Here is a 56,144-nt window from a genome sequence, read left to right on the forward strand (position 1 = left end):
ACCACAACTCCCCCTCACCCCCGACCAGATCAAGACAATCCCCACCACCCCCGGCCCCCCACGCCTCCGCCGCCTGGCCGAGCTGATCGCCGGCGAAACCGCCCCCGGCGACACCCGCGACGCCCTGATCCACGGCCTCCTCGCCGCGGAACTGCCCGCCGCCACCGCCGCGTTGTGGCGCGAACCCCGCCGCCCCGCCCAGGCCGCCCTGCTCGCCGAGCTCGGCGTGATCATCGCGCCGTACGGCACCGACGGCCTCGCCGCCCTCGACCGGCTGCGCTGCCACCTCCTCGCGCACCGGCACCTCGACGAACTGCTCACCCTCGTACGGTGCGAGCTCGACGGGCGGACCGAGCCCGAGGTCCTCGTCGAGGACGGGCGCGCCTACGCGCAGTACCCCTACTTCCGGGACTCCACCCTCCGCGTCCCCGACGCCTGTTACGACGTCACCGACGAACTCGCCGTGCACCACCGCCTCACCTCCCTCCGGCTCGACGGCATCGGTCTCGCCCTGGCCGGGGAGGCCCGGGTGCACCGAATACCCGACGGCGGCGGCACCGCGGAGCTGGTCCTGCGCGGGCATGCGACCGGGACCGAACTCCGTTTTCCGGCGCAGGGGGAGGGCGACGGCCGCTTCACCGGCCACGTGCCCCTCGCCGACGTCCCCGAGGGTGTGTGGGACGTCCACCTGGCCGTCACGGCCCGGGGCATCGGGAAGGAGACCCGGCTCGGCGCCCCGGACGCCACCGTCTCCGTCGTCGCGTCCGACGGGACCGTCGCCACGCTCGCCGCCCCGGCCGACGGCCTCACCCTGGACGTCGGCGAGCTCCGCCACCCCGTCCAGGACCGGCTGCGCGTGGACGGCGCCGCCTGGGATCCGCAGGCGGGCCCCGCCACCCTCGCCGTCACCGGCCGCTGCGCGCTCGCGGACCGTCCCGCCGGCTCCCTGGCGCTGCGGGCCGCCTCGGCGGACGGGCAGGTCGTGGACGTCCCCGTCGAGACGGGCCCCGACGGCTCGTTCCGTACGCCGTTCCCCTGCACCGCCGCGGGCGAGTGGCGCCTCGGCCTGCGGCTGGCGGCCGGGGGACGGGAATGGGCCGTCCCGGTGCCGGAGCAGCCGGGGCTGGAGGTCGCGCGGTGGCAGCGGCTGGGGCTGCCGTGGTACGCGAAACCCCTGCCGGACCGGGGTGCGCTGAGCGTCCGGACCGGCAGGGTCGAGGTGATCAAGGGCGTACGGGGGCGGCTGCGCCGCCACACGCCCTGACGCCGCAGGGACTAGGCGGGCTTGGCGTCGATCCGGAACCGCAGCCGGCAGATGACCGCGTCCGTGTCCCGCCGCACCGCGTGCGCGACCACCGCCCCGCGCTGGTTCTGCAGCAGCCGCTGCCAGACGTGGGCGGGCTCGACCTCGGGGATCAGGACGGTGACCCGGTTGTCGGGGTGCCGGTCGGCCAGCTCGCGGACGTACTCGACGATGGGCCGGCCCAGCGCCCGTGTGGGCGCGGGGAGTTCGACCAGGTCGACGCCCGGCTTCCACAGTTCCCAGTCGCGCCGCAGCGACTCCGCGACGCGGCGTCCCTCGGCGTCCGGCTGGGCGACGGTCACCGCGACGACCTCGTCGCCGAGCGAGACGGCCGCGGTCAGGGCCTTGCTGGTGAGGCGGGAGAGGGAGGAGACGGGGACGACGACCACGGAGTGGCAGCGGCGCGGCGCCTCGGGCACCCGGCCCAGCTCCAGGCGCTCGCCGATCCGCCCGTACGCGCGGTGGACGGCCTCGAAGACCAGCACCATCAGGGGGAGCGCGACCACGATCAGCCAGGCGCCCTCCTCGAACTTGGTGGCCGTGACGACGACGGCCGAGACCCCGGTGAGCAGCGCGCCGAAGCCGTTGAGCAGGGCCTTGCCCCGCCAGCCGGCGGACCGCTCCTGCCGCCAGTGCCGGACCATGCCGACCTGGCAGATGGTGAAGCCGACGAAGACGCCGATGGCGAAGAGCGGCACCAGCGTGTTGACGTCGCCGCCGGAGAAGAGGAGCAGCAGCGCGGAGACGGCGGCCAGCGCGAGCACGCCGTGCCGGTGGACCTGGCGGTCGGCCTTGAGCCCGAAGACGTGCGGCAGGTAGTTGTCGCGGGCGAGCAGGCCCATCAGGACGGGCAGGCCGCCGAAGGAGGTGTTCGCGGCGAGCGCGAGCAGGACCACGGTCGCGAACTGCACGACGTAGAACGCCCAGTTGTGGCCCAGCGAGGCGTCCGCGAGCTGGGCGAGGACGGTGACGCCCTCGACCGGCTGGAGGTGGAAGCGGCCGATCAGGACGGACAGGCCGATCAGCATCACGCCGAGGAGCGCGCCGAGCGCGACCTCCGTGCGCTGGGCGCGGCGGGCGCGCGGGGCGCGGAAGGAGGGGACGGCGTTGGCCACGGCCTCGACGCCGGTGAGGGCGGAGCATCCGGCGGCGAACGCCTTGAGCAGCAACAGGGCGCCGACGGTGGTCGCGCCCTCGCCCAGCGCGGACGCGTGCCCGGCGGCGGCCGCGGTGCTGGCGGGCGTGTCCCGGAAGAGACCGACGGCGATGACGGCCAGGATCGAGCCGACGAAGACCGCCGTCGGCACCATGAACGCCTTGGCCGATTCGGCGATGCCGCGCAGGTTGACCCCGGTGACCAGGACCAGGACGGCCAGGCAGATCCACAGCCGGTCGGCGTAGAGGGAGGGGAAGGCGGAGGTCAGGGCGGCGACGCCGGCGGTGACCGAGACCGCCACGTTCAGCACGTAGTCCAGGACGAGGGACGCGGCGGTGACCAGGCTGGTGCGCCGGCCGAGGTGGCGCTTGGCGACGGCGTACGAGCCGCCGCCGTCCGGGAAGGCCGAGATGACCTGCCGGTAGGAGAGGACGAGCACCGCGAGCAGGGCGGCGATGGCGAGCGTCACCGGGAGGGTGAAGCCCAGGCCGTGCGCCCCGGCCGCGGCCAGGACCAGGACGACCGCCTCGGGGCCGTAGGCCACGGACGCCATCGCGTCGAGCGACAGGGCGGCCAGGCCCTGGGTGGCGGTGAGCCGGTGCCGGTCCTCTCCGGCGGGCTTCCCGGCCGCGGTATCGGGCGGTTCCTCGCCCGTCCCGCCGGGGCGTTCGTCCGTATGGGCCAGCATGGACATTTTCGGTCGTACCTCCGTGACTCCGCGCCTTCGTGACGTGGGACGCTCAGCGTGCTTCCGCGGTGACCGGGCCGCGCCCTTCGTTGGCGCTCTCTTGGCGCTTTCTGATGCTTTCTTCGCGCTTTCTTAGCGCCGGGCCGCCGCGTCAAGAGGGCGTCAGCGGGGCGTAAGGGTCGTACCACTTTGCGTCAGCGTGCCGTCAAGACCCGGCGGGGCGTTGAACGGGCGGTTCTAGCGTCACGGACATGGGACGGCGATTGATGGTGCGGGCGCGTGCGCGCACGCGCGTGACGGCCGCGAACCGGCCGCAGCGCGGGGTGCTCGCCTGGGACCGCGGCTGGCGCCGCGAGGCCCGGGCGGCGTGGTGCTGGGGCGTCGCGCTCGGCGGTGTGCTGGCCGTCGCCGATCTGGCGCGCGGCAGCCTCGACTGGCCGCGCGCCGGCTGCTGGACGGCGCTGGCCGCCGTGCTCGTGGCGGTGCTGCGGCCCGCCCGGGTCACGGCGGGCGACGGCTGGCTCGCGGCCCGCGGCCTGCTGCGCGAACGGCGCGTCCGCACGGACCTGTTGACGCTGGTGCGGCGGGCGGACGGGGTGGCGCCCCGGCTCGTCCTGCGCGACGTCGGCGGCGGCCGCGTCGAACTGGACCCGCGGGTGCTGCGGTCGAACCCGCTGCTGTGGCACGAACTCGACGCGGGGGCACGGCGGGCACGGGAGCGCGGCCTGCTCCGGGAGGGGGCGGCGGTGCTGGAGGCGGTGGGGGAGGGGGTGGACGGGCAGACGGTACGGGCGATCCTGCGGGCGTCGGGTCTGGGGTGAGGGTGCCATTTCGGCCCGTCCGGGGGTTGCCCCCTCCGGGGAGTTCGAGGACGAACGCGGCGCAGCCGCGTTGCCGCGGGCCGAGGGGCGCAGCCCCGGAAGAAACGGTGAAAGTGGGGGTACCCCCTCTGGGGGCCGGGGGCGAGCTCATACCCCCCGCGGCCACCCGTACACGACCCCCGTCAGCCGCTCCGACATCGCCCACAATCCCGCACTCGCCCGGTCGTCCCGCGTCCACCGCGCCCGTACCGACCGGACCGGCGCCCCGCGCCACAGCATCACCCGCGGTCCGAAGAAGTCGTCCTGCCGGACGTCCGGCGCCGTCGCCGCCCGCAGGGTCGGCAGCGCCCCGTCGTCCGCGCTCTGCGCGACCAGCCGGTTCGCGGCGCGGACCAGTCGTTCCGCCCATGGACGGTCCTCCATCCGCACCCCCGCGGTCTGCAGGTTCGTCGCCGCGTACCCGGGATGCGCGGCCGCCGCGACCAGCGGCGAGCCGTCCGCCGCCAGCCGCCGCGCCAGCTCGTGGACGAAGAGCAGGTTGGCGCTCTTGGAGCGGCCGTAGGCGATCCAGCGCCGGTAGCCGCCGTCCATCTGCACGTCGCGCGGATCGACCGTGCCCAGGAAGTGCATCCCGCTGGAGACGGTGACGACCCGCGCCCCGTACCCGGCCGCCCGCAGCCGCGGCAGCAGGAGCCCGGTCAGCGCGAAGTGCCCGAGGTGGTTGGTGCCGAACTGCATCTCGAAGCCGTCGACCGTGCGCCGCCGCGGCAGCGCCATCACACCGGCGTTGTTGACGAGGAGGTCCAGCCGCTCCTCCGGCAGCTCCTCCGCGAAGGCCCGTACGGACGCCAGGTCGGCCAGGTCCAGCCGGGCGAGGCGGACGTCGGCGCCGGGCACGTCCTGTCTCAGCAGCTCCTCGGCGGCCCGGCCGCGCGTCTCGTCCCGGCAGGCCAGCACCACGCGGGCGCCGCGCCGGGCGAGTTCCCGGGCCGTGACGAAGCCGATGCCGCTGTTCGCGCCGGTCACCACCGCCGTACGGCCGTGCTGGCCGGGCATGTCGTCGAGGGTCCAGCCGTTCACCTGTGCGCTCCGTCCGTGATGCGGTCGCGGTCCTGCGGTCACGTGTGATCAGCCCCGTGATCCCAGCGTAGGCGACTCCCCGAACAGGTCCACGAGCGGGCTCCATCCGTGTGGATCCGTGTGGTCGAGGCGGCTGACCTGCGACGTCTCCGGGCGTCAAAGGTGGTGAACGGTTGACGATCATTCGTACGCTGGTCATATGCCGGATCGTCTGTCTTCGGACGGTACGGAAAACGGTCCGGCCGGGCGCCGGGTCCGGGCCGTGCGGTTAGCCTGTCAACGACCTTCCTGAGTGGTGGGGGTGCCTGTGCGTTTCTCCCGGTGGAGCCGGGCCCGATGGGGCCGGGCGGCGCTGGCCGGGCTGTACGTCGTCGTGCTGGCGGCCGCCGTTCCCCGGGCCGGGGGCCACGGGAAGGACCGCAGCTGGACCAGCGAACAGGCCCAGCGCTTCTGGGGCCCCGCGCGCACCGCGGACGAGGCCCGCGACGACGACGCGGACGCCGACTCCCGCAGCGCGGCGCAGCGCATCACCGGCAGCGCGCGGCACTTCGGCGGGGTGCCCTCCGTGGGCGTCCTCTTCTACACCGGCGAGGACATGAAGAGCCACCACTGCACGGCGAGCGTGGTGCACAGTCCCAAGGGCAACCTCCTGGTCACCGCCGGGCACTGCTCGGTCGGCGAGGACGCGGCGTTCGTGCCGGACTATCAGCAGGGCGCGAAGGAACAGCCGTACGGGGTCTGGACGGTGGACCGCGTCTTCACCGACCCCAGACGCACCGACACCGGCGAGGGCTCGGACCTCGACTTCGCGTTCGCGACCGTCAGACCCGACGCCAAGGGGCGCCAGATCGAGCAGGTCACCGGCGCCAACCGGCTGGTCCGCACCCCGGGCTACGTCAACCGCGTGACCGTCATCGGCTACCCGAGCGCCGATGACGACCCGGCCGACGAGGCGATCCGCTGCACGGCGATGACCGGCCGTCTGGAGAACCACAACCAGCTGAAGATGCGCTGCGACGGCTTCTTCTCGGGCACCTCCGGCAGCCCGTGGCTGACCCACTTCGACGAGCGGACCCGCACCGGTGACCTGGTCGGCGTCCTGGGCGGACTCAACGGCGGCGGCCCGGACGGGGACAGATCGGCGCAGCTGTCGTACAGCCCCGTCAACGACGACGAGATCTTCAAGCTCTATCTGGACGCCATAAACAATCGCGAACCCAAGCGCTGATCAGTAATCCGCCCTTTCACCGTTTCTGCGGCAGCGCGCTGCGCGCGCATTTCAGCCTGTCTGGGGGTTGCCCCCTCCGGGGAGTTCGAGGACGAGCGGCGGAGCCGCGATACGGGGTCCGGGGCGGAGCCCCGAAGCGGGTCCAGGGGGCGGAGCCCCCGGTGGGGGCGCAGGGGGCGGAGCCCCCGCACCACCGCGCGGAGCGCGGTGCCGGGCCGAGGGGCGGAGCCCCGGGAGAAACGGTGAAAAGGCGGGACCGGGGCAAACCCCCCACGAACGGGCCGTACGGCCCATGCCCGTGTCCGACCCGGCAGCTACCGTCGAGGCATGAACGAGAAGCCCGTCACCGCCGGTTACGCCGAGCCGGACCTGGAGCGCTGGGCGCCCGAGCCCGACAAGCGCCCCGGCCGCACCGCATTCCAGCGCGACCGGGCCCGCGTCCTGCACTCCGCCGCCCTGCGCCGCCTCGCGGGCAAGACGCAGGTCGTCGCCCCGGGCGGCGGCAACGGCAACGGCGGCGGCGCCTGGGACGCCACCCCCCGCACCCGGCTGACGCACTCGCTGGAGTGCGCCCAGGTCGGCCGCGAGCTCGGCGCCGCGCTCGGCTGCGACCCCGACCTGGTGGAGACGGCCTGCCTCGCGCACGACCTGGGCCACCCGCCCTTCGGGCACAACGGTGAGCAGGCGCTCGACGAAGTGGCGGGCCCCTGCGGCGGGTTCGAGGGCAACGCCCAGTCCCTGCGGCTGCTCACCCGCCTGGAGCCCAAGCGCTTCGTCCCGCACCCGGAGACCGGCGAGCCGGCCAGCGTCGGCCTCAACCTCACCCGCGCCGCGCTCGACGCCGCCACCAAGTACCCCTGGCCGCGCGGCGGCCGCCCCGCCGACCCCGCGTCCCGCAAGTTCGGCGTCTACCCGGACGACCTGCCCGTCTTCGCCTGGCTCCGGCAGGGCGCCCCGGAGCACCGCAGGAGCTTCGAGGCCCAGGTGATGGACTGGTCCGACGACGTGGCCTACTCGGTGCACGACGTCGAGGACGGCCTGCACGCCGGCCACCTCGACCCCGGCCTGCTGCACGCCGGGCCCGAGCGCCGCGAGATCTTCGCCGTCGCCGCCGGCCGGCACGCCCCGGGCGCGGCGGAGGCGGAGCTCGCCGAGGCGCTCGACCGGCTGCTCGGCCAGGAGTGGTGGCCGCACGCCTTCGACGGATCGGCCGTCGCCCAGGCCCGGCTCAAGGACGCCACCAGCCAGCTCATCGGCCGCTTCTGCCTGGCGGCGGAGAACGCGACCCGCGACGCGTACGGCCCCGGGCCCCTCGGCCGGTACGGCGCCGAGCTCGTCGTCCCCCGGGAGACCCGGCTGGAGTGCGCCGTGCTCAAGGCCGTCGCCGACCGCTACGTCATCCAGCGCGAGGACCAGGAGAAGCTCCGCGCCGAGCAGCGCGTGGTCATCGCCGAGCTCGCGGACCGCCTCGTGGCCCGCGCCCCCGACGGCCTCGACCCCCAGTTCCGTGCCCTGTTCACCGAGGCCGCCGACGACGCGGGCCGGCTGCGGGCCGTGATCGACCAGATCGCCGCCCTCACCGACGCCTCCGCGCGCTCCCTGCACGCCCGGCTCACCGCCTCTCCGCCGGGGCGCGCGGACCGCGGGGCACCCTGAGGGGGCATCCGCGCGGGCAGTCCCTCTTCCGGCGGCCCGCCGGGTGCGGCACGCTCGCACTGGCCGTTGTCCGGCGCCCGGCCGGGGACGGTGACCACACCGAGGACGCACGACCGACACCGGGGACGCACACGTAGGCGCGGGCGCCCGTCAGGGCCCGCCGCGCGACAGCGAGGAGGCAGCAAGTGGTGGATGCGAACCAGACGTTCGTCATCGTCGGAGGCGGGCTCGCCGGCGCGAAGGCCGCCGAGACGCTCCGCGCGGAGGGGTTCACCGGCCGGGTGATCCTCGTCTGCGACGAACGCGACCACCCCTACGAGCGTCCACCGCTCTCCAAGGGGTACCTGATCGGCAAGGACGAGCGCGACAGCGTCTTCGTGCACGAGCCCGCCTGGTACGCCCGGTCCGACATCGAGCTGCACCTCGGCCAGCCCGCCGTCCACCTCGACCGCGAAGCGCGCACCGTGCGCCTGGGCGACGGCACCCTCGTCCACTACGACCGGCTGCTGCTGGCCACCGGCGCCGAGCCGCGCCGCCTGGACATCCCCGGCACCGGCCTGGCCGGCGTCCACCACCTGCGCCGCCTCGCGCACGCCGAGCGGCTGCGCGGCGTCCTGGCCTCCCTCGGCCGCGACAACGGCCACCTCGTCATCGCCGGCGCCGGCTGGATCGGCCTCGAAGTGGCCGCCGCCGCCCGCGGCTACGGCGCCGAGGTGACCGTCGTCGAGTCCGAGCCCACGCCGCTGCACGCCGCCCTCGGCCCCGAGCTCGGCCAGCTCTTCACCGACCTGCACAGCGAGCACGGCGTCCGCTTCCACTTCGGCGCCCGGCTCACCGAGATCACCGGCCAGGACGGCATGGTGCTGGCCGTGCGTACCGACGACGGCGAGGAGCACCCCGCCCACGCCGTCCTCGCCGCCATCGGCGCCGCCCCGCGCACCGCGCTCGCCGAGGCCGCCGGCCTGGCCCTGGTCGACCGCGAGGACGGCGGGGGCATCGCCGTCGACGCCTCGCTGCGCACTTCCGACCCCGACATCTACGCGGCCGGTGACGTCGCGGCCGCCGAGCACCCCTGGATGGGCGTCCGCCTGCGGGTCGAGCACTGGGCCAACGCCCTCCACGAGGGCCCGGCCGCCGCCCGCGCCATGCTGGGCCGGGAGGTCGCCTACGACCGCGTCCCCTACTTCTACTCCGACCAGTACGACCTGGGCATGGAGTACTCGGGCTACGCCCCGCCCGGCTCGTACGACCAGGTGGTGTGCCGGGGCGACGTCGGCAAGCGCGAGTTCGTCGCCTTCTGGCTCAAAGAGGGCAGGGTGCTGGCCGGGATGAACGTGAACGTGTGGGACGTCACCAAGACCGTCCAGAAGCTCATCCGTTCCGGTGCCACGCCCGGTGCCGAGGCGCTGGCCGACCCGGGGGTCCCGCTGGAGTCGCTGCTCCCGTGAGCCCGCGGGGCCGGCGTGTCCGCGGCCGCCAGTAGACTTCACGCGTGGCAGGCAGGATCAACGATGACGATGTGAAGGCGGTCCGGGACGCCGTCCCGATCGACGCCGTCGTGTCCGAGTACCTCCAGCTCCGCAACGCCGGCGGCGGCAATCTCAAGGGCCTGTGCCCCTTCCACGACGAGAAGTCCCCGTCCTTCCACGTCAGCCCAGCCAAGGGGCTGTACCACTGCTTCGGCTGCCAGGAAGGCGGGGACACGGTCGACTTCGTGATGAAGATCGACCACCTCTCCTTCGCCGAGACCATCGAGCGGCTCGCCGCCCAGGCCGGCATCACCCTGCGCTACGAGGAGGGCGGCTACACCCCGGGCCGCCAGCAGGGCGAGCGCACCCGCCTGGTCGAGGCGCACAAGGTCGCCGCCCAGTTCTACGCCGAGCAACTGGGCGGCGCCGAGGCCGAGATCGCGCGGAAGTTCCTCGCCGGCCGCGGCTTCGACCAGTCCGCCGCCGCGCACTTCGGCGTCGGCTACAGCCCCGCCGGCTGGGACCACCTCACCCGCTTCCTGCGCGGCCGCGGCTTCAGCGACAAGGAGCTGATCCTCTCCGGCCTCTCCCAGGACGGCCGCCGCGGCCCCATCGACCGCTTCCGCGGCCGCCTGATGTGGCCCATCCGCGACATCACCGGCGACGTCGTCGGCTTCGGCGCCCGCAAGCTCCGCGACGACGACAACGGCCCGAAGTACCTCAACACCCCCGAGACCCCCATCTACCGCAAGTCGCACGTCCTGTACGGCATCGACCTGGCGAAGAAGGACATCGCCAAGGGCAACCGGGCGGTCGTCGTCGAGGGCTACACCGACGTGATGGCCTGCCACCTGGCCGGCGTCACCACCGCCATCGCCACCTGCGGCACCGCCTTCGCCGGCGAGCACGTCAAGATCCTGCGCCGGCTCCTGATGGACAACTCCCGCGCCAAGGTGATCTTCACCTTCGACGGCGACGCGGCCGGCCAGCGCGCCGCCCTGCGCGCCTTCGAGGACGACCAGAAGTTCGCCGCCCACACCAACATCGCCGTCAGCCCCGGCGGCATGGACCCCTGCGAGCTGCGCCTGGACCGCGGCGACGAAGGGGTGCGCGCGCTGATCGAGGAGAGCACCCCGCTCTTCGAGTTCGCGATCCGCTCCGTCGTCGCCCGGCACGAGGTGGACACCCCCGAGGGCCAGGCGGCCGCCCTCGAGGAGGCCGCCCCCATCGTCGCCGGCATCAAGGACAGCTCCATCCGCCACCAGTACGCGGTGCGCCTCGCCGGCCTGCTGGGCATCCTCGACACCCAGTTCGTCGTCATGCGGGTCGGCCAGCTCGCCCGCTGGGCCCGCGAGCGGGCCGAGCGCGGCGACAGCCGGCAGCGGCCCGCGGCCGCCCGCCCCGCCGCCGACGGGCCCGCCCGCCCGCCCGCCCCCCGCGGCCCCGCGCTCAACCTGCGCAGCCCCGCCCACCGCACCGAGCGCGAGCTGCTCAAGCTCGCCCTCCAGCACCCCGAGCTGGTCGCCCCCGCCTTCGACGCCTACGGGGAGGACGAGTTCACCGCCGCGCCCTACGCCGTCGTCCGCCGCGCCATCGAGCAGGCCGGCGGCGTCGCGGCGGCCGACGGGGAGTACCTGACCCGGGTGCGCGACGCCGCCCCCGACGACACGGTCCGCTCGATGGTCACCGAGCTGGCCGTGGAGCCCGTCCACGCCCGCACGGTCGACGAGGTCTACGCCGGGACGCAGCTGGTCCAGGTCCGGCTGCGGGCCGTCGAGCGGCGCGTCAAGGAGGTCCAGGGCAGCCTGGTCCGCCTGGGCGCCACCTCCTCGCCGGACCATCTGGCCGCCGTGCAGAACGAGTTGTGGGTGCTCCAGCAGTACGGCAAGTCGCTCCAGGACCGCGGCGCCGCGGCCCTCTGACGCAACCGCCGACGGGACGCGCCCTTCCCTCACTGGCTCACCGGTGGGGGCGGCACCCCCATCACCGGCCGCCCGTCACCCGGGGCTCACCCGCCGACCACAGAAAGTGGCCGCACGCCCCTCGTGGCGGGACCTCGTCGTGCCCCACACTGGTGGGCGGTGCCTGAGTCCTCCGGAGCAGTGGCACGGACCGGGAACCCCCGCGAACCGCTCGGCCGCCGCCGCGCCGAGTCCTCTGCCCACGCAGCGATCACCCTGGAGGTCGCCCCCGTGCAGACCCGGACCCCCACCATCGCCGAGGCCCCCGCCCGCCCGGCACCGGCCGTGCCGAGGCAGCCCGGCCCGCCCCCGACCGAGATCCTCGACAGTCGGCCGCCGGAGCGCGAGCGGCGCCCGGACACCGGCGGCCCGTCCTCCGACCTGTTCCGCCAGTACCTGCGCGAGATCGGCCGCATCCCGCTGCTCACGGCGGTCGAGGAGGTCGAGCTGGCCCGCCGGGTGGAGGCCGGGCTGTTCGCCGAGGAGAAGCTCTCCACCCACCCCGACCTCGACACCGCCCTCGCCCTGGACCTCGACCGGCTGGTGGTGCTCGGCCGGATGGCCAAGCGCCGCCTCATCGAGGCCAACCTGCGCCTGGTGGTGTCCGTCGCCAAGCGCTACATCGGCCGCGGGCTGACCATGCTCGACCTCGTCCAGGAGGGCAACCTGGGCCTGATCAGGGCGGTCGAGAAGTTCGACTACGCCCGCGGCTACAAGTTCTCCACGTACGCGACCTGGTGGATCCGCCAGGCCATGTCCCGCGCGCTGGCCGACCAGGCCCGCACCATCCGGGTGCCGGTGCACGTCGTCGAGCTGATCAACCGCGTCGTCCGCGTCCAGCGCCGCATGCTCCAGGAGCGCGGCAGCGAGCCCACCGCCGAGGAGGTCGCCGCCTACCTCGACCTCTCCGAGGAGCGGGTCAGCGAGGTGCTGCGCCTCGCCCAGGAGCCGGTGTCCCTGCACGCGCCCGTCGGCGAGGAGGACGACGTCGCCCTCGGCGACCTCATCGAGGACGGCGACGCCGCCTCGCCCGTCGAGTCCGCGGCCTTCCTGCTGCTGCGCGAACACCTGGAGGCGGTCCTCTCCACCCTCGGCGAGCGCGAGCGCAAGGTCGTGCAGCTGCGCTACGGGCTGGTGGACGGGCGTCCGCGCACCCTGGAGGAGATCGGCCGGATATTCGGCGTCACCCGGGAGCGGATCCGCCAGATCGAGTCCAAGACCCTCAACAAGCTCCGCGACCACGCCTTCGCCGACCAGCTGCGGGGCTATCTGGACTAGATCTGGACCAGATCCGGACTACTGGCCGTTCCCGAACGCCCCGGGATGCGTCTGCTCGCGCACGGTCCCGTACTGCTGCCGCACGGCCTGGCCGGCCGGCAGCTCCTCGCCCGGCTCGTGCACCTGCCCGGCGCCGTACGGCCAGTGCGGCGGCTCCTGCGGGGAGCGGACGCCGTGCTGCACCCCCAGCGACCAGGCGGCCTGCCGGGCCGCGCCCAGCGCCGCCCAGTCCGCCGGCTGCGGGACGACGACCTGGGTGCCGAACAGCGCCGGCGCCAGCGCCCGCACCGCGGGCAGCTCCGCCGCGGCGCCCAGCAGGAAGACCCGCCGCACCACGACGCCGCGCCCGCGCAGCACGTCCAGCGCGTCGGTGAGCCCGCACAGCATGCCCTCGAACGCGGCCCGCGCCAGGTGCTCCGGCTTCATGCTCTCGCGCCGCAGCCCGGTCAGCGTCCCGGCCGTGTGCGGCAGGTGCGGGGTCCGCTCGCCCTCCAGATAGGGCAGCAGCACCATTCCGTACGCGCCCCAGGAGGAGCGCAGCGCCAGCTCGGACAGTCCCGCCAGGTCCGTCCCCAGCAGCTCGGCCGTGCCGCGCAGCACCCGGACCGCGTTCTGCGTGTGGACGACGGGCAGGTGCATGCCGGTCGCGTCGGCGAACGAGGTGATCGTGCCCTGCGCGTCCGCCAGCGCCTGGTGGTGCACGGCGAAGACCGAACCGGAGGCCCCCAGCGAGACCACCGCGTCCCCGGGGCCCACGCCCAGGCCGAAGGCCGCCGCCATCGTCTCGCCCGTCCCGGCGGAGATGAGCAGCCCCTCGGGGGTGTGCCCGGCCGGCTCCGCGGGCGCGAGCACGTCCGGCAGCGCGGCCTGGTGCCCCAGGGCCAGCTCCACGAGGTCCGGCCGCCAGCCGCCGGTGGCCGCCGACCAGTAGCCGGTGGCGGACGCGGCGCCGCGGTCCGTGGTGCGCCGCGCCGGGCGCCCCAGCAACTGCCACACCAGCCACTCGTGCGGCTGGAGCAGCATCGCCGTGCGCGTCGCCGACTCGGGCTCGTTCCGCGCCAGCCAGCGCAGCTTCGCCACCGCCAGCTGGGCCTGCGGCACCGTGCCCACGGCCTGCGCCCACGCGGCCCGGCCGCCCAGCGCGTCCGTGAGGTCGGCGGCCGCGGCCTGCGCCCGTTTGTCGTTGCCCAGCAGCGCGGGACGGACGAGCACGCCGCCCGCGTCCAGCGCCAGCAGCCCGTGCTGCTGCGCCGAGACGCCGATGGCCTGCACACCCTCCAGCAGCCCGCCCGCGGCGGCCTCGCCCAGGGAGATCAGCCAGCCCTGGGGGTCGCCCTCGGCGGCGGACGGCGGGTGCGGCGCGTACCCCTGGCGGAGCACGGTGCCCGTGTCCGCGTCGCAGACGACGATTCGTGTGCTCTCGCTGGAACTGTCCAGCCCGGCGACTATCCCCATGCGGAGGATGATGCCAAACCTTCCCGTCCGTCCCGCATCCGGTGCTTCGGCTCAGGTGTTGCTGGTGCCCCACTCGTCCTCGTCGTCGCCCCGCTGCTCGCGCAGCGAGCGCACCCGGTCGGCCACCGAGGCGGGGATCCGGTCGGCGGCCTTGTCGAAGGCGCGGGTGGCCAGCGACCGGCCGTTCACCGCGGCCGCCTCCGCGGTGTTGCGCACCACGGGGTTCTGCGCGATCCGCTGCGCCCCCTTGCGCAGCGCCTCGTACCGCTCGCGGCCGGCCCGCGCGCCGAACACGTACCCGACGGCAGCCCCAGCGATGAACGTCAGCCGGTAGCGCATCCCGCACCGTCCTTCCCTCGGATCCCCTGAATCCCGCCTGAATCCCGCGCGACCGCGGGCCCGGCCCACCGCCTGCCCGGTGTCCCCGGAGATCACTCCCGGGATACCGATTGGCGGAGCACCCCCCTGCTTGCGCTAATGTATGTCTCGCAGCGAGCGCACGCCGCCCGGGAGACCGGACGAAGATGCATTCGAGGCAACGCGACAATCCCCTGTAGCTCAATTGGCAGAGCAGCCGGCTGTTAACCGGCAGGTTACTGGTTCGAGTCCAGTCGGGGGAGCGCGATCCTCTGTAGCTCAATTGGCAGAGCAGCCGGCTGTTAACCGGCAGGTTACTGGTTCGAGTCCAGTCGGAGGAGCCACCCGGAGAAGGACCCCCCGCCGGGGGTCCTTTTTTCGTGCCCGGATTCGCGCCGGGCGGGAACCGATCCCGCCACGGCCGAAGTCCTCAAGGTCAGGCTGGTCACACGATGTGCCCCCACCGGGGCAGCAGATCGTATGAGCGGCTATGCTGCGGCAGACGGCGCGCACAGATGTGCGCGACGCGCCGTGAACGGGGCGGTAGCTCAGCCGGTTAGAGCAGCGGACTCATAATCCGTCGGTCGTGGGTTCGAGTCCCACCCGCCCCACTTCGCGGCTCAGGTGCAGAAACGATCCGAGCTGCACCTCTCTCATGGACCGGCATGGACCGGCTACTCGTTGGCCCCCGCCGGCGACACATTGGTGTGGTCCACCGCCGCCCGCAGCGCCCGGGCCAGCCGCACGCCGTCGTCGATGCCCCAGAAGTGCAGGAAGAACAGCCGCGGTTCCTCGAACAGCATGTGGCTGTGGATCGAGACGATGTCGACCCCGCCCTGCCGCAGGGCCCGGACGACGTGCTGCATCTCCTGACCCGTCATCACGAAGTCCCCGCTGATGATCGCCCGGCCCCGGCCGACCGGCTGGAAGGAGATCGCCGTCGTCGCACCCGTCATCCGCGGCAGGACGCGGTCGTGGTCGATAATCGTCTCCCGCCGGGCGAAGGTGATCTTGTAGATCTCGCCCTCGGTGCCGCCCTTGGTGCCCAGCGCCTCGTCGATGCCGGAGGTGTCCAGGTCGACGTCGGCCGGCTCCGGGATGCCGGCCGAGGGCGGGGTGCCGGTGACCGCCAGCGCCTCCCGCAGGGCCCGGGCGAGCATCAACTCGTCGCGGTGGAGCCCGTGGATGTGCATCCACCACACGTGCGGCTCGTGGGAGAGCAGGTGCTTGTGGATCGCCGTCTGTCCGATCCCGTGCCCGTCCAGGACGTCGATCACCCGCTGCATCTCGCCCTCGGTGACCGCCATGTCGCCCATCAGCATCGTCCGCCCGTCCTCGTACCGGACGAAGGAGACGAACGACCCGATGCCCAGGCTCGGGGCGAGGGAGTGCCCGTACGACTTCACCCGCAGGTCGTGCCGGAGGAACCCCATCCGGTAGACCTGGTCGCCGCCCATCCGGCCCTTGTGCGACAGCACGTCGGTGACGCCCTGCCAGTGGGACTCGGCGGTGTTCACCGGATGGATCAGTCTCCGGTCGTGGCACGGATCCGTGGTGCGGCGGCCGTCGTCGTGGGCCCGCGCCGTGCCGGTGCCGGCCAGCATCGGGGCGAGGGCGGCGGTGGCGAGCACGAGACGCCGCGAGGTCGCCGCGCGTGCCGGCCGGTCGGGAGATCCGTCACCGTTCTGCGGTCTGTCGCCGGTCATACAAGAACACCTCCGCCGATGATGTAACCACGGTCACACCGCTTGTCCGCGGAGGCGGCTGTAGGCCGAACGGTGGCCGCGGAATACGGTGCGGCGTCGCCCGGTTACCGATCCTGAGCCGTACGAACCGGGCCACACACGACCATCGGAAGCGGGTAGGCACGTATGAGCAGCACCGTGGAGCTCACCAAGGACAACTTCGACGACGTCGTCTCGGGCGCCGACTTCGTCCTCATCAACTTCTGGGCCACCTGGTGCGGTCCGTGCAAGCGATTCGCGCCCGTCTACGACCGCGTGGCCGCCAAGCACGAGGACCTGGTCTTCACCAAGGTCGAGACCGACTCCCAGGCCGAGCTCTCGGCCGCCTTCGAGATCAGCTCCGTGCCGACGCTGATGATCGTCCGGGACAACATCGCGGTGTACGCCCAGCCGGGCGCGCTGCCGGAGGCCGCTCTGGAGGACGTCATCCGGCAGGCCCGCGCCCTGGACATGGACGAGGTCCGGGCGTCGGTGGCCGAGGCGCAGGCGAAGGCCGGGGAGGGCTCCGGCCCCGCCAATGGCTGAGCTGCTGCTCGTCCGGCACGGCGAGACCGAGTGGAGCCGCGACGGCCTCCACACCAGCTGGACCGACAAGCCGCTGACCGCGCGCGGCGAGCGCCAGGCGGCCGCCCTGCGGCCGTTGCTCGCGGCGCGCCGGGTCGGCCACGTCCTGGTGAGCCCGCTGGCGCGGGCGCGGCGCACCGCCGAGCTGGCGGGGCTGCGGGACGCCGTGGTCGAACCGGGCCTGCGGGAGTGGGACTACGGCGGCTACGAGGGCGTCACCACCGCCGAGATCCACCGCACCCGGCCGGACTGGTTCCTCTTCGACGACGGGGTCGTCCCCGGGCCCGCCGGGCACCCGGGGGAGTCGCCCGCCGAGGCCGGGGCGCGCGCCGACCGGGTGCTGGCCCGGATCGGCCCGTGGCTGGACGAGGACGGGGGCGACGTGGTGCTCGTCGGTCACGCGCACTTCCTGCGGGTGCTGACGGCCCGTAGGCTCGGCCTGCCGCCCGCGGCCGGGGCGCTGTTCCGGCTGGACACCGGGACGGTGAGCCGGATCGGCACCGAGCACGGGCGTCCGGCGCTGGTGGCGTGGAACGCGGCCGGGGCCGCGCCGGCGCGGGACGCGGCCGTCCCGGGCCAGGACGGACGCGCCGGGACCGCCGCCGTCTCCGTATGATCGTTTGGGCCCGGGCCCCCGGGCCCACCCACCCCTCTGGAGGACCTCCGTGGCCACGACCCGTACCGCGCACACCGTCTGGGAGGGCGAGCTGCTCTCCGGCAGCGGCACCGTCACCTTCGACTCGTCCGGCATCGGCTCCCAGCCGGTCTCCTGGCCGTCCCGCGCCGAGCAGGCCAACGGCAAGACGAGCCCGGAGGAGCTGATCGCCGCCGCTCACTCCAGCTGCTTCAGCATGGCGCTCTCGCACGGTCTGACGGGCGCGGGCACCCCGCCCACCCGCCTGGAGACCAAGGCCGACGTCACCTTCCAGCCGGGCGAGGGCATCACCGGCATCCACCTCTGGGTCCGGGGCGAGGTGCCCGGCCTGGACGAGGACGGCTTCATCGCCGCCGCCGAGGGCGCCAAGAAGAACTGCCCGGTCAGCCAGGCGCTCACCGGGACGACGATCACCCTCACCGCCGAGCTCGCCTGACGCCTGTCAGCAGGGTCCCCGAGGCGAGCAGCGCCACGCCGCCCGCCGTGAGGGCCAGTGGCCACACCGGGCCGTGGCGGTTCACCAGCCACGCCCCGGCGGCCGCCCCGAGCGCCATGGCCAGCACCGACCCCACCCGTCGTCCGAGGTAGGGGTCGGTGCCCCCGGCCGGGCGGGAGTCCGCGGCGAGTCCGGTCAGGGTGCGGGTCAGGATGACCGTCATCATGTCCGGCACGGCCAGCCGCCGGACGGTGGCGACCCGCAGCCCCATCGCCAGCGCCAGCACGGAGATCACGGCGTAGCGCCGGCCCTCCCCTCCCGGGCCGGTCGCCAGTGCCGCCGCCGCGCCGACGAGCAGTGCCTCGGCGGCCAGTGCCCCGCCGATCCACAGCCGCCTCGGCCGTCCCTCCATCACCACCCCGAACCGTCCGCCGAGCAGCGCCCCCACCAGGAAGCCGCCCACGGCCAGCCCCGAGGCGGGCACCGAGAAACCGGCCGCACCGGCGGCCGAGAAGCCCAGGAAGACGACGTTGCCGGTCATGTTCGCGGTGAAGACGTGACCCAGCCCGAGGAAGCTCACCGCGTCGACGGCACCGGCGGCGACGGTGAGCGCCAGCAGCGTGGCGAGCAGGGGCCGCGGCGTCCGGTGCGTCACGCCCTCATGGTCGCAGCGTGGCGTGGACGACGAGGTTCCGCGCGGGCCGTTCGCCGGGGTCCGGGGCGCCCGCGCACGTGACCAGGAGCAGCTTCCGCTCCTGCGATGCCGGCTGCTCCTTCCGGGCGACGGGCACGCTCTTCTCGACGGTCTCGGTCCGGGTGACGACGAAGTGCAGCACCCGGCCGTCGCCCCGCTCGACGTCGATCACCGTGCCCTCGTCCACGGCGTCCAGCTTCCGGAAGACCGCCGTCCGGCCGTCCCGGTCGTCCCGGTGCCCGATGATCACGGCGACGCCGCGCTCGCCGGGGATGGCGCCGCCGCTGTACCAGCCGGCCGTCATCCCCTGCTCGGGCGGCGGGCCCTGGACGCTGCGGTCCTTGCCGAGGGTGTTGACGCGGATCAGCGGGCTGTCCACGCCGAGGGACGGGATGCGCACCCGCTGCGGCTCGTCGGCCGACGCCGGGGTGCCGATGGCCTTGTCGTCGACGCCGCCGACGCGCCCGAAGCAGCCGCCGCCCAGCAGGGCCAGGGGCAGCGCCAGACAGGCCAGCCCGGCGAGGCCGAGGGCGATCTGGCGTGCACGGGACATGGATCCGCTCCGGTTCGGGGGCAAAGGACGGGCCCCACGCTACGGAGGCCCGCCGTGCGGCCGCCTCGGGTAAACGGCCAGAGTTGCCGGCCCCGCATCAGCCGAAAGGATGAGGCCCGCGGTTCGGAACAGACGCGGTCGATTCAGCGCACGAGTCGCTGGAAGAGGCCCCACGTGAACTCCGCCACGTGCTCCGCGCGGCGGCCGGACGCGTCCGGGGCCGTGAAGGCGAGCTGCCAGCGGGTGGGGGCGGTGCCCTCCATGGGGCGGGCGGGGGCGAAGGCGCGGGCGGTCTCGTCCACCGTGCAGGACCAGGGGGTCAGGTCCTCGACGGTGCGCGGGGCGGGGGAAGGGGCGCCGGGGGCGCGGACGAGCCATTCGTTCCAGACGGCGCCGCCCGGGGCGGTGAGGACCTCGAAGCGGAGGTCCGGCCAGAGGGGGACGGGCCAGGTCGCGGCCCGCGCGGTGAGGTCGCCGACGCGGCGCTCGGCGACGTGCTCCGGCGGGCCGAGGACGGAGCGGTAGCGGGGGCCCGCGCCGCGGCGGCGGGGGGAGTGGAGCATGGCCTGCCAGCGGCGGTTGGCCTCGCGCATCTCGGCCCGGGTGACGTGGAGTCGGCGGAGGGCGTCCTCGACGAGGTCCGGCTGATGGTCGGCCATGCGACGGAGGAGGACGAGCTGGAAGTCGAGGGGGGTGAAGGGGGCGGGGTCCATGGGGTCATGGTGGTGCACGGGGCGGGTGGGCGGAGGGGGTTTCACTCCGCCTCCCCCGACTCTCCTGCGTCCCTTGCTTCCCCCGCCTCTCCCGCTTCCCCTAGCGCCTCTCCCACCTCTCCCGCTTCCCCCAGCATTCGCCGCAGCAGGTCCCGCAGCGTCGTCCGCTCCTCCGGCGACAGGCGGCTCAGGGGTTCGCGCGCGAAGTCCAGGCCCTCGCGCAGGCGCTCCGCCGTCCCGCGGCCGTCGGGGGTGACCGCGGCCACCTTGACGCGGCGGTCGGCCGGGTCCGGGCGGCGCTCGACCAGGCCGCGGGCGGCGAGGCGGTCGACGATGCCCGTCACGTTCGACGGCTCGCACTTGAGCCGCTCCGCGATCCGCCGCATCGGCAGCGGCTCGCGGGCCAGGAGGGCGAGGACGCGGGCCTGGGCGCCGGTGAGGGAGTGGCGGGCGGCCGCCTCGTCGTACTCCTCGTGGTAGCGCACCACGACCGTCCCGATGAGGTCCACGACTTCGACGGTCAGAGGGTCGGGGCTCTTCCGGGGTGCCGGTGTCGACGACAGTGCCATGGGACCAGCCTACCCGGTTGCTTGACAACATAAAATATCTAGGTCAACTATTGTTTCATCTGCTGAAGCAAATAGGAGGCCCTCACCGTGTCCATTCCCGCCACCGCCCGCGCCTGGCACCTCGTCTCCCGCCCGGTCGGCGAGCCGAGGCCCGGGGACTTCGCGCTCCGCGAGGAGCCCGTCGCCGAGCCCGCCGACGGGCAGATCGTCGTCCGCAACCTCCACCTGTCCGTCGATCCGTACATGCGCGGGCGGATGAGCGACCGCAAGTCGTACGTGCCGCCGTACGTGCTCGACCGGCCGATGACCGGCGGCGCCGTGGGCGAGGTCGTCGCCTCGCGGGCCGAGGGGTTCGCCGTGGGCGACCACGTCCTGCACGACCTGGGCTGGCGCGAGTACGCCGTGCTCGACGCCGCGAACGCGTTCCGGGTGGACGCGGGCGCCGCGCCGCTCTCCGCCTACCTCGGCGCCCTCGGCATGCCCGGGATGACCGCCTATGCGGGTCTGCTGGACGTCGCCTCCTTCCGGGAGGGGGACGCCGTCTTCGTCTCCGGCGCAGCCGGGGCGGTGGGCAGCATGGTCGGGCAGATCGCCCGGCTCAAGGGGGCCTCGCTGGTCGTCGGCAGCGCGGGCTCGGACGAGAAGGTGCGCCGGCTCGTAGAGGAGTACGGCTTCGACGCGGCGTTCAACTACAAGAAGGACGGCCCGGTCGCGGAGCAGCTCGCGGAGGTGGCGCCCGACGGGATCGACGTCTACTTCGACAACGTCGGCGGGGAGCACCTGGAGGCGGCGATCGGGGCGCTGCGGCCGCACGGGCGGGCGACGCTGTGCGGGGCGATCGCGCAGTACAACGCGACGGAGCCGGTGCCGGGGCCGAACAATCTGGCGCTGGCGATCGGGAAGCGGCTGCGGCTGCAGGGCATGATCGTCATGGACCACGGGGCGCTGCGGCCGCGGTTCGTGGAGGAGGTGGGGGGCTGGGTCCGCTCGGGGGAGCTGAAGCGGGACGAGACCGTCGTCCATGGTGTGGAGCGGGCCGTGGACGCGTTCCTCGGGCTGCTGCGCGGGGACAACACGGGCAAGATGATCGTCAGCCTGGGTGGCTGACGGGGTTTTCTCCCCGCCCCGCCCTTTCACCGTTTCCCGGGGCGGGGCCCCGGCCCCGAGCCGCCCTCCGGGCGGCAGCCCCCGGATTCGTGCGCGGCGCGGGCGGGCGGGGCTCCGCCCCTGCGCCCCGCCGGGGGCTGCGCCCCCTGGACCCCGGGTCCATGCTCCGTGCGGGTGGGTGGGGCTGTGCCTCCTGTGCCCCGGGCCCGCGTTCCGCGCGGGGCTTTGGCCCGTCATCCCGCCGGGGCTGCGCCCCCCGGACTCGGGCCCGTGCTTCGCGTGGGTGGGTGAGGCTCCGCCCCTGCGCTCCACCGGGGCTCCGCCCTCGGGGCCGCGCGCTGCGCGGGCGGGGCTCCGTCCCATGTGCCACCGCGCTCAGCGGGTGGGCGGGGGCTTCGCCCCCTGCCCGTCCCTCGTGCATCGCCCTCCGGGCGATGGCGGTTCAGCGGGCCGGCAGGCCGGCTTCCACGCCGGTCTCGACATCGGCCTTCGCCAGCACCAGCCCCGCATCCGCACGTTCCGCCAGGACGCGGCCGTCGGGGCCCCAGACGGCGCTCAGGCCGCAGGCCGTGAAGGCGCCCGACGGGCCCACGTGGTTGGCCAGGGCCACGTACAGGGCGTTGTCCCGGGCCATGGCCGGGTAGAGGGTGGCCAGTTTGCGGGGGCCGTCCTCCGTGTCGTGGAGGGAACTCGCCAGCAGGAGGCGGCAGTTGTCGGCGGCCGCGCGGGCGGCCACGTCGGGGAACGACGTGTCGTAGCAGATCGCCAGGGCGGCGCGGACGCCGTCGACGGTGAAGCGGCCGTCCGCCGTGCCGGGGACGAAGCCCGCCGCCTGCTCCGTCTCCGTCACGTGGACCTTGTCGTAGCGGGTGAGGAGTGAGCCGTCGGGGCCGTAGACGTACGAGGTGATGGTGGGGCCGTGATCGGACCGGGCGGGGCAGTTGACCACCGCGGTGACGGCGGACGCGCGGCACGCCTCGCGCAGGGGGGACAGTTCCGGGGCGTCGGGGGCGAAGGACAGCAGGTCCGGGTCGGCGTTGACGGCGGCCGGCTCGTAGCCGGTGACGGCCAGTTCCGGGAAGACGACCAGGGTCGCGCCGGCCCCGGCCGCCTCCGCTATGAGGCCGGCCATGGCCTCGACGTTGGCCGCGACCTCGCACGGCCGGGGCGTGAACTGCGCACTCGCGATGATCATGCCCTCATCATGGCCGGTGCACGGTGCCCGCGGCCACCCCGATCAGCGATCGGACCTGGGCGACGATCGCCCGGCGGTTCCGCTCGAAGTCGGGGTCCGTGACGCGGCCCCCGGCCGGCCCGTTGCCGTCGGCGAACCGCAGGACGGGCGTGTGGAGATGGCCGCCGGGGACGCGCAATCGCATCACGTCGCGCAGCAGGGTCGCCCGGTAGGCGATCTCGTTGGAGAGGTAGTCGCCCCCGCCGCCCGCGCGCGCCGCCGAGCCGGGCGTCGGGCCGTCCGGGCGCTCGACGGGCGTCGTCGAACCGGCCGGGACCTCGGTGACGGACGTGTTGTCGTGGACGGGGTACGGACCGGTCGTCGTCGAGGTGAGGACGGCGTACGGGAGGGTTGTGCGGGTCCACTGGGGCTGAGGGTGCTGCCGTACGGGGACGGGCGCCGGCCCGCGCCGCAGGCCCTCGTTGTCCGTCCCGGAGCCGCGCCACGCCCCGTTGGTGCGCTCGACGTCGAAGCGGCCCGGGCGGCCCTGGCTGATGGTGGTGAAGAGGTCGGCCCGGCGGGGGCCCGGGCGGAAGTGCGGCAGGAGCGTCCGCTCGACCGTGCCCCGGGCGAAGTCGTCCCAGCGGACGGGGAAGACGGTGGCCTCGATCCGGGCCGGGCCCGAGGGGGTGTTGACGGTGGTGCCGTCCAGGGCGAGCGCCGACGCGCCGGACGGGTTGGAGCGCCGTATGTCGTCGTCGAGCTGGAACGGGTCGAAGCCGGTCACCAGCACCCGCTTGACGCCGCGGCCCGCCGGGAAGCCGATCGAGTCCTGGCCGCGGGAGGTGCGTTCCAGGGAGGCGAGCAGGTCCGCGCGCCGCCGCTCGGAGAGGGGGAACGGGGGCTGCCAGCGGTGCAGCGTCCTCGTCAGGTCCAGCCGCGCCCAGTACAGCGGGCGGTCGTCGTCGCGCGGCAGGTCGCCGGCGCGGACGGTCCCCCGCCCCTGGGCCCGGTCCACCGCGTGCCGCCACAACCGCCGCCCGGTGTCGGCCGTCAGCCGCTCGGCCTGCCGCGGGGTGCGCGCACGCGCCAGCGCGGCGGCGAACCCGGCGCCCTCCCCGTCGAATCCGCCGCGCCGCAGGATCTCCTGCGGGACGGCGGATTCCAGGCGGCTCTCCTCACGGGTGAGTGGGGCTTCGGCCGCCGCCCGAGCGGGATCGGCGAGGGCGGGGACGGTCAGGAGCGCGGCGAGAAGAGCGGCGCTCCGGGCGGACGATGTGCGCGTGGTGATTCCCATGAGGCCGTATGAAACCAATGGGAGGGGGAAGGCGGTAGGTGTATGTCAACCACCGGTCCATAGCGGCGATTTCGCGCCACAATGGCCGGATGGATATAGCCGAGTTCACGGGAGTTCACCAGGCTGTCATCAGTGGTTCGCCATGGGCGGCCCCACCGTTGTTCGGCACGGCCGCCGGCCAGGGCGTCCGGCAGTTCGCCGAACTGGGCCTGGCCCTGCTGCTGTCGCTGCTCATCGGGCTGGAGCGGGAGCTCCAGCAGAAGAGCGCGGGGTTGCGCACCCACACGCTGGTCGGGGTGGGGAGCGCGCTGTTCATGGAGGTGTCGATCCACGGGTTCGGCTCCCTCGCGGACGTCACCGGCGAGGCCCGGGTGGACGTCTCGCGGGTCGCGGCGCAGATCGTCTCGGGCATCGGATTCATCGGCGGCGGCCTCATCTTCGTCCGCCGCGACGCGGTCCGCGGACTGACCACCGCGGCGACGATCTGGCTGACCTGCGCGGTCGGCATGGCGTGCGGCGGCGGCCTGCCGCTGCTCGGCGCGGGGGCGACGCTGGTGCACTTCCTCGTGGTGCGCGGCCTCCCGCTGGCGACCCGGCGGCTGGCGAACGGCCGCGCCGTCGCCCAGGTGGAGCTGCGGCTCTCCTACCGGACGCGCAGAGGGCTGCTGGGCCGGGTGCTGGAGCTGTGCACCAGCCGCGGCTTCCGCGTGACCGACGTGCACATCCACTCCGAGACCAGCGAGTCGGGCAAGGTGAAGGAGGCCGACGTGGTGCTGGGGCTGGAGGGACGGGCGTCCCCCCATCCGCTCGTCGAGGAGCTGACGGAGTGGGAGGGCATCCTGGGCGTGGGCCTGCACGCGCCCGGGGACAGCACCGAATGACGGCCTGAACTGGCTTGGCGCGGGGGCGAGTTCATCGGCTACCGTGCCCGGGGCAGGGGCGGGCCCACCTGACGGGCGCCGCCCCTGCCCGCGCTCAGGCGGCCGGCTGCGCGGCGGCGGTGATCCGCCGGTACGCCAGCTCGGCCAGCTCCTGCTGGCCCTTGCGGTTGGGGTGGAACCAGTCCCAGCGGCTGAGGTGCTCGCCGGTGAAGGCGTAGGCGTGCACCGAGCCACCGTCGTAGCGGCACAGCCGGTCGCGTCGGCAGACGTCCTCCAGCGCGGCGTTGTACTCCTTCACCCGCCGGCTCACCCGGTCCCGCCGCTCCTGCGAGGCGGCGTCCAGCAGGTCCGCGTCCTTCAGCATCGACGGGCAGATCCCCAGCTTCCACACCTGCTTGCCCAGGGCGCTCCTGCTCCCCTCGGACCACAGGCGTTTGAGGTCCGGCACGCTCGCCACGTACACCTGCGTCCGGGGCAGCGCCCGGCGCAGCTCCGCCAGGGACTTCTCGAAGTCGGCGCGGTAGCCGGCCACGGGCGTCATCAGTCCGGCATCGGTGCGGCAGGCGTCGTTCGCCCCCATCAGCACCGTCACCAGCTGCGGGCGCTGCCCGACCGCCGAGCGCATCTGGCCGGGCAGGTCGGCCATCCGGGCGCCGGTCCTCGCGTAGTTCCGGCTCTGCGTGGCCGGGGACGGCAGGAGGCGGGCGGCCAGGCTGTCCACCTGGGTACCGGTCGCCCAGGACACCTCGGGGCAGTCCTCCAGGAGGGAACAGGCGTCGAAGCCGCGGGTGATGGAGTCGCCCAGCGAGGCCATCGAGGTGGGGCGGGTGTTCCAGACGGGGCCCGCGGGTTTCTTCGCCTCGGGGGCGACGGCTGCCCCCTGGGGCGTGCCCTCGCAGCCGGTGGCGAGGAGGGCGGCGGCGAGGGCCACCGCCGCCGCCAGGGCGGTCCGTGTCGGGCGGCGGCCCGTGCTGCTGCGCATCGTCCATCCCCCTCCGGCCGGGTGATATCGGTCCTGGACCGACGGTACGTCACCGCGGTGACCTCAGCGCACGATAGCTTTTTCCCGGAGTGACCGAGCTGTTCCCGGTCATGTCCGCTCCTCGGCCCCGCCGGATCACCCGACGTCACATCCTGTCCCTTTTCAGGAGAATTGCCCCCAATGGTGTTTACTGTTGGTTACCTCGCGAGCTGGTGCGGGAGTGGCCATTGGGGCAGGACCGTTACGTGTGCGTTCGCGAGGCCGCTGGGGCCGCTCGGGAAGGCGACCCTCGAACCGCACTGGAGGTCCCGGTGACGACACGTGGCGTTCTCTACGTGCACTCCGCGCCGCGCGCGCTGTGCCCGCACGTCGAATGGGCCGTCGCGGACGTACTCGGCGGGCGCGTCACGCTCGACTGGATCAGGCAGCCGGTGGCACCGGGCACCTGGCGGTCGGAGTTCTCCTGGCAGGGCCGGCCCGGCACCGCCTCCCGTCTCGCGTCGGCGCTGCGCGGCTGGCATCTGCTGCGCTTCGAGGTGACGGCGGAGCCGTGCGCCGGGGCGGAGGGGGAGCGCTACAGCTCCACGCCGGATCTGGGGATCTTCCACGCGGTGACCGGGATCCACGGGGACATTTTGATCCCCGAGGACCGGCTGCGGGCGGCGCTGGGGCGAGCGCAGCGGGGGGAGGCGGAGCTGGCGGGGGAGGTCGCGCGGTTGCTGGGGAAGCCGTGGGATGACGAGTTGGAGCCGTTTCGGCATGCGGGGGAGGGGGCGCCGGTGCGGTGGCTGCACCAGGTGGTGTGAGTTTTCTCCCCGCCCCGCCCTTTCACCGTTTCCGCGGGGGCTCCGCCCCTGCGCCACCCTGCGCCACCCTGCGGCGCGCGGTGCGCGCCGGGGCGCGGGACTCCGCCCCTGCACCCCGCTCCGGGGCTCCGCCCCGGACCCCGCAATGCGGCTTCGCCGCATTTGTCCTCAAGCGCCGGACGGGCTGGATCGGGCTCCGCCCCGGATCCCCGCAACGCGGGGCAGGGTGAAATCGCATCGTGGCTCGGGGCGGAGCTCCGGAGGGGGCGCGAGGCGGACGTCGGTCGGGGCTCGGGGCGGAGTCCCGGAGGGGGCGCGAGGCGGACGTCGGTCGGGGCTCGGGGCGGAGTCCCGGAGGGGGCGCGAGGCGAGACGCCGGTCGGGGTCCGGGGCGGAGTCCCGGAGGGGGCAGGGGCGCAGCACCGGTGGGGGACACGGGGGTGCAGCACCGGTGCGAGTGCAGGGGGTGCAGCACTGGTGGGGGTGCGGGGGCGGAGCCCCCGGTGGGGTGCAGGGGCGTAGCCCCGCCTGTCCGGGTGTGGCGCTGGTTCGGGGTGCAGGGGGCGGAGCCCCCGCTTGCCGCCCGGGGGGGGCGGCTCGGGGGCCGGGGGCCCGTTCCGGGAAACGGTGAAAGGGCGGGGTGGGGGAGAGCCGTCCTTGCCCTCGAGCGCACTCCAAGCCCTACCGTTCCCCCATGACCACCAACTCCCCCACCGTCGCCGTCCTCGGCACCGGCATCATGGGCACCCCCATGGCGCGGAATCTCGTCCGGGCCGGGCTGGCCGTCAGCGTCTGGAACCGCAGCCGTGCCAAGGCCGAGCCGCTCGCCGCCGACGGGGCGCGCGTCGCGGGCGGGCCGGCGGAGGCCGTCCGGGGCGCGGGCGTCGTGCTCACGATGCTCCATGACGCCGAGGCCGTCCTCGACGTCATGCGGCAGGCCGCGCCGGGGCTGGAGCCCGGCGCGGTCTGGGTCCAGTCGACCACCGCCGGCCTCGACGCGCTCGACGACTTCGCGGCCTTCGCCGCCGAGCAGCGGATCACCTTCGTCGACGCCCCGGTGCTCGGTACGAAGGCACCGGCGGAGGCGGGCGCGCTGACCGTCCTCGCCGCCGGTCCCGAGGCCGTGCGGTCCTCGCTCGCGCCCGTCTTCGAAGCGATCGGCTCGCGCACCGTCTGGCTGGACGGGGAGGGCGCCGCGTCGCGGCTCAAACTGGTGCTCAACAGCTGGGTGCTGACCGTCACCCACGGCACGGCGGAAGCGCTGGCGCTGGCCAAGGGCCTCGGCGTGGAGGCGGCGGACTTCCTCGACGCGGTCGCCGGCGGCCCGCTGGACATGGGCTACCTGCGCGCCAAGGCCGGCCTCGTGCTCAAGGACGCCCTCACCCCGCCGAGCTTCGCCACCACCACGGCCGAGAAGGACGCCCGGCTGATCGTGGCCGCGGGGGAGCGGGCCGGGGTGCGGATGGACGTCGCGGCCGCGGGCGCCGAACGGTTCCGGCGGGCCGTGGCCCAGGGGCACGGGGAGGAGGACATGGCGGCCTCGTACTTCGCCAGCTTCACCCCGTGAGACATTCGCTCCCATGATCAATGGGATACGCGCGGCCAAGGGGGCGGCGCTCGCCGCGGCCGGGGCCGTCCTCGGCTGGGCGCCGCTCTTCCTGGTGCTCAATCTGGCAGGGCCGAACCGTTGCGGCGCAGGTGCCTGCCCCAGTGGCAGCGATGCCGCCAACGGGCTGACCCTCGCCTTCTTCTTCCTCGGGCTCTTCGGGACGCTCGGGGCCGTGGCCTGGGCGGCCGGCGAACCCTGGCGCAGGCGGCGGATCCTCGGCATCGCCGGCTGCGGGCTGCTGCTGGGGCTCGCGCCCGGCTGGTTCTGGCACGAGTCCCTCCACGGCCCCCGCCTCGACGCCGTCTGGGCCGCGCCGCCCGACCGCCCGTCGGACGTGCGGGGCGTGGGCAACTGGGGCGTCGGCACCACCCTCGTCCGCGCCCGCCCCGACGGGCTCACCGCGTACAACACCCGTGACGGGCAGGAGCGTTGGACGTTCGCGGCCCCGCCGCGGCAGAGCGTGTGCGCCATGAGCTCGCGCACCGCAGGAGGTACGGGCCTCGTCGGCTTCGCCGCGCACGGGAAGCCGTGCGCGGCCGTCGCGCTGGTGGACCTGTCCACCGGCAGGCAGCGCTGGCGGCAACCGGTCGCCGGGGACGGGCGGTTCACCGAGCCGACGGACGACAGGATCGCGCTCGCCGACGGAACGGCCGTCGTGGCCGAGGACACGGCCGTCCGCGGCCTCAAGTCGGCGGACGGCGGCCGGAGTTGGCGGCGCACCCTGGACCGGGGCTGCCAGGCCCTGTCCGTGGACGCCTCCGCCGCGCGCGTCCTCCTCGTCGAGCAGTGCGGGACTAGGGACTCCGTCCGCATGCGGCTCGGCTCGCTGGACGCCCGTACCGGCGAACCGCGTTGGAGCGCCCGGCTGCCCGTCGCCTCCCGCTGGGAGCAGCTCTACGTGCTGTCGGCCGAGCCCGCCGTGATCGCGCTCCGCGAGAGCGACAAGCGCGGCACCGCCGCCGTGCTGTCCTTCGACGACAAGGGCCGGCGCCGGGCCGCCGTACCGCTGTCGGGCCGGCGGGAGGACGTGATGCTGCGCGCCGGGACGTACGACTTCGCGGCCCGCCCGGCCCTGGCCGCCACGATCGTGGACGACGTCCTGGTGACGGCCGTGCGGCGGCCGGCGGACCACGACGTGCACCGGCTGGCCGCGTACTCCCTGGCCGACGGCACCACACGGTGGGACCGGAGCTTCAAGGACGCCGTCGCCGCGCTGACCCGCCGCCCCGACGGGGGCCTCGCCGTGCTCACCCGCTCCGGCTCCGACGGGACCGTGCACCGCCTCGACCCGCGCACCGGCGCCGCGTCCGGCGAGCCCGAACCCGTGGGCGGGGAGGACGAACTGGTCGAGATCTGGACCTCGGAGCTGTATCACGACGGCCACGGCTACACCGTCGTCAACCGGGACGGGACGGACGACAACCCGCCCGCCTTCGGGGCCCGGCCCCGCTGAACGCCGAAGGCCCGCCCGGTCGGTGACGACCGGGCGGGCCCGTGGGACGAAGCGCGCGTCAGACCGTCCGCAGCGCGAGCACCACGTTGTGCCCGCCGAAGCCGAACGAGTTGTTGATCGCCGCGATGGTGCCCTCGGGGAGCTTGCGCGGCTCGTCGCGCACGATGTCCGCGTCGATCTCCTCGTCGAGCTCGTCGATGTTGATGGTCGGCGGAGCCGTGCGGTGGTACAGCGCGAGGACGGTGGCGACCGTCTCGACGCCGCCCGCGCCGCCCAGCAGGTGGCCGGTCATCGACTTGGTGGCGGAGACCGCGACGTGGTCGAGGTCGTCGCCGAGGACCTTGCGCAGCGCCTTGATCTCCGCGAGGTCGCCCTGCGGGGTCGAGGTGGCGTGCGCGTTGAGGTGCACGACCTCCGACGGCTTCAGGTCGCTGGACTCCAGCAGGGACTGCAGCGCCGCCGCGATGCCGCGGCCGGTCGGCTCGGGCTGCGCGATGTGGTGGCTGTCCGCGGACAGGCCCTGGCCCAGCACCTCGCAGTAGACGCGGGCGCCGCGCCGCGCGGCGTGCTCGGCCGACTCCAGGACGATCACACCGGCGCCCTCGCCGAGGACGAAGCCGTCGCGGCCCTTGTCGTAGGGGCGGGAGGCCTTCTCCGGCTCGTCGTTGTTCTTGGACATCGCCATCATGCTGGCGAAGGCCGCGACGGGCAGCGGGTGGATGGCCGCCTCGGTGCCGCCGGCGACGACCACGTCGGCACGGCCGGTGCGGATCATCTCCACGGCGTAGCCGATGGCCTCGGCGCCGGACGCGCAGGCGCTGACCGGGGTGTGCACGCCCGCCTGGGCGTTGACCTCCAGGCCGACGTTGGCGGACGGGCTGTTGGGCATCAGCATCGGCACGGTGTGCGGGGAGACGCGGCGGGCGCCCTTCTCCTTGAGCACGTCGTACTGGTCGAGCAGGGTCTGCACGCCGCCGATGCCGGAGGCGATGACGGCGCCCAGGCGCTCGGGGGCGATGCTGCCGTCCTCGCCGGCCTTCGCGGTGTACCCCGCGTCGGCCCAGGCCTCGCGGGCCGCGATCAGCGCGAGCTGCGCCGAGCGGTCCAGCTTGCGGCAGAGCGGGCGGGGCAGGACGTCGCCCGGGTCGACCGCGGCCGGGGCGGCGATGCGGACCGGGAGGTCGGCGAAGCGCTCGTCCTCCAGGGACTTCACGCCGGAGCGTCCGGCGAGCAGCCCTTCCCAGGTTGATGCGCTGTCGCCACCCAGCGGTGTGGTTGCGCCGATACCGGTGACGACCACGGTGCGATTGGTCGAGTTCACAGGGATTCTGTCTCCACGTGTAGAGGTGCTGGAACCGCCACCCGCCGGGGTGGCGACGAACGCAGGATCAGGCCTGGTGCTTGAGGATGTAGCCGGCGGCGTCGCCGACGGTCTTCAGGTTCTTGACGTCCTCGTCCGGGATCTTGACGTCGAAGCGCTCCTCGGCGGCGACGACGACCTCGACCATGGACAGGGAGTCGACGTCCAGGTCGTCGGTGAAGGACTTGTCCAGCTGGACGTCCTCGACGGGGATGCCGGCGATCTCGTTGACGATCTCGGCGAGGCCCTTGAGGATCTCTTCCTGCGTGGCGGCCATTGCGGCGCTCCTTAATTGTGCGGTGATACGGGTAAAACTGCTGAGGGACTGCTGTCGGCGAGGTTCCGCGCAGTGGCCGGCCGGTGCCGGTCCGTGCGATCTCGCCTAGGGGAGGGTAACGACCGTCGCGGCGAACACGAGACCCGCCCCGAAGCCGATGAGCAGCGCGGTGTCCCCGCTCTTCGCCGCTCCGGTGGCCAGAAGTCGTTCCATCGCCAGCGGAATGGAGGCGGCGGAGGTGTTGCCGGTGGTCTCCACGTCGCGGGCCACCACCACATTCTCCGGCAGTTTCAGCGTCTTGACCATCGAGTCGATGATCCGCATGTTCGCCTGGTGCGGAATGAAGACGTCCAGTTCCTCGGCGGTGATCCCCGCCTCGTCCAGCGCGTGCTGGGCGACCTTGGCCATCTCGAAGACGGCCCAGCGGAAGACCGCCTGGCCCTCCTGCGTGATGGCCGGAAAGCGCACGTCCTCGGTGGACTCGCGGTACACGTCCCACGGCAGGGTCTGGCGGATCGTGTCGGCCTTGTCACCCTCGGAGCCCCACACGGTCCGGCCGATGGCCGGCTCCTTGGACGGGCCCACGACCACGGCGCCGGCGCCGTCGCCGAACAGGAACGCGGTGGAGCGGTCGTCCAGGTCCGTCAGGTCCGACAGCCGCTCGACGCCGATGACCAGCACGTACTCGGCCGAGCCGTCGGTCACCAGGCCCTTGGCGAGGGTCAGGCCGTAGCCGAAGCCCGCGCAGCCGGCGGAGATGTCGAAGGCGGCCGGCTTGTCGGCGCCGATCCGGTGCGCGATCTCGGTGGCGATGGCCGGGGTCTGCTTGAAGTGCGAGACCGTCGAGACCAGCACGGCGCCGATCTGCTCGGGGGTGATCCCGGCGTCCGCGATGGCCTTGCCCGCGGCCTCGACCGACATGGTGGCCACGGTCTCCTCCGGGCCGGCCCAGTGCCGGGTGGCGATGCCGGAACGCGAGCGGATCCATTCGTCGGACGAGTCGATGCGCTTGAGGATCTCGTCGTTCGGCACCACCCGCGTGGGGCGGTAGCCGCCCACGCCCATGATCCGGGCGTAGGGCGCGCCCTTGGCGGGCTTGATCTTCGAAGTCATGTGGTCCAGGGCTCCTTAGGCGGCCGACGACGCATCGCCGGACGGGGCCGAGTGCTCGGCGATCAGCTGCCGGGCGGCGTCCAGGTCGGCCGGCGTCTTGAGGGGCAGCGTCCTGACGCCCGGCAGGGCGCGCTTGGCGATGCCGGTCAGCGTGCCGCCGGGCAGCGCCTCGATGATCGCGGTGACGCCGAGCTCCTTGAAGGTCTCCATGCACAGGTCCCAGCGGACCGGGTTGGCCACCTGGCCCACCAGGCGGCGTACGACGTCCGCGCCTCCGGTCACGACCGCGCCGTCGCGGTTGGAGACGTAGCGGGTGTGCGGGTCGGCCGGGTTCAGCTCGGCCGCGGCGGACTCCAGGACCGAGACGGCCGGGGCCATGTGCTCGGTGTGGAAGGCGCCGGCGACCTTGAGCGGGACGACGCGGCGCGTGCCCTCGGGCTTGTCCTCGGCGAGCGCGGCCAGCTGCTCCATCGTTCCGGCGGCCACGATCTGGCCGGCGCCGTTGACGTTCGCCGGGGTCAGGCCGAGCTTCTCCAGGTGCGGCAGGACGACGTCGGCCTCGCCGCCGAGCAGCGCGGACATGCCGGTCTCGGTGACCTTCGCGGCCTCGGCCATGGCCAGGCCGCGCCGGCGGACCAGGCGCAGGGCCTCCTCCTCGGTCAGCACGCCGGACAGCGCGGCCGCCGCCAGCTCGCCGACGCTGTGCCCGGCGGTGGTCCCGACCAGGCGCGCGACGTCGCCGCCCGTGGGGAAGAGCTGCCGCGCGGAGAGCAGGGAGGCGGCCACCAGCAGCGGCTGGGCGACGGCGGTGTCACGGATCTCGTCCGCGTCGGCGTTCGTGCCGTAGTGGACCAGGTCCAGGTCGATGACGGACGACCACTCCCGCAGGCGGTCTTCCACGCCGGGGAGGTCGAGCCAGGGGGTCAGGAAGCCGGGCGCCTGAGCGCCCTGGCCGGGAGCGACGAGTACGAGCACCCTCACACTCTCTCTCGTGGACGGCTCCGCCCACCCGTGGGGACAGGGACGAAGAACCGTCGGGGGAATTGTTTGCGTTCTACAAAAGCGTACGGCGGTCACTCGGCGTCGGCCAGACGCCCCAGGATCAGCGCGATGCGGAGAGTGAAGGCCGAGCGCACATCGGAGGGCGACCATCCGGTGACGTCCGTCACACGTCGGAGCCGGTACCGCACGGTGTTTGGGTGGACGAAGAGCATCCGCGCCGCGCCCTCCAGGCTGCTGGCCTGTTCCAGATAGACGCTGAGCGTCTCCAGCAGCGCCGAGCCCGCCTCCTCCAGCGGTCTGTAGATCTCCTCCACCAGCTGCCGGCGCGCCACCGGATCACCGGCCATCGCGCGCTCCGGCAGCAGGTCGTCGGCCAGAACCGGACGAGGCGCGTCCGGCCAGGCCGCGCACGCCTTGAGACTGGCCGCCGCGGCCTGCGCGGACCGGGTCGCCGCCAGCAGGTCGGGGACCACCGGGCCGGCCACCACCGGCCCCCTGGCGAACGGGCCGATCAGCGCCCTGGCGGTCTGCAGCGGGTTGTCGCTGCCGCCCGCGATGACCACCAGGCGGTCGCCGAGCACCCCGGTCAGGACCTGGAGCTTGGCGTGCCGCGAGGCGCGCCGGATGGCCTCCACGGTCAGCTCGCTGTCGCCGTTGGGAGCGGTGCCCAGCACCACGCAGACGTTCGCGGGCGCGTTCCAGCCGAGCGCGGCGGCCCGGGACAGCGCGCCCTCGTCCGCCTCGCCCGACAGCACCGCGTTGACCACCAGGGACTCCAGCCGGGCGTCCCAGGCGCCGCGCGCCTCGGCGGCCTGCGCGTACACCTGTGCGGTGGCGAAAGCGATCTCCCGCGCGTAGACGAGCAGGGCCTCGCGCAGCGCCGACTCGTCGCCGGGCGCGGCCACCTCGTCGATGGCCGACTCCATCACCTCGATGGTGGTGCGCACCATCTCCACGGTCTGGCGCAGGGTGATCGCCCTGGTCAGCTCGCGGGGAGCGGTGCCGAAGACGTCGGTGCTGATCGCCTGGGGGGTCTCCGGGTGCCGGAACCACTCGGTGAAGGCCGCGATGCCGGCCTGGGCCACCAGGCCGATCCAGGACCGGTTCTCCGGCGGCATCGCCCTGTACCACGGAAGCTGCGCGTCCATCCTGGCGATGGCGGCCGCGGCCAGCGTTCCCGATGACTTCTCGAGGTTGCGGAGGGTGGCGCTGTGCGGGTGCGGGGGGTGAGCAGCGGATTCAGGCACGGGACAAGCCTGCCCTATTCGGGTGCGGTGCGGGGTGGCCGGGCTACCGTAGCCCGGTGATCGAGGCGCGGATTCAGGTGCGGCGGGCGGCGGAGCGGTTCCTCGGCGGGGACGCGGGGGCGGGCATCTCGACCCGGCACGCGTTCTCCTTCTCGGGCTTCTACGACCCGGACAACGTGCGGTTCGGACCGCTCTCCGCCTGCAACGAGGAGCTGCTGGCCCCGGGCGCCGGATTCGCCGAGCACCCGCACCGGGATGTGGAGATCGTCACGTGGGTCGTCGAGGGCGAACTCGTCCACGAGGACTCGACGGGGCACGTCGAGACCGTCCGCCCCGGGGACGTGCAGTGGCTCAGCGCGGGGGACGGCGTGCGGCACGTCGAACGCAACGGGGGCGCGGGGCCGCTGCGGTTCGTGCAGATGTGGCTGACGCCGGCCGAGGCCGGGGGTCCTCCGTCGTACGGGGTGGCGCGGTCCGTCGCGGACGGGGCGGTGTGCGCGCTGTCGCGCGCGGAGGCGGTGCTGCATGTGCGGCGGCCGGGGGCGGGGGAGCGCTGCGCTCTGCCGGGGGCGCGGTGGTTGTACGTGCACGTGGTGCGGGGGGCTGTGCGGCTGGCGGAGTGGACGCTGTCCGCGGGGGACTCGGCTCGCGTCCAGGACGCGATGGACTTGGATGCGGTGGCGTCCGATGAGGGCGCGGAGGTGTTGCTGTGGGAGATGCACGCGGAGGCGCGTTTTCCCTGAGGTGGGGGTTTTCTCCCCGCCCCGCCCTTTCTCCCCCAGAGGGGGTGCCCCCAGTTTCTTCCGGGGCTGCGCCCCTCGGCCCCGCATCGCCCTGCGGGCGATGTCCTCGGGGGGGTATTGCCCCCGCCCCCCCCCTTCCCCGGTCCCCGGGGGCCCCCCCCCCCCCCCCCCCCCGGCGGGGGGGCGCCCCCACCCCCGGCCGGGGCTAAAATCCCCCCGGCCGGGCGCTTGAGGACGAACGCGGCGCAGCCGCGTTGCCTCCGCGCGGAGGCAAACCCCTACAGCTCCGCCAAGACCGCATCCGTCAGCAGCGGCCACGCCTCCACCGCCCACGCCCCGAAGTCCCGGTCCGACAGGGCCACGCACGCCGCGCCCGCGTCGGGGTCCACCCACAGGAACGTCCCGGACTGGCCGAAGTGTCCGAACGTCCGGGGCGAGCTCTTCGTCCCCGTCCAGTGCGGCGACTTCGCGTCGCGGATCTCGAAGCCCAGGCCCCAGTCGTTGGGCCGGTGGTGCCCGTACCCGGGCAGGACGCCGCCCACCCCGGGGAAGACCACCCGCGTCGCCTCGTCCAGCGTCTGACGCGACAGCAGCCGCGGCGCCTGGAGTTCGGCGGCGAAGCGGACGAGGTCGTCGACGGTCGAGACGCCGTCCTTCGCGGGCGAGCCCGCCAGGTGCGTGGCGGTCATGCCGAGCGGTTCAAGCACCGCCTGCCGCAGGTACTCGGGGAAGGGGATGTCCGTCGCCTTGGCGATGTGGTCGCCGAGCGCGTCGAAGCCGGAGTTGGAGTACAGCCGGCGGGTGCCCGGCTCGGCCATCGTCCGGTCCTCCTCGAAGGCCAACCCCGAGGTATGGGCGAGGAGATGACGGACCGTCGAACCGGGCGGCCCGGCCGGCTCGTCCAGCTCGACCGCGCCCTCCTCGACGGCGATCAGCGCCGCGTACGCGGCCAGAGGTTTGGTGACGGAGGCCAGGCGGAAGCGGTGCCCGGTCGGGCCGCGGGCCCCCGCGAGCGTGCCGTCCGCCCGGACGACCGCAGCGGCGGCGGTCGGCACGGGCCAGTCATCGATCTTCCGCAGGCTCTCCATGGCGACGAGCCTATCCCGGGCGGCCGGTTTCAAAGATTCCGTCAAGACTGCGCTTGCCTGGAGTGCACTCCGACTCACTGGCGTTGACGCAGTCACAGGGGCACGAGCACGAGGCCCACGGGGACACAAGGGGGAACCGCATGACCGTGATCGACAGCGTGCCGGTACCGGCCGCCCGGCCGGAGGGCCGGGAGCGCTACACGATCGGCGAAGTCGCCGACTACGCGGGACTGTCCGCGCACACCCTGCGCTGGTACGAGCGGATCGGGCTGATGCCGCACGTCGACCGTTCCCACACCGGCCAGCGCCGCTACACCGACCGGGACCTGGACTGGCTGGACCTCGTCGGCAAGCTCCGGCTCACGGGCATGCCGGTGGCGGACATGGTCCGCTACGCGGAGATGGTGCGCGAGGGCGACCACACCGTCGTCGACCGCCTGCGGCTGCTCGGCGCGCACCGCGAGGACGTGCGGCGCCGCATCGCCGAGCTGCAGAGCACCCTCGACGTCCTCGACCACAAGATCGACCGCTACGGCGAGCTGTGCGGCCTTCAGGCCGCCCCGGGCTTCACCAGCCCCGACTCGTAGGCGAAGATCACCGCCTGTGCCCGGTCGCGCAGCCCCAGCTTGGCCAGCACCCGCCCGATGTGCGTCTTGACGGTCTGTTCGGCCAGCACCAGGGACGCCGCGATCTCCTGGTTGGACAGCCCGCGGGCGATCAGCTCCAGCACCTCCGTCTCGCGCGGGGTGAGGCCCTTGAGCCGCAGCGACCGGTCCTTGCGAGGGGCCGGCCGCTGCTGGGCGAAGTCCGCGATCAGGCGGCGGGTGACGGACGGCGCGAGCAGCGCCTCGCCGGCGGCGACGACCCGCACCGCGGAGATCAGGTCGGCCGGCGGGGCGTCCTTGAGCAGGAAGCCGGACGCGCCGGCGCGCAGCGCCTCGTAGACGTAGTCGTCCACGTCGAAGGTGGTCAGCATCAGCACCTTCGGCCGGTGGATGACGCCGGGCGGCGGGTCCAGCAGGCGGCGGGCCGCCTCCAGCCCGTCCATCTCGGGCATGCGGACGTCCATGAGCACCACGTCCGGGTGGAGGCGGCGGCTCGCCTCCACGCCGCGCGCCCCGTCGGGGGCGTCCCCGACGACGTCGATGTCGGTCTGCGCGGCGAGGAGCGCGGCGAAGCCCGCCCGCACCATCGCCTGGTCGTCGACGATGAGCACCTTGATGGTCATGCGGCCGGGGATTCCTTGTCCGTCGTGGTCGATGTCGATGTGAACGGCAGCCGGGCCGCCACCCGGAAGCCTCCGCCGGGCAGCGGGCCGGTGTCCAGGGTGCCGCCGACCAGGCGGACCCGCTCGCGCATCCCGACGAGGCCGTGGCCCGTCCCGGCGGTCTCCAGGGGCGTGTGCGGCCCGTCCGCCGGGTCGTTGACGACCAGGACGGTCAGCCCCTCGTCGTCCGCCGACACCGACACCCGGGCGAGCGCGCCCGGCGCGTGCCGGACCACGTTGGCCAGGGCCTCCTGGACGATGCGGTACGCGGACAGGTCCACGGCCTGCGGGAGCGCGGCCGACGCCGGCTCCTGATCCAGTGTCAACTCCACCGGCTGGCCCGCCCGTACGGTCGCCTCCACCAGCTGCCCGATCCGGTCCACGCCGGGCTGCGGGGTCTTCACGCCGCCGCCCTCCCCGGCGTCCTCGCTGCGCAGCACGCCCAGCAGCCGGCGCATCTCGGCGAGCGACTCGCGCGCGGTGGCGGCGATGGAGCCGAACTCCTCGGCCGCGGCGGGCGGCAGGTCCGTGAGGCGGTACGGGGCGCTGTCCGCCTGCACGGTGATCACCGACATGTGGTGGGCGACGACGTCGTGCAGCTCGCGGGCGATCCGGGTGCGCTCCTCCAGCAGCGTGCGGCGGGAGCGTTCGGCCTCGCTGATCGTCTCCTGCTCGGCGAGCGCCCGCCGGTCGGTGCTGCTGCGCCGCAGGGCGCCGCCGAGCAGCATCAGCAGCCCGCCGAGGATGACCACGACCAGCCAGGAGGCGTTGACCGGGCCCCCCACGAGGGCGATGAGGGCGTAGCTGACCAGGGTGACCACCGTCCAGACGGCGGCCAGGGTCCGGGGGCGCTCGCGCAGGCTCACCGCGAGCATCAGCGCCAGCATGGCGACGATCTGCGCGGCCGGCCAGGGCCACGGCAGGACATCGCCGTAGGGCCCTTGCCAGTGGGGCGTGAGCGCCGCGCTCACGGTGCCGGCCGTGAACACGATGCCCCAGGCGAGGAGCGGCCTGCGGACGGCGAGCAGCAGCGGGACGCTCTGCAGGACGGCCAGCGCGAAGGCCAGATCGCTGTGCATCCCGTAGTCCCGGGGGAGCGTCGTGGCGGTGACCGGCCACACGATGGCGACGAGGACCAGGGCGATCAGATAGGGCAGTCGGCGCACGAAGCGGTACCGGGACTGGCCGAAGAGGGGGTCCGGAGGTCCGGCCGGGGTGAAGAGGTCGCGGAGCCGGGCGGGCAGGGTGTGGGGCATGGCGTGTTCAGGGTACGGGGGCGGGTGCGGCGGGGGCGTCATACCGGGGTATCAGGTTGGGTGCCCCGCCCCTGCCCCCTCCGGGGGAGGGCCGGGGCACCCCCTCACAGCTCCGCCAGAAGCTCCGCCTTCTTCGCCGTGAACTCCGCGTCCGTCAGCAGCCCCGCCGAGTGCAGCGCCCCCAGGTGCCGGATCCGGTCCGCGACCGCCGCCGGGTCGGGGCGGACCGCCGCGGAGACCGTCGCCGCCGCCGGCGAGGCGCACCGTACCGCCGCCAGCACCGCCGCCGCGAAGGGCAACGACTCGTGCAGCAGGCCGTACCCCCGGCCGAAGACGACGGCCGCCGCATCCTGGTCGGCGGCCGAGGGGGCCGCGGCCAGGGCGTCGGCGCCCCGGCGCAGCAGCCGCAGGCGGCCGCCGGGCGCGTCGGGGGAGCGCCATTCCACCCCGGCCAGTTCCTCGACGGCGAAGTGCTGGTCCCCGGCCTTCCACTTCGCCGTCGAGGCACCGGTCCGCGACCAGCGGAAGGACACCGTCCGGCCGTCGAAGGCGGCCTTGCCGTCGTACGCCTTGAAGGACAGCGGAGGGTCCGGCGCCGCGACGAGGTGGCGCTCGGCCGGCTCGTCCGCCGACGGGCCGAGCGCGCCGCGTATCTCGTCGGCCCAGTACGCGGCGAGCGGCTCGCGCTCGGCGGGCAGCTCCAGCCGGTACGGGTCGGAGGTCTCCCGCAGCTGGTCCCCGGCGGCCTCCATCAGCGGGTCCGCGCCCGGTCTGGGCACGGCGCGCAGCGCCACCGTGCCGCGTCTGCCGGGTACCCGCTCGACGGCCGCCAGCGCCTCGTGGGGGATGCGCCGCTCGCCGAGCGCCTGGAGCAGCTTCGGTGTGCGGATCCCCCGTTCGAAGCGGATGAGCACGGAGTCGGTGTCGAACTCCCAGACGGTGTGGAAACCGGCCAGCACATCACCCATGCGGCTCATCGTAAGCGGCGTCCGGCCGGAGGTTCCCCCTCCGGCCGGGACGGCCGCGAGGGCGGTGCTACGCGCGTCAAGCGCCGGGCGCCGGGTCAGACGGCGCAGTCGGGGGCGGACGCGGCGCAGCGGATCCCGCCGAGGCTCCCGGCGCCGATGCCGGCGAAGTTGGCCAGGCTCGTGGTGCCGGGTTCGAAGTAGCCGGTGTGGCCCTCGGCCCCGGCGGCGGACAGCCGCCGGGCCCCGAAGCCCGCCGCGACCGGGTCGGCGCCGTGGCCGAGGCCGCCCACCTCCAGGTGCGGGACGTCCTGGATCCAGTCGTCCGCGTCGCGCATGGCCCAGACCCGGGCGCTGGTGTGCAGCTCGGAGACGTGCCCCGCGCGCATGCCGGGGCTGCCGGCGACGGCGATGTCGGTGACGCGCGCGTCGAGGTCGCGGGCGGCGACGCCGCACACCACGGAGCCGTAGCTGTGGCAGAACAGGGCGACGGACGAGCCGCCGGGCAGCCCGCGCACCAGCGAGCGCAGCCGCAGCGCCCCCTCGGCGGCCAGCTTGCCCGTCGCCGCGTCCATGCCGACGCCGGCGGGGGAGGTGTAGTCGGCCCAGGCGATGACCGCGGTACGGGTGCCGGGGCGGGTGGTGCGCTCGGCGGCGTAGAGGGTGTTGGCCATTCCGACGGGGGCCGTGTACGGACGGCCGCTCTTCTCGAAGGTGAGGACGTTCGTATCGACACCGGGCACCACGACGGAGACCCGGTCGGCGCGGTCGAGGTCGCCGAAGACCTCGGCGACCCGTCCGGGCCCGCCGGGGTCGAAGGCGAGGATCTGCCGGCCGTCGGAGAGCAGCGAGTCGAAGCGGTGCATGCGCCGGCCCGCCTCGTTGCGGCCGGCGGGGGTGAGCCCGTTGTCGTGGGTGCGGCGTTCCTCGACCGCGCGGGCCTGGGTGAGCGAGGTCCGGTTGGCGCGGTAACGCAGGCTCACGGGCGCGCCGTTGAGGTTGCCGACGACCAACGGGTAGCGGTCGGCGAGGCGCAGCCGCTCGCCCGGGGAGAGCGCGGCGAAGAAGCGGGACAGGGTGCCGGGTTCGGCGTACGGGGAGGGCAGCGGCCGGCCGCCGCTGCTGCCGTGCAGCCAGGCGGAGAGCGCCACCTGCCGGGGATCGGCGTCCGCCCCGCGTCCGCGCACGGCCGTCCAGCCGGTCGTGGCGAGCATCACGAAGACGACGGCGAGTGCGAGCAGGGCGCGCCACACCGTGGCCGCGTTCGTCCAAGGCAGGGAGGAGGGGGAGCCGAGCTCCGGGAAGGAAGTCACCGCGGACCACCCTAGGAGAAACCGGAGCGCGTCCGCCAAGTCAGTGACACGTCTCACGTTTGACAGGAGGTGACGCTGGACATGTGTGCGTCGCCTCACGTCGGGTTCCGGCCGGGGCGCGCGTCAGGGGGCGGGGGCCGCCCGCCAGCCCTCCGCCAGCGCCGGGCCGATCTGCTCCAGGTATGTGGTGATCAGCCGCATCAGGCCGTCCAGGTCGGCCTCCTCGTCCTCGCCCCAGACCCGGGACGCCGCCCGCATCACCCCGCTGCACGCGGCCACCAGCACCCGGGGCCTGGGGTCGGTGGCCGGATCCAGCCCCTCGCGGCGGGCGATCTCCGCCGCGAACCGCTCCTCCAGGGCGGCGAGCCGGCGCAGCCGGGCGGCCAGCAGCTGCGGCGTGGACTCGATCATCCGCTGGGTGCTCAGGTAGAGCCCGAGCGGGACGACGGCCTCGATGGTCGCGCCGATGGACCGCCTGGAGTCCACGGCGGCGTTGCACAGCGCGGTGAGCGGCGGCTCGTGCGGCGGGCGGGACGCCAGGGAGGCGAAGGCGACCTCCTCCTCCGCCTCCTGGAGGGCGAGGGCGACCTCCTCCTTGTTGGCGAAGTAGCGGAAGAACGTGCGCTGGGAGACGTCCGCGGCCTCGGCGATCTCGTCGACGGTGGTGCCGTCGTAGCCCTGGCGGGCGAAGAGGTCCAGGGCGCACCTGGTGAGGGCGTTGCGCGTCCGCTGCTTCTTGCGCTCCCGCAGTCCCGGAAGCGCCTCGCGTTCCGCCACGCTGTCGATCGCCTGCATGGGCCCCTGCCTCTTCTCGCTGTTCGCGCTGGTCAGAATAGTCGCCGGGCAAGCTGTCGGAGGACGGCTCATGGCACCCTTGGTCAATTGTCAGCGTCTGCCATAACCTCGGTCCATGACGCCTCAGACCGCTGTCGCAGGTGCGACACCACCGGACCTCGGACCCCGGAGCGGACTGCGGGGCCGCCCCTGGCTGACCCTGCTCACCGTCGCCACAGGCGTGATGATGGTCGCGCTCGACGGCACGATCGTCTTCATCGCCAACCCGGTCATCCAGAAGGGTCTGGGAGCCTCGCTCGCCGACGTCCAATGGATCACCAATGCCTATCTCCTCGCCCTCGCCGTCGCCCTGATCACCGCGGGCAAGCTCGGTGACCGCTTCGGCCACCGCCTGATCTTCCTTATCGGTACCACCGGCTTCGCCGCGTCCTCCGGAGTCATCGCCCTCTCCGACAGCGTGTCGATGGTCGTCGCCCTCCGGGTCCTCCAGGGCCTGAGCGGGGCGATGCTGATGCCGGCCGCGCTGGGCCTGCTGCGGGCCACGTTCCCGGCCGGGAAGCTCAACATGGCGATCGGCCTGTGGGGCGGTGTCATCGGCGGCTCGGCCGCGGCCGGGCCGATCGTCGGCGGCCTGCTGGTCGAGCACGTCAACTGGCAGTCCGTCTTCTTCATCAACGTGCCGGTCGGCGCGCTCGCGCTGGCGCTCGGCCTGCTAGTGCTGAAGGACCACCGGGCCGAGAACGCCCCCCGCTCCTTCGACCTGCTCGGCATCGTGCTGCTCTCGGGCGCGATGTTCTGCCTGATCTGGGCACTGATCAAGGCGCCGACCTGGTCCTGGGGGAACGCCCGCACCCTGCTCTTCCTGGGCGTCTCGCTCCTCGCGTTCGTCGCCTTCACCCTGTGGCAGACCAGGAGCCGCGAACCGCTGCTGCCGCTGCGGCTGTTCCGGTCCGTGCCGCTCTCCGCGGGCACGGCCCTGATGATCCTGATGGCCTTCTCCTTCATGGGGGGCCTCTTCTACGTCACGTTCTACCTGCAGAACGTGCACGGGATGTCGCCCATCGACGCGGGCCTGCACCTGCTGCCGCTCACCGGCATGATGATCTTCGCGTCACCGGCCGCGGGGGCGCTGATCACCCGCGTGGGGCCGCGCATCCCGGTCTTCGGCGGCATGGTCCTCACCGCGGGCGCCTGCTTCGGCATGTCCACCCTGGAGGTGGACTCGGGCACGCCGCTGATGTCGGTGCTGTTCGCCGTCTTCGGGATCGGGCTCGCGCCGGTGGTGGTCGGCGCGACGGAGGTCATCGTCGGCAACGCGCCGCTGGAGCACGCGGGGCTGGCCGGAGGGCTTCAGCAGGGGGCCATGCAGGTGGGCGGGACGCTGGGGACGGCCGTGCTCGGGGCGGTGGTGGCGTCCCGGGTGGGGCACGTCCTGCCGGACGAGTGGGCCGGGGCGGGACTGCCGCCGCTGAGCGGTCCGCAGCGGAAGGCGGCTTCGTCGGCCGTCGAGGTGGGGATCGCGCCGGTGCCGAAGGGGACTCCGCCGGAGTACGCGGTGAAGATCGCGGACGCCGCGCACGAGACGTTCGTGTCGGCGATGAGCACGTCGTTCGTCGTCGCGGGATGCGTGGCCGTTGCCGCGGCGGTGCTCGCGCTCTTCACCAAGCCTGGCGAGAACGCGGGTGCGGCCCAGGGGACCGCGCACATCTGAGGTGGTGGACAGTCGTTCCGCAGGGCAATGGAGGAGGGCGGGCACCACCGGCCCGCACCCGTACGACGGCGCCGGGTACGGCGAACGCCCGGACCCTCAAGGGCCCGGGCGTTCGTCACTGTTCAGGCTGAGCGCCCGGCGACTACGCGTCGCCGCCCGCGGCACCCGGGTCGGCCGCCGAGACGTCCAGGAGCTGGTAGCGGTCGATCGCCTGCTTCAGGGCCGAGCGGTCGATCTTGCCCTCCTTGGCGAGCTCGGTGAGCACGCCGAGGACGATCGACTGCGCGTCGATGTGGAAGAAGCGACGGGCCGCGCCACGCGTGTCCGCGAAGCCGAAGCCGTCCGCGCCCAGCGACTGGTACGTGCCCGGCACCCAGCGCGCGATCTGGTCCGGAACGGCGCGCATCCAGTCGGACACGGCCACCTTCGGGCCCTCGGCGCCGGCGAGCTTCGACGTCACGTACGGGACGCGCTGCTCCTCCTCCGGGTGGAGCAGGTTGTGCTCCTCCACCGCGATGGCGTCGTTGCGCAGCTCGTTCCAGGAGGTCGCCGACCAGACGTCCGCCTTGACGTTCCACTCCTCGGCGAGGATCTTCTGGGCCTCGATCGCCCACGGCACCGCCACGCCGGAGGCGAGGATCTGCGCCGGGATCGCGCCCTTCTCGCCCTCCTTGAAGCGGTACAGACCCTTCAGGATGCCCTCGGCGTCCACGTTCTCCGGCTCGGCCGGGTGCTGGATCGGCTCGTTGTAGACGGTCATGTAGTAGAAGATGTCCTCGGCGTTCTCGCCGTACATCCTCCGCAGACCGTCCTTGACGATGTGCGCGATCTCGTAGCCGAACGCCGGGTCGTACGCGACGACGGCCGGGTTGGTCGAGGCGAGCAGGTGCGAGTGGCCGTCCGCGTGCTGGAGGCCCTCACCCGTCAGGGTCGTACGACCGGCGGTCGCACCCAGGACGAAACCGCGCGCCAGCTGGTCGGCCATCTGCCAGAACTGGTCACCGGTGCGCTGGAACCCGAACATCGAGTAGAAGACGTAGATCGGGATCAGCGGCTCGCCGTGCGTGGCGTAGGCGGAACCGGCGGCGATCAGCGAGGCGGTGCAGCCCGCCTCGGAGATGCCGTCGTGCAGCATCTGGCCGGTCGGGGACTCCTTGTAGGCGAGCAGCAGCTCGCGGTCCACGGCCTCGTACTGCTGGCCCAGCGGGTTGTAGATCTTCGCCGAGGGGAACAGCGAGTCCATGCCGAAGGTGCGGTACTCGTCGGGCGCGATCGGCACGAAGCGCTTGCCGATCTCCTTGTCCCGCATGAGGTCCTTGAGCAGGCGGACGAACGCCATGGTGGTGGCGATCGACTGCTGGCCGGAGCCCTTCCTGGTGGCCGCGTAGGCCTTGTCGCCCGGCAGCGTCAGCGGCTTGGAGCGGTCCACACGGGAGGGCACGTACCCGCCGAGCGCCTTGCGGCGGTCGTGCATGTACTGGATCTCCTCGGAGTCCTTGCCCGGGTGGTAGTACGGCGGCAGGCCGGACTCCAGCTCCTTGTCCGCGATCGGGATGTGCAGGCGGTCGCGGAAGCGCTTGAGGTCCTCGACCGTCAGCTTCTTCATCTGGTGGGTCGCGTTGCGGCCCTCGAAGTTCGGGCCGAGCGTCCAGCCCTTGACCGTCTGCGCCAGGATCACGGTCGGCTGGCCCTTGTGGGCCTTGGCCGCCGCGTACGCCGCGTAGATCTTCTTGTGGTCGTGACCGCCGCGGCCCAGGTGCAGGATCTGGTCGTCGGTCATGCCCTCGACCATCTTGCGGAGACGCTGGTCGTCGCCGAAGAAGTGCTCGCGGATGTACGCGCCGGTCTCGGTGGCGTACGTCTGGAACTGGCCGTCGGGGGTGCTGTTCAGCTTGTTGACCAGGACGCCGTCGCGGTCCTGGGCCAGCAGCGGGTCCCAGGAGCGGTCCCACACCAGCTTGATCACGTTCCAGCCGGCGCCGCGGAACTGCGACTCCAGCTCCTGCATGATCTTGCCGTTGCCGCGGACCGGGCCGTCGAGGCGCTGCAGGTTGCAGTTGACCACGAAGGTCAGGTTGTCCAGGCCCTCACGGGCGGCCAGGGACAGCTGGCCGAGCGACTCGGGCTCGTCCATCTCGCCGTCGCCCAGGTACGCCCAGACGTGCGACTTGGAGGTGTCGGCGATGCCGCGGGCCTCCATGTAGCGGTTCATCCGGGCCTGGTAGATCGCGCCGAGCGGGCCGAGGCCCATGGAGACGGTCGGGAACTCCCAGAAGTCCGGCATCAGGCGCGGGTGGGGGTACGACGACAGGCCGTAGGGGGCCTTCGACTTCTCCTGGCGGAACGCGTCGAGCTGCTGCTCGGTCAGTCGGTCCAGCAGGAAGGCGCGGGCGTAGACGCCGGGGGAGGCGTGGCCCTGGAAGAAGATCTGGTCGCCGCCGTCGCCCTCGTCCTTGCCTCGGAAGAAGTGGTTGAAGCCCACGTCGTAGAGCGAGGCGGAGGAGGCGAAGGTGGCGATGTGACCGCCGACGCCGATGCCCGGGCGCTGGGCGCGGGACACCATCACGGCGGCGTTCCACCGGGTCGCGTTCAGGACCTTGCGCTCGATCTCCTCGTTGCCGGGGAAGAACGGCTCGTCCTTGGTCGCGATGGTGTTGACGTAGTCCGTGCTGCGCATCTCGGGCACGGCCACGCGCTTCTCGCGTGCGCGCTCGATCAGGCGAAGCATGAGGTAGCGGGCACGTTCCCGGCCTCGCTCATCGACGGCTGCGTCGAGCGAGTCGAGCCATTCCTGGGTCTCTTCGGGATCGAAGTCCGGGACCTGGCTGGGAAGACCGCCAATGATGATCGGGTTGCGATCGGATCCGGAAGCCACGCTGTTCCTTCGCTGTTCGGTCGTGTCGTGCTCTGCACGCGATCTTTGCCGCATCGATGCTGCGCACGCGGTCACATGCAGTGTCTGGTTATGCCGCGCCGGCTCCCATCGTGGACCGCGGCGACGGAAACGTCATCTCTACTGGGCAGTAACCACCACTCACGAGATGAAGTGTTCGGGGTCGGCCGCACGGGGGCGGCCAAATCGCAACCTTACGCCCCCTATGGGGGTCCCCCGCGTACGGCCGTTCGGCCTCGGGGGCCGCAATCCCAGGGAGTAACTTCACAAACCCGGCACAACGCTGTGGTGTGAATCACTCTCGGTTGCTGCCTCATGGTGGGAGTTGCCATGAGACGTCAACGTTTGGGAGGGATCGCTGAGCGGGTACTTGCGCGATCCGTCCGTCACGTGTGGACTACGCCCCATGCCTCGCGTATACGGGGGGCATCGGAGCATTTCTCGAAAGATGACAGGAGGCACTCAGTGAGCGCGACCGCGGACCACGCGGAGGAGCGGACCAACCCCGCCGCACGGCTGGGTTTCGAGCCCGGACAGGTGGTCCAGGAGATCGGTTACGACGACGACGTCGACCAGGATCTCCGTGAAGGCATCGAGTCCCTCATCGGCCAGGACCTCGTAGACGAGGATTACGACGACGTGGCCGACGTCGTCGTCCTGTGGTTCCGGGACGAGGACGGAGACCTCACGGACGCGCTGGTGGATGCCATCGGTCTGCTCGAGGAGGGCGGCACCATCTGGCTGCTGACGCCCAAGACCGGCCGTGACGGCTACGTCGAGCCGAGTGACGTCAACGATGCGGCGCAGACGGCGGGGCTCAGCCCGGCCAAGAGCATCAGCGTGGCCAAGGACTGGAGCGGCACCCGCCTGAAGTCCGGCAAGCGCTGATCGCAGCCGCGTCGGTACCGGAATCGCATCGCGCCCCCCACAGCTGTGCTGTGGGGGGCGCGATGCGTTCCGGATCCGGGGCAGTGACAGACTGGGCGTCCAGCCGAGCCCGGCCCGTGGCCGGCCACCGCAGAGAGAGGGAAGCGCTCCATGGCGATCGACGCCGGCACCAAGGCCCCTGATTTCGCGCTCAAGAACCAGCACGGCGAGACCGTCCGTCTCTCGGACTTCCGCGGCGAGAAGAACGTCGTCCTGCTCTTCTACCCCTTCGCCTTCACCGGCGTGTGCACCGGCGAGCTGTGCGCCCTGCGCGACAACCTGCCGGCCTTCGTCAACGACGACGTGCAGCTGCTCGCCGTCTCCAACGACTCGCCGTTCTCCCTGCGCGTCTTCGCCGAGCAGGAGAAGCTCGGCTACCCGCTGCTGTCCGACTTCTGGCCGCACGGCGAGGTCAGCCGCGCCTACGGCGTCTTCGACGAGGAGAAGGGCTGCGCGCTGCGCGGCACCTTCGTCATCGACAAGGAGGGCGTCGTCCGCTGGACGATCGTCAACGGCCTGCCGGACGCGCGTGACCTGAACGAGTACGCGGCGGAGCTGGCCAAGCTCTGACGTCCGGGCCCGTCGCTGTGCGCAAGACCCTGCAATCGGTGGGAACCGGTCACTAGGATCCAGACGTTGACCGGTTGCCATCGCACAACCGGGGGCATGGGCCCGACGGCCCGCCCCTCGAACCAATGGAGGACTCGTGGGAGTCAGTCTCAGCAAGGGCGGCAACGTCTCCCTGACCAAGGCGGCCCCGAACCTGACCGCGGTGATCGTCGGTCTCGGCTGGGACGCCCGTACCACCACCGGTACGGACTTCGACCTGGACGCGAGCGCGCTGCTGACCAACGAGCAGGGCAAGGTCGTCTCCGACCAGCACTTCGTCTTCTTCAACAACCTGAAGAGCCCCGACGGTTCGGTCGAGCACACCGGTGACAACCTGACCGGTGAGGGCGAGGGCGACGACGAGGTCGTCAAGGTCAACCTGGCCGGCGTCCCGGCGGATGTGCAGAAGATCGTGTTCCCGGTGTCCATCTACGACGCCGAGACCCGTCAGCAGAGCTTCGGCCAGGTGCGCAACGCGTACATCCGCGTGGTCAACCAGGCCGACGGCTCCGAGCTGGCCCGCTACGACCTGAGCGAGGACGCCTCGACCGAGACCGCGATGGTCTTCGGCGAGCTCTACCGCCACGGCGCGGAGTGGAAGTTCCGCGCGGTGGGCCAGGGTTACGCCTCCGGCCTGCGCGGCATCGCCCAGGATTTCGGCGTCAACGTCTGATCCGACGCCAGTGACCGCATCCGGCGCCGCACCCCCGCAATACCGGGGGTGCGGCGCCGGACGCGCACGGTGACGCGCAACGTTCGATTCGGGGAGGAAGCAAGATCATGGGTGTCACGCTCGCCAAGGGAGGCAATGTCTCCCTCTCCAAGGCCGCGCCGAACCTGACCGCGATCGTCGTCGGTCTCGGCTGGGACGCCCGCACCACGACCGGTGCGGACTACGACCTGGACGCCAGCGCGCTGTTGTGCGCCGCGGGCCGGGTGCTGGGCGACGAGTACTTCGTCTTCTACAACAACCTCAAGAGTCCCGAGGGTTCGGTCGAGCACACCGGCGACAACCTCACCGGGCAGGGCGACGGCGACGACGAGACGATCCTGGTGGACCTCGGCAAGGTCCCGGCCGCCTGCGACAAGATCGTCTTTCCCGTCTCCATCCACGAGGCCGACGTCCGGGGCCAGAACTTCGGCCAGGTGCGCAACGCCTACATCCGCGTGGTCAACCAGGCCGACGGCTCCGAGCTGGCCCGCTACGACCTGAGCGAGGACGCCTCCAGCGAGACGGCCATGATCTTCGGCGAGGTCTACCGCTACGGCGGCGAGTGGAAGTTCCGCGCGGTGGGCCAGGGTTACGCGTCCGGGCTGCGGGGCATCGCCATGGACTTCGGCGTCAACGTTTCGTGACGTTCGGCGTCAACGTTTCATGCGTTCGGCGTCAATGTCTTGTGACGTTCGGCGTCAGCGTCCTGTGACGGAGGGTGCGCGGATACGCCCGTCCCGCCCCGACGGAGGGGCCCTTAGACTTCGGGGTCAATGTTTCGCAAAACCCCGCTCGTGCGGGGGGAACCCGAGCAACGAAGGATTGGGTGGCAGTGCTCCTGAAAACCTTTGGCTGGTCGTTCGCCGTCACGGCGGGCGGGCTTGCCCTGGCCGGTGTGCTCTGGGGGTGGAAGGGGCTGGCGCTCGTCGCGATCCTGTCCATCCTGGAGATCTCGCTGTCCTTCGACAACGCGGTCATCAACGCGGGCATCCTGCGGAAGATGAACCCGTTCTGGCAGAAGATGTTCCTGACGCTGGGCATCCTCATCGCCGTCTTCGGCATGAGGCTGGTCTTCCCGGTCGTCATCGTGGCCATCACCGCCAAGCTCGGGCCCATCGACGCCGTCGACGTCGCGATCAACGACCACGAACGTTATGAGCAGTTGGTCACCAGCGCCCACCCGGCCATCGCCGCGTTCGGCGGAATGTTCCTGCTGATGATTTTCCTTGACTTCATCTTCGAGGACCGGGACATCAAGTGGCTCAGCTGGCTGGAGCGCCCCTTCGCCCGGATCGGACGGGTCGAGAGCCTGTCGGTCATCGTCTCGCTGGTGGTGCTGATCATCACGGCCACCACGGTCGCGACGGCCGTGCCGGTGCACGGCGGTGAGGGCACGATCGACAAGGCGTCCACCGTCCTGCTCGCCGGAGTCGGCGGACTGCTCACGTACTTGATCGTCGGCGGCATCTCCGCGTTCTTCGAGGAGCGGCTGGAGGACGAGGCGGATGAGGCGGACGACGCCGGCGAGGCGTCCGCGCCCGCGAAGAGCTCCGGCGCCGCCGTCGCCGGGCTGGCCGGCAAGGCCGCGTTCTTCATGTTCCTCTACCTGGAGGTCATCGACGCCTCGTTCTCCTTCGACGGCGTCATCGGTGCCTTCGCGATCACCAACGACATCTTCGTGATGGCGCTGGGCCTGGGCATCGGCGCGATGTACATCCGATCGCTGACGGTCTTCCTCGTCCGCAAGGGGACCCTGGACGACTACGTCTACCTCGAGCACGGCGCGCACTACGCGATCGGCGCGCTCGCCGTGATCCTGCTCGCCACGATCAAGTACGAGATCAACGAGGTGATCACGGGCACCATCGGCGTCCTCCTGATCGCCCTGGCCTTCTGGTCCTCGGTGCGGCGCAACCGCAAGGAGACCGGGGCGGGCGCCGGCGGCGGGGACCGTCAGGAGGTCGCGTCCGGGGTGTGAGACCCCGTCCGGCCCGGGTGTGACCCCGGCACGTGCGCGGGAACCCTCTGAGCGGGGCGGTGGTGAGTTTCAGCTCACCGCCGCCCCGCTCACCGGTTTCCGGAGGGGAGACCGGACCACGAGGGTCACGAGGGTGGGGGCCGTCATGACGGTATGGGACAAGCTGTTCGGCAACTGGGGGCGTGGGGCCGCCTGGCAGTTCGACGCTCCGCACGGCGGGAGCGGGGCGGTCGAGCTGACCAAGCGGCGCCCGGTCTACTCGCTGACCAAGAACGGCGCGGTCAGCGGCAACATGCGGGTCAATCTGTCCTGGCAGATGCGGACCTCGGACCTGCACGAGCGGCGGTCGGCCGCCCGCGGGTCGTCCGTACGGCATCCGTTCCGGAAGTTCACGCCGGAAGTCGTGCAGGCGCAGGGGACGGCCATGGTCACCGTGGACCTCGACCTCGCCTGCATGTATGAGCTGTGGGACGGGTCGAAGGGCGTAGTCCAGCCGCTCGGGAACATACTGGGCAGCGTCAACTCGCCGCCGTATGTGCAGTTGAGCGGTGACGACCGGTTCGGGGCCGGGTCGGGCGAGACGATCTACATCAACATGGACCATCGGGAAGAGATCAAGCGACTGCTGATCTTCGTCTACATCTATGACGGGACCCCGGCGTTCGACCGTACGCAGGCCACGGTGACGCTGTACCCGGGCAACGGCCCCCGGCTCGAGGTCTCGCTCCACGAGCGGGCGCCGGAGGCGCGGTCGTGCGCGGTGGCGCTGATCGAGAACGACAAGAAGGAGATTGTCGTGCGGAGGGAGATGCGGTACGTGTACGGGTTCCAGTCGGAGCTGGATCGGTTGTACGGGTGGGGGTTGCAGTGGGGGCGGGGGTACAAGAGCAAGGTGTGAGGGGTGGGTGTTGGCGGGGGCGGGTGCCGCTGACGTGTTGAGGGTGCCCTGGTCCCTCCCCCAGAGGGGGGGCACCCCTACTTTCACCGTTTCTTCCGGGGCTGCGCCCCTCGGCCCCGCAACGCGGCTGCGCCGCGTTCGTCCTCAAACGCCGGACGGGCTGGATCGGGGGTGCAGGGGGCGGAGCCCGGAAGAAACGGTGAAAGTAGGGGTGCCCCCCTCTGGGGAAGGGGCCAGGGCGGAATCCCCTACCCGCCCGGCAGGAACTGCGGGCCCTGCGGCGGCAGTCGGAAGGCCGGGTCCGGTGCCGGCACCGCGCCCTGCGGCGGATACCCGTACGACGGCTGCGCCGTCGGATACTGCGGGTAGCCGTACGCGGGCTGTGCGGCGTCGGCCGGCGGAGCCGCCGGCGGTGCCGGTGCCGGGATCGCCGGCGGCACGGACGGCGGCGGGGGGTAAGCGCCGGACGCCGGCGTCGTCGGCGGTATGGGCTGTATCGGCTCGGCCGGGTCCGGGTCCGGGCCGGGCGTCGGCGCCCCGGAGTCCTCCACCGAGATCCCGAACTCCGTCGCCAGCCCCACCAGCCCGGACGCGTACCCCTGCCCCAGCGCCCGGAACTTCCAGCCCTCCCCGCGCCGGTACAGCTCCCCGCAGATCATCGCCGTCTCGTCCCCCGTCTCCGGCCGGACGTCGAAGCGGGCCACCGCGTCGCCGCCGGGGGCCGCCGCCGTGTCGTACAGCAGCACGCACAGGTCCTCGACCCGGCCGAACGTCCCGCCGTCCGCCGACGCCGCGAGCACCACGCGGCGCACCGAGCCGTCCAGTGCCGCCAGGTCGGTCTCGATGGAGTCGGTCAGGCCCTCCGGCAGCCGCTTCTTGGGGAGGTGACGCACCAGGCCGGACGGGTGGCGCGGCTGGTTGTAGAAGACGAAGTCCTCGTCGGAGCGCACGCGGCCGTCGTCGCCCAGCAGCAGGGCGGAGGCGTCGACGTCGGGGACGCCCGGACCGGGGGTCCAGCGCAGCACGGCCCGAACGGCCGGGGCCTCCAGCGGGATGTTCGATCCCTTCAGCATCGCGTGCGTCATGCCCGCAATCCTGCCCTCCCGTACGGGCCCCGGACAACGCGGGCCGATGTGCCGCCCGTTTGGGGAACTCTTGACCCACCGCCGAGCGTACGATAATCGGCCACACAGGACGGCCGACGGCCGGACCGACCGGCGGTACGCCATCCGCAATGGGGAGCAACGGGGAGAAAAATGCGGCATTTTGGACACCTTGCGCCCGAGGTGCGGAATGGGTTGTTCCACCAGGAGCCGGCCGAGTTCGACGCCGGCTCCCCGGTCCCCGTGCTCGCCGCCGCCCTCGGCGCCACGCTCTACAGCCCCGCCACCCGCCCCACCCTCGCCCGGGACGTCGTCAAACAGGCCGGCCAGGGTGTCGTGTCCATGGTCCTGTGCCTGGAGGACTCGATCGGCGACGCCGACGTCCCCGCCGCCGAGGAGAACCTCGTCCGGCAGTTCGCCGAGCTCGCGGCGGCGCCGTCGCACACGCCGCTGCTGTTCGTCCGCGTCCGCGAACCGGAACAGATCACCGATCTGGCACGCCGGCTCGGCCCCGCCCGCCGGCTGCTCTCCGGCTTCGTCCTGCCCAAGTTCACCGAGGACCGCGGGCTGCCCTTCCTGGAAGCCGTCGCCGAGGCCGAAGCCGTTCACGGGCAGCGGCTGTTGGCCATGCCCATCCTCGAATCCCCCGAGCTTCTCCACCTGGAGACCCGCGCCGACACCCTGGCCGGCATCGCCCGCGCCACAGGCAAGCACCGCGAGCGCGTGCTCGCCCTGCGGCTCGGCGTCACCGACTTCTGCTCCGCGTACGGACTGCGCCGCGCGCCCGACATGACCGCCTACGACGTCCAGCTCGTCGCCTCCGTCATCGCCGACGTCGTCAACGTCCTCGGACGCGCGGACGGCAGCGGGTTCACCGTCACCGGTCCCGTGTGGGAGTACTTCCGCCAGCACCAGCGGATGTTCAAACCGCAGCTGCGCCGCAGCCCGTTCGCCGGGCCCGCGGAGGCGCTGCGCTCCGCCCTGATCGAGCACGACATGGACGGGCTGCTGCGCGAGATCGAACTCGACCGCGCCAACGGCCTGCTGGGCAAGACCTGCATCCACCCCACGCACGTGGCGCCGGTGCACGCCCTGTCGGTCGTCAGTCACGAGGAGTTCAGCGACGCGCGGGACATCCTGCGGTCGGTCGACGGGGGCGGGGGCGGGGTGCTGCGCTCCTCGTACACCAACAAGATGAACGAGGTGAAGCCGCACCGGGCCTGGGCAGAAAGGACCCTGCTGAGGGCGGGGGCGTTCGGTGTGGCCAGAGAGGAAGTCGGTTTCGTGGAACTGCTGGGCGCGAGCGTACGAGGAGCGATCCTGTGACCCCGTCGACCTGGTCGGGACAGTGGGTGGCGGACCGCCTCGGCGTACGGCTGGAGGGCGACGCCGCCCTCCCCGGACTGCTGGGCCTCGCGCTGCGGCGCAACCCGCGGCGGGCGCACCTCCTCGTCTCCAACGTCCTCGGCAAGCACGTGCCGCAGCGGCCGTCGGCCGTGCACGGCGCCGGGCTCGGGCTCGGGCGGCGCGTCCGCGAGCTCCTCGGCGAGGCGGACGCGGCCCGGTCGGTCGTCCTCGGATACGCGGAGACCGCGACCGGCCTGGGCCACTCCGTCGCGGACGGGCTGGCCCTCGCCCCGTATCTGCACTCCACGCGCCGCCCGGTGCGGGGCGTCGCACCGGTCGGCGGCTTCGAGGAGGAGCACAGCCACGCGACGTCGCATCTGCTGCTCCCGGACGATCCGGCGCTGCTCGCGTCCGACGGGCCGCTGGTGCTCGTGGACGACGAGTTCTCCACGGGCCGTACGGTCATGAACACCATCGCTGCCCTGCACCGCCGGTACCCGCGCGACCGCTACGTGATCGTCGCCCTGGTCGACATGCGCGGCGCCGACGACCGCGCCGGGCTGGACGCCTTCGCGGCGGAACTGGGCGCCCGCGTGGACCTGATCGCCCTCGCGTCGGGGACGGTGACCCTGCCGGAGGACGTCCTGGAGCGCGGCCAGGAGCTCGTGGCGCGCTGGTCGGGCCCGGAGGCGGCGCCGTCCCCCACCGCTCCGGGGGAAACGGGAGGGGGCGGGGAGAACTCCCGCCGCCACGGCGAGCAGCCGGCCACGGCCGTTCCGGCGGTGCCGGGCCGTCCGCACCCGGGAGGCGACGCCGCCCGCGTCGACCTCCGCTGGCCCGCCGGTCTCCCCGACGGCGGGCGGCACGGGTTCACCCCCGCGCACCGCGCCCGCCTGGAGCGCGAACTGCCGCGCATGGCACGGGAGATCGCCCGCCACCTGGAGCCGGACTCCCGCGTCCTCGTCCTCGGCAACGAGGAGCTGATGTACGCCCCGCTGCGCCTCGCCGAGGCGCTGGAGACGCGGCAGGGCGTGGATGTGCGGTTCTCCACCACCACCCGTTCCCCCGTCCTCCCCGTGGACGACCCGGGATACGCCATCCGCACCCGGCTCCGCTTCCCCGCCCACGACGCCCCCGCCGACGGCCCGGGCGACCGCTACGCGTACAACGTCGCGGGCGCCGGCTTCGACGCCGTCGTCGCGGTCGTCGACTCCACCGCCGACACCCCCGAACTGCACGCGCCCGGCGGCCTGCTGGACCGCCTGGCCGCACACACCGGAAAGGTGCTGCTCGCCGTGATCCCCTCCCACCGGGCCCCGCGCGAACCCCTGCGCGGCCCCGCGTTCTCGTCGTACGCGCCCGAGGACGTCGGCTGGCTGCTCCAGGACCTCTCCGGCGTCACCCTGGAGGCGCCCATCGAGGAGCGCGAGGAGGCGATCCAGAGCGGCGGCGCGCACTACGCCGAGTCGCTGCCCGTCGAGTACCAGCCCTGCGAGCGCTACCAGGCGCTCTACCACGCCGCCCTCGACGCCTCGGCCGACCGCCTCGCCCGCGCCGTCGGCGTCGTCACCGAGACCGTGCTCGCCGAGCGGTCCCCCCGCCCGGTGCTCGTCTCGCTGGCCCGCGCCGGCACCCCCGTCGGCGTGCTGATGCGCCGCTGGGCCCGGCACGCGCACGGCCTGGACCTGCCGCACTACGCCGTCTCCATCGTCCGCGGCCGGGGCATCGACACCGCCGCCCTGCGCTGGCTCGCCGAGCGGCACGACCCGTCCGACGTCGTCTTCGTCGACGGCTGGACCGGCAAGGGCGCCATCACCCGCGAGCTCGAAGCGGCCCTGGAGGAGAGCGAG

Annotated in this window: 51 protein-coding genes and 3 tRNA genes (2 of these 54 only partly in view); 29 read left to right on the plus strand and 25 right to left on the minus strand. The window is 73.2% G+C overall.

Translation table 11 applies throughout. The features are described from left to right. Positions 1-1,264 carry the 3' portion of a hypothetical protein gene (locus I5Q34_RS03295; protein WP_199890528.1) on the plus strand. Its footprint begins 53 nt before the window's first position, so 1,264 of the gene's 1,317 nt are visible here — the last part of the coding sequence; the start codon falls outside the window, past its left edge; its stop codon occupies positions 1,262-1,264. 11 nt (positions 1,265-1,275) lie between these two features. Here the strand turns inward: I5Q34_RS03295 and I5Q34_RS03300 are convergent, their stop codons facing one another. After that, the gene (locus I5Q34_RS03300; protein WP_199890529.1) at positions 1,276-3,153 is read right to left on the minus strand and encodes an APC family permease; all 1,878 of its coding nucleotides are present in this window, start codon (positions 3,151-3,153) and stop codon (positions 1,276-1,278) included. Positions 3,154-3,398: 245 nt separating this feature from the next. On the opposite strand from I5Q34_RS03300, the gene I5Q34_RS03305 reads away from it, so the two are divergent. Continuing rightward, complete coding sequence (locus I5Q34_RS03305; protein WP_234428257.1) at positions 3,399-3,968, plus strand: hypothetical protein; 570 nt, start codon at positions 3,399-3,401, stop codon at positions 3,966-3,968. Between the two features lie 147 nt (positions 3,969-4,115). Here I5Q34_RS03305 and I5Q34_RS03310 read toward each other — a convergent pair whose 3' ends face one another. Beyond that, the gene (locus I5Q34_RS03310; RefSeq protein ID WP_199890530.1) at positions 4,116-5,048 is read right to left on the minus strand and encodes an oxidoreductase; all 933 of its coding nucleotides are present in this window, start codon (positions 5,046-5,048) and stop codon (positions 4,116-4,118) included. Positions 5,049-5,349: 301 nt separating this feature from the next. Between I5Q34_RS03310 and I5Q34_RS03315 the strand changes: the two genes are divergently transcribed. The 5 genes from I5Q34_RS03315 to I5Q34_RS03335 all read left to right on the plus strand — a co-directional run bounded on the left by I5Q34_RS03315 (position 5,350) and on the right by I5Q34_RS03335 (position 12,640). Next, positions 5,350-6,276 carry a serine protease gene (locus I5Q34_RS03315; RefSeq protein ID WP_277965319.1) on the plus strand — a complete coding sequence of 309 codons (927 nt, stop codon included), beginning with the start codon at positions 5,350-5,352 and terminating at the stop codon, positions 6,274-6,276. Between the two features lie 327 nt (positions 6,277-6,603). Further along, positions 6,604-7,932 carry a deoxyguanosinetriphosphate triphosphohydrolase gene (locus I5Q34_RS03320; RefSeq protein WP_199890531.1) on the plus strand — a complete coding sequence of 443 codons (1,329 nt, stop codon included), beginning with the start codon at positions 6,604-6,606 and terminating at the stop codon, positions 7,930-7,932. A 185-nt stretch (positions 7,933-8,117) separates the two neighbouring features. Beyond that, complete coding sequence (locus I5Q34_RS03325; RefSeq protein WP_199890532.1) at positions 8,118-9,380, plus strand: NAD(P)/FAD-dependent oxidoreductase; 1,263 nt, start codon at positions 8,118-8,120, stop codon at positions 9,378-9,380. A gap of 44 nt (positions 9,381-9,424) precedes the next feature. After that, positions 9,425-11,323, plus strand: coding sequence for a DNA primase (gene dnaG / locus I5Q34_RS03330; RefSeq protein ID WP_199890533.1), 1,899 nt, complete (start codon positions 9,425-9,427; stop codon positions 11,321-11,323). A gap of 249 nt (positions 11,324-11,572) precedes the next feature. Beyond that, a complete protein-coding gene (locus I5Q34_RS03335; protein ID WP_277965493.1) occupies positions 11,573-12,640 on the plus strand; it encodes an RNA polymerase sigma factor in 1,068 nt (355 codons plus the stop codon). An 18-nt stretch (positions 12,641-12,658) separates the two neighbouring features. Here I5Q34_RS03335 and I5Q34_RS03340 read toward each other — a convergent pair whose 3' ends face one another. Together I5Q34_RS03340 and I5Q34_RS03345 are read right to left on the minus strand one after the other, a co-directional pair. Next, on the minus strand, positions 12,659-14,095 hold the full coding sequence (locus I5Q34_RS03340; RefSeq protein WP_199890534.1) for an FGGY family carbohydrate kinase: 1,437 nt from the start codon (positions 14,093-14,095) through the stop codon (positions 12,659-12,661). A 51-nt stretch (positions 14,096-14,146) separates the two neighbouring features. After that, positions 14,147-14,434, minus strand: coding sequence for a YtxH domain-containing protein (locus I5Q34_RS03345; RefSeq protein ID WP_199890535.1), 288 nt, complete (start codon positions 14,432-14,434; stop codon positions 14,147-14,149). 208 nt (positions 14,435-14,642) lie between these two features. Here I5Q34_RS03345 and I5Q34_RS03350 point away from each other — a divergent pair. From I5Q34_RS03350 to I5Q34_RS03360, 3 genes are all read left to right on the plus strand, one after another. Then, positions 14,643-14,715: transfer RNA gene (locus tag I5Q34_RS03350), tRNA-Asn, on the plus strand. 5 nt (positions 14,716-14,720) lie between these two features. Then, positions 14,721-14,796 (plus strand) — tRNA-Asn (locus tag I5Q34_RS03355). Positions 14,797-14,989: 193 nt separating this feature from the next. Continuing rightward, positions 14,990-15,063: transfer RNA gene (locus I5Q34_RS03360), tRNA-Ile, on the plus strand. A gap of 63 nt (positions 15,064-15,126) precedes the next feature. On the opposite strand, the gene I5Q34_RS03365 is transcribed toward I5Q34_RS03360, so the two are convergent. After that, positions 15,127-16,158, minus strand: a complete 1,032-nt coding sequence (locus I5Q34_RS03365; protein WP_199890536.1) for a DUF1259 domain-containing protein — start codon at positions 16,156-16,158, stop codon at positions 15,127-15,129. A 165-nt stretch (positions 16,159-16,323) separates the two neighbouring features. On the opposite strand from I5Q34_RS03365, the gene I5Q34_RS03370 reads away from it, so the two are divergent. From I5Q34_RS03370 to I5Q34_RS03380, 3 genes are read left to right on the plus strand one after another with little or no spacing between them, the layout of a single operon-like run. Continuing rightward, on the plus strand, positions 16,324-16,722 hold the full coding sequence (locus I5Q34_RS03370) for a co-chaperone YbbN (RefSeq protein WP_199890537.1): 399 nt from the start codon (positions 16,324-16,326) through the stop codon (positions 16,720-16,722). Continuing rightward, positions 16,715-17,377, plus strand: coding sequence for a histidine phosphatase family protein (locus I5Q34_RS03375; RefSeq protein WP_199890538.1), 663 nt, complete (start codon positions 16,715-16,717; stop codon positions 17,375-17,377). The genes I5Q34_RS03370 and I5Q34_RS03375 overlap by 8 nt, the downstream gene beginning before the upstream one ends. A gap of 49 nt (positions 17,378-17,426) precedes the next feature. Continuing rightward, positions 17,427-17,852 (plus strand): OsmC family protein, encoded by a 426-nt coding sequence (locus I5Q34_RS03380; RefSeq protein WP_199890539.1) that lies wholly within the window; start codon positions 17,427-17,429, stop codon positions 17,850-17,852. Here I5Q34_RS03380 and I5Q34_RS03385 read toward each other — a convergent pair. The 4 genes from I5Q34_RS03385 to I5Q34_RS03400 form a co-directional block, all read right to left on the minus strand. Next, positions 17,833-18,507, minus strand: coding sequence for a YoaK family protein (locus I5Q34_RS03385; RefSeq protein WP_199890540.1), 675 nt, complete (start codon positions 18,505-18,507; stop codon positions 17,833-17,835). The two genes, I5Q34_RS03380 and I5Q34_RS03385, sit on opposite strands and share 20 nt — an antisense overlap. 4 nt (positions 18,508-18,511) lie before the next feature. Next, positions 18,512-19,099, minus strand: a complete 588-nt coding sequence (locus I5Q34_RS03390) for a class F sortase (protein WP_199890541.1) — start codon at positions 19,097-19,099, stop codon at positions 18,512-18,514. A gap of 143 nt (positions 19,100-19,242) precedes the next feature. Next, the gene (locus tag I5Q34_RS03395; protein ID WP_199890542.1) at positions 19,243-19,812 is read right to left on the minus strand and encodes a hypothetical protein; all 570 of its coding nucleotides are present in this window, start codon (positions 19,810-19,812) and stop codon (positions 19,243-19,245) included. Between the two features lie 41 nt (positions 19,813-19,853). Next, positions 19,854-20,381, minus strand: a complete 528-nt coding sequence (locus I5Q34_RS03400) for a MarR family winged helix-turn-helix transcriptional regulator (protein ID WP_199890543.1) — start codon at positions 20,379-20,381, stop codon at positions 19,854-19,856. Between the two features lie 87 nt (positions 20,382-20,468). Here I5Q34_RS03400 and I5Q34_RS03405 point away from each other — a divergent pair, with 87 nt between their 5' ends. Continuing rightward, positions 20,469-21,488 (plus strand): NADP-dependent oxidoreductase, encoded by a 1,020-nt coding sequence (locus I5Q34_RS03405; protein WP_199890544.1) that lies wholly within the window; start codon positions 20,469-20,471, stop codon positions 21,486-21,488. 442 nt (positions 21,489-21,930) lie between these two features. Here the strand turns inward: I5Q34_RS03405 and I5Q34_RS03410 are convergent, their stop codons facing one another. Further along, positions 21,931-22,683, minus strand: a complete 753-nt coding sequence (locus I5Q34_RS03410; protein WP_199890545.1) for a carbon-nitrogen hydrolase family protein — start codon at positions 22,681-22,683, stop codon at positions 21,931-21,933. A 7-nt stretch (positions 22,684-22,690) separates the two neighbouring features. Beyond that, entirely contained in the window at positions 22,691-23,959 is a 1,269-nt protein-coding gene (locus I5Q34_RS03415) for a pyroglutamyl peptidase (protein ID WP_199890546.1), read from the minus strand. 89 nt (positions 23,960-24,048) lie between these two features. On the opposite strand from I5Q34_RS03415, the gene I5Q34_RS03420 reads away from it, so the two are divergent. Next, positions 24,049-24,840 (plus strand): MgtC/SapB family protein, encoded by a 792-nt coding sequence (locus I5Q34_RS03420; RefSeq protein WP_199890547.1) that lies wholly within the window; start codon positions 24,049-24,051, stop codon positions 24,838-24,840. A gap of 94 nt (positions 24,841-24,934) precedes the next feature. On the opposite strand, the gene I5Q34_RS03425 is transcribed toward I5Q34_RS03420, so the two are convergent. After that, positions 24,935-25,822, minus strand: a complete 888-nt coding sequence (locus I5Q34_RS03425) for an SGNH/GDSL hydrolase family protein (RefSeq protein ID WP_199890548.1) — start codon at positions 25,820-25,822, stop codon at positions 24,935-24,937. A 311-nt stretch (positions 25,823-26,133) separates the two neighbouring features. On the opposite strand from I5Q34_RS03425, the gene I5Q34_RS03430 reads away from it, so the two are divergent. From I5Q34_RS03430 to I5Q34_RS03440, 3 genes are all read left to right on the plus strand, one after another. Beyond that, positions 26,134-26,628, plus strand: a complete 495-nt coding sequence (locus I5Q34_RS03430) for a DUF3145 domain-containing protein (RefSeq protein WP_199890549.1) — start codon at positions 26,134-26,136, stop codon at positions 26,626-26,628. Positions 26,629-27,322: 694 nt separating this feature from the next. Then, a complete protein-coding gene (locus I5Q34_RS03435; RefSeq protein ID WP_199890550.1) occupies positions 27,323-28,195 on the plus strand; it encodes an NAD(P)-dependent oxidoreductase in 873 nt (290 codons plus the stop codon). A 13-nt stretch (positions 28,196-28,208) separates the two neighbouring features. Beyond that, positions 28,209-29,690, plus strand: a complete 1,482-nt coding sequence (locus I5Q34_RS03440; protein ID WP_199890551.1) for a PQQ-binding-like beta-propeller repeat protein — start codon at positions 28,209-28,211, stop codon at positions 29,688-29,690. Between the two features lie 58 nt (positions 29,691-29,748). Here I5Q34_RS03440 and fabF read toward each other — a convergent pair whose 3' ends face one another. The 5 genes from fabF to I5Q34_RS03465 all read right to left on the minus strand — a co-directional run bounded on the left by fabF (position 29,749) and on the right by I5Q34_RS03465 (position 34,689). Next, positions 29,749-31,011, minus strand: coding sequence for a beta-ketoacyl-ACP synthase II (fabF, locus tag I5Q34_RS03445; RefSeq protein ID WP_199890552.1), 1,263 nt, complete (start codon positions 31,009-31,011; stop codon positions 29,749-29,751). A gap of 67 nt (positions 31,012-31,078) precedes the next feature. Next, positions 31,079-31,327, minus strand: coding sequence for an acyl carrier protein (locus I5Q34_RS03450; RefSeq protein WP_199890553.1), 249 nt, complete (start codon positions 31,325-31,327; stop codon positions 31,079-31,081). A 105-nt stretch (positions 31,328-31,432) separates the two neighbouring features. After that, the gene (locus I5Q34_RS03455; protein WP_199890554.1) at positions 31,433-32,440 is read right to left on the minus strand and encodes a ketoacyl-ACP synthase III; all 1,008 of its coding nucleotides are present in this window, start codon (positions 32,438-32,440) and stop codon (positions 31,433-31,435) included. A gap of 15 nt (positions 32,441-32,455) precedes the next feature. Next, positions 32,456-33,415 carry an ACP S-malonyltransferase gene (locus I5Q34_RS03460; protein WP_199890555.1) on the minus strand — a complete coding sequence of 320 codons (960 nt, stop codon included), beginning with the start codon at positions 33,413-33,415 and terminating at the stop codon, positions 32,456-32,458. A gap of 98 nt (positions 33,416-33,513) precedes the next feature. Further along, positions 33,514-34,689: a CdaR family transcriptional regulator gene (locus I5Q34_RS03465; RefSeq protein WP_199890556.1), complete on the minus strand. Its 1,176-nt coding sequence runs from the start codon at positions 34,687-34,689 to the stop codon at positions 33,514-33,516. 56 nt (positions 34,690-34,745) lie between these two features. On the opposite strand from I5Q34_RS03465, the gene I5Q34_RS03470 reads away from it, so the two are divergent. Next, complete coding sequence (locus tag I5Q34_RS03470; protein WP_277965320.1) at positions 34,746-35,432, plus strand: pirin family protein; 687 nt, start codon at positions 34,746-34,748, stop codon at positions 35,430-35,432. 278 nt (positions 35,433-35,710) lie between these two features. Here the strand turns inward: I5Q34_RS03470 and I5Q34_RS03475 are convergent, their stop codons facing one another. Further along, positions 35,711-36,520, minus strand: a complete 810-nt coding sequence (locus tag I5Q34_RS03475; RefSeq protein WP_199890558.1) for a serine hydrolase — start codon at positions 36,518-36,520, stop codon at positions 35,711-35,713. 140 nt (positions 36,521-36,660) lie between these two features. On the opposite strand from I5Q34_RS03475, the gene I5Q34_RS03480 reads away from it, so the two are divergent. After that, a complete protein-coding gene (locus I5Q34_RS03480) occupies positions 36,661-37,107 on the plus strand; it encodes a MerR family transcriptional regulator (RefSeq protein WP_199890559.1) in 447 nt (148 codons plus the stop codon). Here I5Q34_RS03480 and I5Q34_RS03485 read toward each other — a convergent pair. The 5 genes from I5Q34_RS03485 to I5Q34_RS03505 all read right to left on the minus strand — a co-directional run bounded on the left by I5Q34_RS03485 (position 37,071) and on the right by I5Q34_RS03505 (position 42,116). Continuing rightward, on the minus strand, positions 37,071-37,748 hold the full coding sequence (locus tag I5Q34_RS03485) for a response regulator transcription factor (protein ID WP_199890560.1): 678 nt from the start codon (positions 37,746-37,748) through the stop codon (positions 37,071-37,073). The two genes, I5Q34_RS03480 and I5Q34_RS03485, sit on opposite strands and share 37 nt — an antisense overlap. After that, entirely contained in the window at positions 37,745-39,043 is a 1,299-nt protein-coding gene (locus tag I5Q34_RS03490; protein ID WP_234428259.1) for a sensor histidine kinase, read from the minus strand. Before I5Q34_RS03490 ends, I5Q34_RS03485 begins: the two co-directional genes overlap by 4 nt. A 104-nt stretch (positions 39,044-39,147) precedes the next feature. Beyond that, a complete protein-coding gene (locus I5Q34_RS03495) occupies positions 39,148-40,011 on the minus strand; it encodes a DUF4429 domain-containing protein (RefSeq protein ID WP_199890562.1) in 864 nt (287 codons plus the stop codon). A 95-nt stretch (positions 40,012-40,106) separates the two neighbouring features. Further along, entirely contained in the window at positions 40,107-41,321 is a 1,215-nt protein-coding gene (locus I5Q34_RS03500; protein ID WP_277965321.1) for an alpha/beta hydrolase, read from the minus strand. Between the two features lie 123 nt (positions 41,322-41,444). Continuing rightward, entirely contained in the window at positions 41,445-42,116 is a 672-nt protein-coding gene (locus I5Q34_RS03505; protein ID WP_199890563.1) for a TetR family transcriptional regulator, read from the minus strand. A gap of 115 nt (positions 42,117-42,231) precedes the next feature. Between I5Q34_RS03505 and I5Q34_RS03510 the strand changes: the two genes are divergently transcribed. Next, entirely contained in the window at positions 42,232-43,827 is a 1,596-nt protein-coding gene (locus I5Q34_RS03510) for an MFS transporter (protein WP_199890564.1), read from the plus strand. 142 nt (positions 43,828-43,969) lie between these two features. On the opposite strand, the gene aceE is transcribed toward I5Q34_RS03510, so the two are convergent. Further along, entirely contained in the window at positions 43,970-46,702 is a 2,733-nt protein-coding gene (gene aceE / locus I5Q34_RS03515) for a pyruvate dehydrogenase (acetyl-transferring), homodimeric type (protein ID WP_199890565.1), read from the minus strand. Between the two features lie 483 nt (positions 46,703-47,185). Between aceE and I5Q34_RS03520 the strand changes: the two genes are divergently transcribed. The 6 genes from I5Q34_RS03520 to I5Q34_RS03545 all read left to right on the plus strand — a co-directional run bounded on the left by I5Q34_RS03520 (position 47,186) and on the right by I5Q34_RS03545 (position 51,844). Next, a complete protein-coding gene (locus I5Q34_RS03520) occupies positions 47,186-47,608 on the plus strand; it encodes a DUF3052 domain-containing protein (protein WP_199890566.1) in 423 nt (140 codons plus the stop codon). A gap of 150 nt (positions 47,609-47,758) precedes the next feature. Then, positions 47,759-48,217 carry a peroxiredoxin gene (locus tag I5Q34_RS03525; protein ID WP_199890567.1) on the plus strand — a complete coding sequence of 153 codons (459 nt, stop codon included), beginning with the start codon at positions 47,759-47,761 and terminating at the stop codon, positions 48,215-48,217. A 136-nt stretch (positions 48,218-48,353) separates the two neighbouring features. Further along, entirely contained in the window at positions 48,354-48,929 is a 576-nt protein-coding gene (locus I5Q34_RS03530) for a TerD family protein (RefSeq protein ID WP_199890568.1), read from the plus strand. Positions 48,930-49,036: 107 nt separating this feature from the next. Then, positions 49,037-49,612, plus strand: coding sequence for a TerD family protein (locus tag I5Q34_RS03535; RefSeq protein WP_199890569.1), 576 nt, complete (start codon positions 49,037-49,039; stop codon positions 49,610-49,612). A 188-nt stretch (positions 49,613-49,800) separates the two neighbouring features. Further along, on the plus strand, positions 49,801-50,946 hold the full coding sequence (locus tag I5Q34_RS03540; protein ID WP_199890570.1) for a DUF475 domain-containing protein: 1,146 nt from the start codon (positions 49,801-49,803) through the stop codon (positions 50,944-50,946). 145 nt (positions 50,947-51,091) lie between these two features. Continuing rightward, entirely contained in the window at positions 51,092-51,844 is a 753-nt protein-coding gene (locus I5Q34_RS03545) for a Tellurium resistance (protein ID WP_199890571.1), read from the plus strand. 248 nt (positions 51,845-52,092) lie between these two features. Here I5Q34_RS03545 and I5Q34_RS03550 read toward each other — a convergent pair whose 3' ends face one another. Then, positions 52,093-52,929, minus strand: coding sequence for a TerD family protein (locus I5Q34_RS03550; protein WP_199890572.1), 837 nt, complete (start codon positions 52,927-52,929; stop codon positions 52,093-52,095). 171 nt (positions 52,930-53,100) lie between these two features. Between I5Q34_RS03550 and I5Q34_RS03555 the strand changes: the two genes are divergently transcribed. Together I5Q34_RS03555 and I5Q34_RS03560 are read left to right on the plus strand one after the other, a co-directional pair. After that, the gene (locus I5Q34_RS03555) at positions 53,101-54,273 is read left to right on the plus strand and encodes an HpcH/HpaI aldolase/citrate lyase family protein (protein WP_199890573.1); all 1,173 of its coding nucleotides are present in this window, start codon (positions 53,101-53,103) and stop codon (positions 54,271-54,273) included. After that, positions 54,270-56,144: the 5' portion of a phosphoribosyltransferase gene (locus I5Q34_RS03560; RefSeq protein WP_199890574.1), read on the plus strand. It continues 603 nt past the right edge of the window; the window shows 1,875 of its 2,478 coding nt (coding positions 1-1,875); the start codon lies at positions 54,270-54,272; the stop codon falls past the right edge of the window. The genes I5Q34_RS03555 and I5Q34_RS03560 overlap by 4 nt, the downstream gene beginning before the upstream one ends.

Source organism: Streptomyces sp. AV19 (assembly GCF_015999245.1).
Taxonomy (GTDB): domain Bacteria; phylum Actinomycetota; class Actinomycetes; order Streptomycetales; family Streptomycetaceae; genus Streptomyces.

Excerpts from the sequence above, each read along its gene's own strand:
- I5Q34_RS03410 (WP_199890545.1), bottom strand. The coding sequence starts at position 22,683 with ATGATCATCGCGAGTGCGCAGTTCACGCCCCGGCCGTGCGAGGTCGCG.
- I5Q34_RS03365 (WP_199890536.1), bottom strand. The coding sequence starts at position 16,158 with ATGACCGGCGACAGACCGCAGAACGGTGACGGATCTCCCGACCGGCCG.
- I5Q34_RS03545 (WP_199890571.1), top strand. The coding sequence starts at position 51,092 with ATGACGGTATGGGACAAGCTGTTCGGCAACTGGGGGCGTGGGGCCGCC.
- I5Q34_RS03305 (WP_234428257.1), top strand. The coding sequence starts at position 3,399 with ATGGGACGGCGATTGATGGTGCGGGCGCGTGCGCGCACGCGCGTGACG.
- I5Q34_RS03535 (WP_199890569.1), top strand. The coding sequence starts at position 49,037 with ATGGGTGTCACGCTCGCCAAGGGAGGCAATGTCTCCCTCTCCAAGGCC.
- I5Q34_RS03440 (WP_199890551.1), top strand. The coding sequence starts at position 28,209 with ATGATCAATGGGATACGCGCGGCCAAGGGGGCGGCGCTCGCCGCGGCC.
- I5Q34_RS03505 (WP_199890563.1), bottom strand. The coding sequence starts at position 42,116 with ATGCAGGCGATCGACAGCGTGGCGGAACGCGAGGCGCTTCCGGGACTG.
- I5Q34_RS03400 (WP_199890543.1), bottom strand. The coding sequence starts at position 20,381 with ATGGCACTGTCGTCGACACCGGCACCCCGGAAGAGCCCCGACCCTCTG.
- I5Q34_RS03340 (WP_199890534.1), bottom strand. The coding sequence starts at position 14,095 with ATGGGGATAGTCGCCGGGCTGGACAGTTCCAGCGAGAGCACACGAATC.
- I5Q34_RS03480 (WP_199890559.1), top strand. The coding sequence starts at position 36,661 with ATGACCGTGATCGACAGCGTGCCGGTACCGGCCGCCCGGCCGGAGGGC.
- I5Q34_RS03390 (WP_199890541.1), bottom strand. The coding sequence starts at position 19,099 with ATGTCCCGTGCACGCCAGATCGCCCTCGGCCTCGCCGGGCTGGCCTGT.
- I5Q34_RS03345 (WP_199890535.1), bottom strand. The coding sequence starts at position 14,434 with ATGCGCTACCGGCTGACGTTCATCGCTGGGGCTGCCGTCGGGTACGTG.
- I5Q34_RS03525 (WP_199890567.1), top strand. The coding sequence starts at position 47,759 with ATGGCGATCGACGCCGGCACCAAGGCCCCTGATTTCGCGCTCAAGAAC.
- I5Q34_RS03450 (WP_199890553.1), bottom strand. The coding sequence starts at position 31,327 with ATGGCCGCCACGCAGGAAGAGATCCTCAAGGGCCTCGCCGAGATCGTC.
- I5Q34_RS03485 (WP_199890560.1), bottom strand. The coding sequence starts at position 37,748 with ATGACCATCAAGGTGCTCATCGTCGACGACCAGGCGATGGTGCGGGCG.
- I5Q34_RS03415 (WP_199890546.1), bottom strand. The coding sequence starts at position 23,959 with ATGGGAATCACCACGCGCACATCGTCCGCCCGGAGCGCCGCTCTTCTC.
- I5Q34_RS03490 (WP_234428259.1), bottom strand. The coding sequence starts at position 39,043 with ATGCCCCACACCCTGCCCGCCCGGCTCCGCGACCTCTTCACCCCGGCC.
- I5Q34_RS03420 (WP_199890547.1), top strand. The coding sequence starts at position 24,049 with ATGGATATAGCCGAGTTCACGGGAGTTCACCAGGCTGTCATCAGTGGT.
- I5Q34_RS03555 (WP_199890573.1), top strand. The coding sequence starts at position 53,101 with ATGCGGCATTTTGGACACCTTGCGCCCGAGGTGCGGAATGGGTTGTTC.
- I5Q34_RS03375 (WP_199890538.1), top strand. The coding sequence starts at position 16,715 with ATGGCTGAGCTGCTGCTCGTCCGGCACGGCGAGACCGAGTGGAGCCGC.
- I5Q34_RS03320 (WP_199890531.1), top strand. The coding sequence starts at position 6,604 with ATGAACGAGAAGCCCGTCACCGCCGGTTACGCCGAGCCGGACCTGGAG.
- I5Q34_RS03435 (WP_199890550.1), top strand. The coding sequence starts at position 27,323 with ATGACCACCAACTCCCCCACCGTCGCCGTCCTCGGCACCGGCATCATG.
- I5Q34_RS03550 (WP_199890572.1), bottom strand. The coding sequence starts at position 52,929 with ATGACGCACGCGATGCTGAAGGGATCGAACATCCCGCTGGAGGCCCCG.
- I5Q34_RS03300 (WP_199890529.1), bottom strand. The coding sequence starts at position 3,153 with ATGTCCATGCTGGCCCATACGGACGAACGCCCCGGCGGGACGGGCGAG.
- I5Q34_RS03395 (WP_199890542.1), bottom strand. The coding sequence starts at position 19,812 with ATGGACCCCGCCCCCTTCACCCCCCTCGACTTCCAGCTCGTCCTCCTC.
- I5Q34_RS03455 (WP_199890554.1), bottom strand. The coding sequence starts at position 32,440 with ATGACTTCGAAGATCAAGCCCGCCAAGGGCGCGCCCTACGCCCGGATC.
- I5Q34_RS03425 (WP_199890548.1), bottom strand. The coding sequence starts at position 25,822 with ATGCGCAGCAGCACGGGCCGCCGCCCGACACGGACCGCCCTGGCGGCG.
- I5Q34_RS03370 (WP_199890537.1), top strand. The coding sequence starts at position 16,324 with ATGAGCAGCACCGTGGAGCTCACCAAGGACAACTTCGACGACGTCGTC.
- I5Q34_RS03495 (WP_199890562.1), bottom strand. The coding sequence starts at position 40,011 with ATGGGTGATGTGCTGGCCGGTTTCCACACCGTCTGGGAGTTCGACACC.
- I5Q34_RS03475 (WP_199890558.1), bottom strand. The coding sequence starts at position 36,520 with ATGGAGAGCCTGCGGAAGATCGATGACTGGCCCGTGCCGACCGCCGCC.
- I5Q34_RS03510 (WP_199890564.1), top strand. The coding sequence starts at position 42,232 with ATGACGCCTCAGACCGCTGTCGCAGGTGCGACACCACCGGACCTCGGA.